Annotated in this window: 61 protein-coding genes (1 of these 61 running past the window's edge); 45 read left to right on the forward strand and 16 right to left on the reverse strand. The window is 35.7% G+C overall.

Annotated elements, in window-relative coordinates; genetic code table 11:
• The coding region (locus tag PHI38_RS00880; RefSeq protein ID WP_299851464.1) for a UDP binding domain-containing protein at positions 1–286 on the forward strand (286 nt) is incomplete at its 5' end.
• Between the two features lie 29 nt (positions 287–315).
• Positions 316–3,117, forward strand: a complete 2,802-nt coding sequence (locus PHI38_RS00885) for an SUV3 C-terminal domain-containing protein (RefSeq protein WP_299851466.1) — start codon at positions 316–318, stop codon at positions 3,115–3,117.
• 4 nt (positions 3,118–3,121) lie between these two features.
• On the opposite strand, the gene PHI38_RS00890 is transcribed toward PHI38_RS00885, so the two are convergent.
• Positions 3,122–3,604, reverse strand: coding sequence for a hypothetical protein (locus PHI38_RS00890; RefSeq protein WP_299851468.1), 483 nt, complete (start codon positions 3,602–3,604; stop codon positions 3,122–3,124).
• 115 nt (positions 3,605–3,719) lie between these two features.
• Between PHI38_RS00890 and PHI38_RS00895 the strand changes: the two genes are divergently transcribed.
• Positions 3,720–3,944, forward strand: a complete 225-nt coding sequence (locus PHI38_RS00895; protein WP_299851471.1) for a DUF2798 domain-containing protein — start codon at positions 3,720–3,722, stop codon at positions 3,942–3,944.
• 4 nt (positions 3,945–3,948) lie between these two features.
• On the opposite strand, the gene PHI38_RS00900 is transcribed toward PHI38_RS00895, so the two are convergent.
• A complete protein-coding gene (locus tag PHI38_RS00900) occupies positions 3,949–4,143 on the reverse strand; it encodes a YwbE family protein (protein ID WP_299851474.1) in 195 nt (64 codons plus the stop codon).
• A 64-nt stretch (positions 4,144–4,207) separates the two neighbouring features.
• Between PHI38_RS00900 and PHI38_RS00905 the strand changes: the two genes are divergently transcribed.
• From PHI38_RS00905 to PHI38_RS00915, 3 genes are read left to right on the forward strand one after another with little or no spacing between them, the layout of a single operon-like run.
• A complete protein-coding gene (locus PHI38_RS00905) occupies positions 4,208–4,930 on the forward strand; it encodes a penicillin-binding transpeptidase domain-containing protein (RefSeq protein ID WP_299851477.1) in 723 nt (240 codons plus the stop codon).
• A 41-nt stretch (positions 4,931–4,971) separates the two neighbouring features.
• Positions 4,972–5,868, forward strand: a complete 897-nt coding sequence (locus tag PHI38_RS00910) for a DMT family transporter (protein ID WP_299851479.1) — start codon at positions 4,972–4,974, stop codon at positions 5,866–5,868.
• A 56-nt stretch (positions 5,869–5,924) separates the two neighbouring features.
• Positions 5,925–6,332, forward strand: coding sequence for a DUF3465 domain-containing protein (locus PHI38_RS00915; RefSeq protein ID WP_299851482.1), 408 nt, complete (start codon positions 5,925–5,927; stop codon positions 6,330–6,332).
• 3 nt (positions 6,333–6,335) lie between these two features.
• On the opposite strand, the gene PHI38_RS00920 is transcribed toward PHI38_RS00915, so the two are convergent.
• Positions 6,336–7,133 (reverse strand): arylamine N-acetyltransferase, encoded by a 798-nt coding sequence (locus PHI38_RS00920; RefSeq protein ID WP_299851485.1) that lies wholly within the window; start codon positions 7,131–7,133, stop codon positions 6,336–6,338.
• A gap of 10 nt (positions 7,134–7,143) precedes the next feature.
• Positions 7,144–7,668 carry a hypothetical protein gene (locus PHI38_RS00925; RefSeq protein WP_299851488.1) on the reverse strand — a complete coding sequence of 175 codons (525 nt, stop codon included), beginning with the start codon at positions 7,666–7,668 and terminating at the stop codon, positions 7,144–7,146.
• Positions 7,669–7,810: 142 nt separating this feature from the next.
• Here PHI38_RS00925 and PHI38_RS00930 point away from each other — a divergent pair, with 142 nt between their 5' ends.
• The gene (locus tag PHI38_RS00930) at positions 7,811–9,073 is read left to right on the forward strand and encodes a serine hydroxymethyltransferase (RefSeq protein ID WP_299851491.1); all 1,263 of its coding nucleotides are present in this window, start codon (positions 7,811–7,813) and stop codon (positions 9,071–9,073) included.
• 11 nt (positions 9,074–9,084) lie between these two features.
• Complete coding sequence (locus PHI38_RS00935) at positions 9,085–9,933, forward strand: methylated-DNA--[protein]-cysteine S-methyltransferase (RefSeq protein WP_299851493.1); 849 nt, start codon at positions 9,085–9,087, stop codon at positions 9,931–9,933.
• Positions 9,934–9,970: 37 nt separating this feature from the next.
• Here PHI38_RS00935 and PHI38_RS00940 read toward each other — a convergent pair whose 3' ends face one another.
• Positions 9,971–10,699 carry an NAD(P)-dependent oxidoreductase gene (locus tag PHI38_RS00940; RefSeq protein ID WP_299851495.1) on the reverse strand — a complete coding sequence of 243 codons (729 nt, stop codon included), beginning with the start codon at positions 10,697–10,699 and terminating at the stop codon, positions 9,971–9,973.
• A gap of 74 nt (positions 10,700–10,773) precedes the next feature.
• On the opposite strand from PHI38_RS00940, the gene PHI38_RS00945 reads away from it, so the two are divergent.
• The 5 genes from PHI38_RS00945 (at position 10,774) to PHI38_RS00965 (ending at position 16,094) form a co-directional block, all read left to right on the forward strand.
• Positions 10,774–11,544 carry an ATP-binding protein gene (locus PHI38_RS00945; RefSeq protein ID WP_299851498.1) on the forward strand — a complete coding sequence of 257 codons (771 nt, stop codon included), beginning with the start codon at positions 10,774–10,776 and terminating at the stop codon, positions 11,542–11,544.
• 80 nt (positions 11,545–11,624) lie between these two features.
• Positions 11,625–12,860, forward strand: a complete 1,236-nt coding sequence (locus tag PHI38_RS00950) for a DEAD/DEAH box helicase (protein WP_299851501.1) — start codon at positions 11,625–11,627, stop codon at positions 12,858–12,860.
• A 71-nt stretch (positions 12,861–12,931) separates the two neighbouring features.
• On the forward strand, positions 12,932–14,080 hold the full coding sequence (locus PHI38_RS00955; protein WP_299851504.1) for a cation:proton antiporter: 1,149 nt from the start codon (positions 12,932–12,934) through the stop codon (positions 14,078–14,080).
• A 59-nt stretch (positions 14,081–14,139) separates the two neighbouring features.
• Entirely contained in the window at positions 14,140–15,894 is a 1,755-nt protein-coding gene (locus PHI38_RS00960) for a Na/Pi symporter (RefSeq protein WP_299851507.1), read from the forward strand.
• Positions 15,891–16,094, forward strand: a complete 204-nt coding sequence (locus tag PHI38_RS00965) for a hypothetical protein (RefSeq protein WP_299851510.1) — start codon at positions 15,891–15,893, stop codon at positions 16,092–16,094. The genes PHI38_RS00960 and PHI38_RS00965 overlap by 4 nt, the downstream gene beginning before the upstream one ends.
• 4 nt (positions 16,095–16,098) lie before the next feature.
• Here PHI38_RS00965 and PHI38_RS00970 read toward each other — a convergent pair whose 3' ends face one another.
• The 3 genes from PHI38_RS00970 to PHI38_RS00980 form a co-directional block, all read right to left on the reverse strand.
• Positions 16,099–18,678: an EAL domain-containing protein gene (locus PHI38_RS00970; RefSeq protein WP_299851513.1), complete on the reverse strand. Its 2,580-nt coding sequence runs from the start codon at positions 18,676–18,678 to the stop codon at positions 16,099–16,101.
• A gap of 79 nt (positions 18,679–18,757) precedes the next feature.
• Positions 18,758–19,537 carry a CheR family methyltransferase gene (locus PHI38_RS00975; RefSeq protein WP_299851516.1) on the reverse strand — a complete coding sequence of 260 codons (780 nt, stop codon included), beginning with the start codon at positions 19,535–19,537 and terminating at the stop codon, positions 18,758–18,760.
• The gene (locus tag PHI38_RS00980; protein WP_299851519.1) at positions 19,537–20,118 is read right to left on the reverse strand and encodes a chemotaxis protein CheB; all 582 of its coding nucleotides are present in this window, start codon (positions 20,116–20,118) and stop codon (positions 19,537–19,539) included. Before PHI38_RS00980 ends, PHI38_RS00975 begins: the two co-directional genes overlap by 1 nt.
• 136 nt (positions 20,119–20,254) lie before the next feature.
• Between PHI38_RS00980 and luxS the strand changes: the two genes are divergently transcribed.
• From luxS to PHI38_RS01000, 4 genes are read left to right on the forward strand one after another with little or no spacing between them, the layout of a single operon-like run.
• Entirely contained in the window at positions 20,255–20,758 is a 504-nt protein-coding gene (gene luxS, locus PHI38_RS00985; RefSeq protein ID WP_299851522.1) for an S-ribosylhomocysteine lyase, read from the forward strand.
• A 3-nt stretch (positions 20,759–20,761) separates the two neighbouring features.
• Entirely contained in the window at positions 20,762–21,064 is a 303-nt protein-coding gene (locus PHI38_RS00990; protein WP_299851525.1) for a hypothetical protein, read from the forward strand.
• A gap of 2 nt (positions 21,065–21,066) precedes the next feature.
• On the forward strand, positions 21,067–21,555 hold the full coding sequence (locus tag PHI38_RS00995; protein ID WP_299851528.1) for a hypothetical protein: 489 nt from the start codon (positions 21,067–21,069) through the stop codon (positions 21,553–21,555).
• A 1-nt stretch (position 21,556) separates the two neighbouring features.
• Positions 21,557–22,321 (forward strand): MnmC family methyltransferase, encoded by a 765-nt coding sequence (locus PHI38_RS01000; RefSeq protein ID WP_299851531.1) that lies wholly within the window; start codon positions 21,557–21,559, stop codon positions 22,319–22,321.
• Positions 22,322–22,323: 2 nt separating this feature from the next.
• Here PHI38_RS01000 and PHI38_RS01005 read toward each other — a convergent pair whose 3' ends face one another.
• The 4 genes from PHI38_RS01005 to PHI38_RS01020 all read right to left on the reverse strand — a co-directional run bounded on the left by PHI38_RS01005 (position 22,324) and on the right by PHI38_RS01020 (position 27,504).
• On the reverse strand, positions 22,324–24,282 hold the full coding sequence (locus tag PHI38_RS01005; RefSeq protein ID WP_299851534.1) for a methyl-accepting chemotaxis protein: 1,959 nt from the start codon (positions 24,280–24,282) through the stop codon (positions 22,324–22,326).
• Between the two features lie 140 nt (positions 24,283–24,422).
• Positions 24,423–26,198, reverse strand: coding sequence for a DNA helicase RecQ (gene recQ / locus PHI38_RS01010; RefSeq protein WP_299851537.1), 1,776 nt, complete (start codon positions 26,196–26,198; stop codon positions 24,423–24,425).
• Positions 26,195–26,809 carry a riboflavin synthase gene (ribE, locus tag PHI38_RS01015; protein WP_299851540.1) on the reverse strand — a complete coding sequence of 205 codons (615 nt, stop codon included), beginning with the start codon at positions 26,807–26,809 and terminating at the stop codon, positions 26,195–26,197. Before ribE ends, recQ begins: the two co-directional genes overlap by 4 nt.
• Before the next feature lie 8 nt (positions 26,810–26,817).
• On the reverse strand, positions 26,818–27,504 hold the full coding sequence (locus PHI38_RS01020; protein WP_299851542.1) for a tetratricopeptide repeat protein: 687 nt from the start codon (positions 27,502–27,504) through the stop codon (positions 26,818–26,820).
• Between the two features lie 81 nt (positions 27,505–27,585).
• On the opposite strand from PHI38_RS01020, the gene mnmG reads away from it, so the two are divergent.
• The 5 genes from mnmG to PHI38_RS01045 all read left to right on the forward strand — a co-directional run bounded on the left by mnmG (position 27,586) and on the right by PHI38_RS01045 (position 33,478).
• Positions 27,586–29,466: a tRNA uridine-5-carboxymethylaminomethyl(34) synthesis enzyme MnmG gene (gene mnmG, locus PHI38_RS01025; protein WP_299851545.1), complete on the forward strand. Its 1,881-nt coding sequence runs from the start codon at positions 27,586–27,588 to the stop codon at positions 29,464–29,466.
• Between the two features lie 374 nt (positions 29,467–29,840).
• Entirely contained in the window at positions 29,841–30,707 is an 867-nt protein-coding gene (locus PHI38_RS01030) for a hypothetical protein (protein ID WP_299851548.1), read from the forward strand.
• 59 nt (positions 30,708–30,766) lie between these two features.
• Complete coding sequence (gene petA / locus PHI38_RS01035; RefSeq protein ID WP_299851551.1) at positions 30,767–31,291, forward strand: ubiquinol-cytochrome c reductase iron-sulfur subunit; 525 nt, start codon at positions 30,767–30,769, stop codon at positions 31,289–31,291.
• Positions 31,292–31,305: 14 nt separating this feature from the next.
• Positions 31,306–32,520, forward strand: a complete 1,215-nt coding sequence (locus PHI38_RS01040) for a cytochrome bc complex cytochrome b subunit (protein ID WP_299851554.1) — start codon at positions 31,306–31,308, stop codon at positions 32,518–32,520.
• Positions 32,521–32,530: 10 nt separating this feature from the next.
• Complete coding sequence (locus PHI38_RS01045; RefSeq protein WP_299851557.1) at positions 32,531–33,478, forward strand: c-type cytochrome; 948 nt, start codon at positions 32,531–32,533, stop codon at positions 33,476–33,478.
• Positions 33,479–33,541: 63 nt separating this feature from the next.
• Here PHI38_RS01045 and PHI38_RS01050 read toward each other — a convergent pair whose 3' ends face one another.
• Positions 33,542–34,009: an RDD family protein gene (locus tag PHI38_RS01050; RefSeq protein WP_299851559.1), complete on the reverse strand. Its 468-nt coding sequence runs from the start codon at positions 34,007–34,009 to the stop codon at positions 33,542–33,544.
• Positions 34,010–34,232: 223 nt separating this feature from the next.
• Between PHI38_RS01050 and PHI38_RS01055 the strand changes: the two genes are divergently transcribed.
• The 4 genes from PHI38_RS01055 to PHI38_RS01070 all read left to right on the forward strand — a co-directional run bounded on the left by PHI38_RS01055 (position 34,233) and on the right by PHI38_RS01070 (position 37,944).
• Positions 34,233–35,516: an alginate export family protein gene (locus PHI38_RS01055; RefSeq protein ID WP_299851560.1), complete on the forward strand. Its 1,284-nt coding sequence runs from the start codon at positions 34,233–34,235 to the stop codon at positions 35,514–35,516.
• 123 nt (positions 35,517–35,639) lie between these two features.
• Positions 35,640–36,605 carry a GTP 3',8-cyclase MoaA gene (gene moaA / locus PHI38_RS01060; RefSeq protein WP_299851562.1) on the forward strand — a complete coding sequence of 322 codons (966 nt, stop codon included), beginning with the start codon at positions 35,640–35,642 and terminating at the stop codon, positions 36,603–36,605.
• A complete protein-coding gene (locus tag PHI38_RS01065; protein ID WP_299851565.1) occupies positions 36,605–37,363 on the forward strand; it encodes a 7-carboxy-7-deazaguanine synthase QueE in 759 nt (252 codons plus the stop codon). Before moaA ends, PHI38_RS01065 begins: the two co-directional genes overlap by 1 nt.
• The gene (locus PHI38_RS01070; RefSeq protein WP_299851568.1) at positions 37,363–37,944 is read left to right on the forward strand and encodes a 6-carboxytetrahydropterin synthase; all 582 of its coding nucleotides are present in this window, start codon (positions 37,363–37,365) and stop codon (positions 37,942–37,944) included. Before PHI38_RS01065 ends, PHI38_RS01070 begins: the two co-directional genes overlap by 1 nt.
• Here the strand turns inward: PHI38_RS01070 and glp are convergent.
• Positions 37,924–39,150: a gephyrin-like molybdotransferase Glp gene (glp, locus tag PHI38_RS01075; protein ID WP_299851571.1), complete on the reverse strand. Its 1,227-nt coding sequence runs from the start codon at positions 39,148–39,150 to the stop codon at positions 37,924–37,926. The two genes, PHI38_RS01070 and glp, sit on opposite strands and share 21 nt — an antisense overlap.
• Before the next feature lie 37 nt (positions 39,151–39,187).
• On the opposite strand from glp, the gene PHI38_RS01080 reads away from it, so the two are divergent.
• The 11 genes from PHI38_RS01080 to PHI38_RS01130 all read left to right on the forward strand — a co-directional run bounded on the left by PHI38_RS01080 (position 39,188) and on the right by PHI38_RS01130 (position 47,521).
• Complete coding sequence (locus tag PHI38_RS01080; protein WP_299851573.1) at positions 39,188–39,595, forward strand: hypothetical protein; 408 nt, start codon at positions 39,188–39,190, stop codon at positions 39,593–39,595.
• A complete protein-coding gene (locus PHI38_RS01085; protein WP_299851576.1) occupies positions 39,586–40,263 on the forward strand; it encodes a 16S rRNA (uracil(1498)-N(3))-methyltransferase in 678 nt (225 codons plus the stop codon). Before PHI38_RS01080 ends, PHI38_RS01085 begins: the two co-directional genes overlap by 10 nt.
• A 117-nt stretch (positions 40,264–40,380) precedes the next feature.
• Positions 40,381–40,581: a 50S ribosomal protein L31 gene (gene rpmE, locus PHI38_RS01090; RefSeq protein WP_299851580.1), complete on the forward strand. Its 201-nt coding sequence runs from the start codon at positions 40,381–40,383 to the stop codon at positions 40,579–40,581.
• A 12-nt stretch (positions 40,582–40,593) separates the two neighbouring features.
• Complete coding sequence (gene rsmI / locus PHI38_RS01095) at positions 40,594–41,409, forward strand: 16S rRNA (cytidine(1402)-2'-O)-methyltransferase (RefSeq protein ID WP_299851583.1); 816 nt, start codon at positions 40,594–40,596, stop codon at positions 41,407–41,409.
• Between the two features lie 38 nt (positions 41,410–41,447).
• Positions 41,448–42,128, forward strand: a complete 681-nt coding sequence (rlmB, locus tag PHI38_RS01100) for a 23S rRNA (guanosine(2251)-2'-O)-methyltransferase RlmB (protein ID WP_299851586.1) — start codon at positions 41,448–41,450, stop codon at positions 42,126–42,128.
• Positions 42,125–43,015: a hypothetical protein gene (locus tag PHI38_RS01105; protein ID WP_299851589.1), complete on the forward strand. Its 891-nt coding sequence runs from the start codon at positions 42,125–42,127 to the stop codon at positions 43,013–43,015. Before rlmB ends, PHI38_RS01105 begins: the two co-directional genes overlap by 4 nt.
• Positions 43,009–43,836 carry a hypothetical protein gene (locus PHI38_RS01110; protein WP_299851592.1) on the forward strand — a complete coding sequence of 276 codons (828 nt, stop codon included), beginning with the start codon at positions 43,009–43,011 and terminating at the stop codon, positions 43,834–43,836. Before PHI38_RS01105 ends, PHI38_RS01110 begins: the two co-directional genes overlap by 7 nt.
• Positions 43,837–43,904: 68 nt before the next feature.
• Positions 43,905–45,125, forward strand: coding sequence for an LL-diaminopimelate aminotransferase (locus PHI38_RS01115; RefSeq protein ID WP_299851595.1), 1,221 nt, complete (start codon positions 43,905–43,907; stop codon positions 45,123–45,125).
• A gap of 46 nt (positions 45,126–45,171) precedes the next feature.
• Positions 45,172–46,434, forward strand: a complete 1,263-nt coding sequence (locus PHI38_RS01120; protein ID WP_299851598.1) for a homoserine dehydrogenase — start codon at positions 45,172–45,174, stop codon at positions 46,432–46,434.
• A gap of 6 nt (positions 46,435–46,440) precedes the next feature.
• Positions 46,441–47,169 carry an SDR family oxidoreductase gene (locus tag PHI38_RS01125; protein ID WP_299851602.1) on the forward strand — a complete coding sequence of 243 codons (729 nt, stop codon included), beginning with the start codon at positions 46,441–46,443 and terminating at the stop codon, positions 47,167–47,169.
• A 22-nt stretch (positions 47,170–47,191) separates the two neighbouring features.
• The gene (locus tag PHI38_RS01130) at positions 47,192–47,521 is read left to right on the forward strand and encodes a YraN family protein (protein WP_299851605.1); all 330 of its coding nucleotides are present in this window, start codon (positions 47,192–47,194) and stop codon (positions 47,519–47,521) included.
• Here PHI38_RS01130 and PHI38_RS01135 read toward each other — a convergent pair.
• Both PHI38_RS01135 and PHI38_RS01140 read right to left on the reverse strand, forming a co-directional pair.
• Positions 47,518–47,907, reverse strand: a complete 390-nt coding sequence (locus tag PHI38_RS01135) for a thioredoxin family protein (RefSeq protein WP_299851608.1) — start codon at positions 47,905–47,907, stop codon at positions 47,518–47,520. The two genes, PHI38_RS01130 and PHI38_RS01135, sit on opposite strands and share 4 nt — an antisense overlap.
• Positions 47,904–48,107: a hypothetical protein gene (locus PHI38_RS01140; protein WP_299851611.1), complete on the reverse strand. Its 204-nt coding sequence runs from the start codon at positions 48,105–48,107 to the stop codon at positions 47,904–47,906. Before PHI38_RS01140 ends, PHI38_RS01135 begins: the two co-directional genes overlap by 4 nt.
• A gap of 62 nt (positions 48,108–48,169) precedes the next feature.
• Here PHI38_RS01140 and PHI38_RS01145 point away from each other — a divergent pair, with 62 nt between their 5' ends.
• From PHI38_RS01145 to PHI38_RS01180, 8 genes are all read left to right on the forward strand, one after another.
• Complete coding sequence (locus PHI38_RS01145) at positions 48,170–49,585, forward strand: aldehyde dehydrogenase family protein (RefSeq protein WP_299851614.1); 1,416 nt, start codon at positions 48,170–48,172, stop codon at positions 49,583–49,585.
• A gap of 71 nt (positions 49,586–49,656) precedes the next feature.
• The gene (gene alaS, locus PHI38_RS01150) at positions 49,657–52,206 is read left to right on the forward strand and encodes an alanine--tRNA ligase (protein WP_299851617.1); all 2,550 of its coding nucleotides are present in this window, start codon (positions 49,657–49,659) and stop codon (positions 52,204–52,206) included.
• On the forward strand, positions 52,206–52,688 hold the full coding sequence (locus tag PHI38_RS01155; RefSeq protein WP_299851620.1) for a hypothetical protein: 483 nt from the start codon (positions 52,206–52,208) through the stop codon (positions 52,686–52,688). The genes alaS and PHI38_RS01155 overlap by 1 nt, the downstream gene beginning before the upstream one ends.
• Positions 52,689–53,237: a septum formation inhibitor Maf gene (gene maf, locus PHI38_RS01160; protein ID WP_299851623.1), complete on the forward strand. Its 549-nt coding sequence runs from the start codon at positions 52,689–52,691 to the stop codon at positions 53,235–53,237.
• Positions 53,238–53,371: 134 nt separating this feature from the next.
• On the forward strand, positions 53,372–55,039 hold the full coding sequence (locus PHI38_RS01165) for a diguanylate cyclase (RefSeq protein WP_299851626.1): 1,668 nt from the start codon (positions 53,372–53,374) through the stop codon (positions 55,037–55,039).
• Positions 55,039–56,133, forward strand: a complete 1,095-nt coding sequence (locus PHI38_RS01170; protein ID WP_299851629.1) for an aminotransferase class I/II-fold pyridoxal phosphate-dependent enzyme — start codon at positions 55,039–55,041, stop codon at positions 56,131–56,133. The genes PHI38_RS01165 and PHI38_RS01170 overlap by 1 nt, the downstream gene beginning before the upstream one ends.
• Positions 56,130–56,819 carry an ATP-binding cassette domain-containing protein gene (locus PHI38_RS01175; protein WP_299851632.1) on the forward strand — a complete coding sequence of 230 codons (690 nt, stop codon included), beginning with the start codon at positions 56,130–56,132 and terminating at the stop codon, positions 56,817–56,819. Before PHI38_RS01170 ends, PHI38_RS01175 begins: the two co-directional genes overlap by 4 nt.
• Positions 56,816–57,671, forward strand: partial view of a penicillin-binding protein 1A gene (locus PHI38_RS01180; RefSeq protein WP_299851635.1) — the 5' portion only. Its footprint extends 1,112 nt past the window's final position; 856 of the gene's 1,968 nt are visible here — the first part of the coding sequence; the start codon lies at positions 56,816–56,818; the stop codon falls past the right edge of the window. Before PHI38_RS01175 ends, PHI38_RS01180 begins: the two co-directional genes overlap by 4 nt.

A 57,671-nucleotide genomic window follows, 5' to 3' on the forward strand; every position in this document is an offset into this window, starting at 1 on the left:
ACCAAAGATAGTTGGCGTATATAGACTTGTGATGAAGAGTGGGAGTGATAACTTTAGAAGCTCGGCTATTCAAGGAATTATGAAGCGTATAAAAGCAAAAGGTGTTGAGGTTGTTATATATGAGCCGGTACTTGAAGAGAGTGAATTTTTCAACTCAAGAGTTATAAAAGATTTGGATGAATTTAAAAAGATAAGTGATGTTGTTGTGGCAAACAGACTAAGTGATAACATCATGGATATAAAAGATAAAGTTTATACAAGAGATATTTTCAATAGTGACTCATAGCGATACTATCTTGATATGGAGCCGCTTTAATGGCAAAAAATAAGAAAAACTCTAAAGTAAACCAAAAAATCAAGAAGTATTTTGATGATGATCCTTTTGATGTAGGAGTTGCTAGAGTAAGTACTCAAACTCTAAGTGAGCTTTTTAACTATCTTGGAATCTACGATATAGAACAAAGCAAAGATATGCTCCTAAAGATGGCAAGAATGCTTTGGAGTGAAGCAGACAGTGGCATCAGAGTAGATATTTTTAGCTTTTTTGCACACAATGGTACAGTTTATAAAGCAACATCCAAGGTCGAACCGAGCTTAGAGAGAGATGATAAGATAGAGTCTCTTATATCACAGCTTCAAGTTACTTCAGAAGAGGCAAAAGCCCTGCATAACGCCTTTGGAGACGTTAGAAGTAAAAAGATAACTATAGAGAAGATGGAGTCAAAACTCTTACATATTCGCTTTAGTTTTAAAAAAGAGCGTCTGCAAAAGAGAGTAGATGGTATCTTTGATATAGATGACTCTATAGAGTTTAACGCCTCTTTAAAGTATGCAATTTATGGGCAACATTTTCATAAAATACTGACGCTAAATACAAAAACATTTGAGTATGAACATCTTAGAGATACTGATGAAGATAAGCTAAGTAAAGAGATAGAAAAAGCAAAAAATCTCTCCATAAAGAAGAAGCAACAAGAGATAGATACATTTATAAAAAATCTCAAAGATCCACATCCTCATCTAAGCCAAAAAGAGATTTTACATGCGCTAAGAGTAATGCCGCCAAAAACAAAACTCTCATACCCTATGCTAAAAGAAAATGTAATTCATAGTATTGTTAGTGGAGCTCTTGGAGAGGTTGAAATAGATATAAGCGATGAAGAGATGCTTATATCTATGCCTCAGAGTATAAAACTGCCATATTCAAAGATAGAACAACCATATACGCTTGAGATACATGTAGAGTTAAATTCACTCTTAGAAGATATTTGGAGAGGCGAAAATATAGACTTTAGCACTGTTGTCGAGGAGTTTAAAAAAGAGCATGAAGAGCATTTTTTAAATGATTTAAAGTCTTTAGTTGATGAGTGCAGATCTTATGCTGCGCTTTTACATCTTAGTGATGAGGTTCTTTATGACAAAGTTTATGAACCACTCTTAGAACTCCTAAACGCTTCACTAAATATATCGCCAAAAATAGCTCAAAAAAGTTTGAGAAGGTTTATCCACTCCATCTCAGAAGAGATAGCAAAAAAACAGAGATATGAACTTTTAGCACGAACTATACGAGACTTTAAAAATCTTTTCCCACTTGCTCGTGATATGAAAAGAAAGCTAATCCTTCATGTAGGGCCTACAAACAGCGGAAAAACTTATCAAGCTATGCAAAAACTAAAGAGTGCAGATACAGGCTACTACCTTGCTCCTCTTAGACTATTGGCGTTAGAGGGGTATGAAGATTTAAAAGAAGATGGAATTGACGCCTCTTTGATAACTGGTGAAGAGCAGATACTAGATGAAGATGCGACGCATATAAGCTCGACTATCGAGATGCTAAACTTTGATGTGGATGTGGATGTTTGTGTTATTGATGAAGTGCAGATGCTAGATGACCGTGACCGTGGCTGGGCATGGGCAAATGCTATTATCGGCGCACCTGCAAAAGAGATTATCATGACAGGATCAGCAAATGCAAAAGAGGCAGTTATAGCACTTGCAGAGTATCTTGGTGAAGAGCTTGAAATCATAGAGTTTACGAGAAAAAATCCGCTGATTTTACTAGATGCTCCAACACATGAAAAAGATGTGGAGCCAAATACTGCGATAATTGCTTTTAGTAGAAAAGATGTCTTAAAACTCAAACAGAATTTTTCAAAATACTTTAGCGTGAGCGTTGTTTATGGCAACCTCTCACCAGAGGTTAGACGTGAAGAAGCTAGAAGATTTCGCACAGGCGAGACTCAGATACTAGTTGCTACTGACGCTATTGCTATGGGTATGAATCTACCTATCAAAACCATACTCTTCTCAAAGGCGGAGAAGTTTGATGGCGTAAGTGATAGAAATCTTCTCCCTAGTGAAATACATCAAATCTCTGGCCGTGCTGGAAGATATGGGCTTTTTGAGAAGGGTTGTGTCGGGGCTTTGAGTGGTGATGTCTTAAATATTATAAAGAAAAACTTTTTTAAAGAGGCAAAGACTATAACGATACCTTTTAAAGTTATGGCAAATCTAGAGCATATAAAACTTGTTGGAAATATCTTAGAGGAGAAATCACTTTATGAGATTTTGAAGTTTTTTGTAAAAAATATGGAGTTTGATGGTCCGTTTTTAGCAACAAACTTAGAAGATATGATGGAACTCTCAATACTTATAGATAGTTATAATCTTGATTTAACTACAAAATACCATCTTGCGTGTGCTCCAATGACGCTTAAATCTCCATATATTATGAGTGCTTTTGAAAACTATTTGAGCACACTTGAAAAAAACATGCCAGTTATTTATGTCGTGCCACCTCTAAGTGGAACGCACGCGCAAACAACAGATGAACTGCTTCGAGCAGAAGATATGGTAAAAGAGATTTCACTCTATCTTTGGCTTAGTTATAGGTTTAAAGAGTATTTCATTGATGCAGATAGAGCAAGAGCTTCAAGAGGAGTACTAAATAGGTTTATAGAAAACTCACTTCAGCAGAGCCAACTTGCTACGAAGTGTAGAATGTGCAGCGCGCCACTCCCGCCAAACTCACCGTATGGTATTTGTCAGGCATGTTTTAAGAAAAACTATGCAGGGCAAGGTATAAAAAAAGGTGGAGGATATAGAAAGAGCAGATAAAGTTTTATAACTTTAGCAGCTCTTCTAGGGGTGTGGATTTCTTTTGTGAATTTAGATGAGACTCGACAAGAGTATTGCCACTAAGTTTGTTTTTGGTGTTTTTTATCTCATCTTCCATCTTATCTTTCATCTCTTCAATGAGCTTCGTTTTAAAATCTTCTACAAGCTTTGCAATCTCTTGTAGAGCTTCAGGAGAATCTCCCATGTTGTCTATGAGCTTTTGTTTATACTCCTCGACTAGTTTATCAATCTTCTCTTGATTTAGATCTGCTAAAAATTTTGCAGCACCTTTTTCACGAAGGTTTTTTAGGAAATCTGTAACAGCACTGTCCATCTGTGAGCTTCTAGTCTCTTTTTCCTCTTTTTTTTCTTCGGTATAAGGAATCTCAAATTTTTGTTCAGAATCAGTTTTAGAATCTCTATTTTCTTTCGTTTGAAAGTTCTGTGTCATATTCGCATAGCTTTGGTAAGTAGTTACGCCCTGCATAATAACTCCTTGATTTTTTATTATAAAAAACAAGCAAATATAGTTCCGATAAAAAATTGAGATTATAAATGATAAAATATCGCGATAATTTAGCCATTATTAAAAGGATAAAGAGATGATTTCTGTTAAATATCTTCATCAAGTTCAAGCGTTTTTGCTTTCAGGTTTTATGAGTTTTATCATGTCTGCAGCGATAACATTTATCAACTTAGGATTAGTAGAAAACTTTGTAGAGATATGGATTCATGCATGGATAATAGCCTACATGATAGCTTTTCCTACAATACTTCTAGTCTTTCCATTTGTACGCAAACTCGCCATGAAAATCGCATCCAAATAAAATTTTAGTTTATCTCTTTGACTCGTCCGACTTCACCGCTCATCAAACGAACTTTTATACCGTGATGGTGATTTGGTGATTTTGTCAAAATATCTCTAACTATTCCGTATGTTAAAACCCCGCTTCTCTGGTCTTGCTTTAAAACGATAGCTACACTTAAACCGCTTTTTATATCTTTTCTTTGAGTACCATCTGCCATATATAAGCTCCTTTTGATTAAGATTTGTATTATAGTTAAATTATCAATCAAGGGTTAAAAAGCAGTGCCAAAGCTACTCATTTTATCTATATTTATTTTATCATTGTTTGCAAAAGAGCCAGATTTTGGCAAATATGATGGCAGTGCGGTTGTGTTGGATTTGCAAAGTGCAGAGCGAACTATTTTTGGAAATAAAGCAGACGAGAGACTCTCTCCATGCTCTACATTTAAAATCCTAAACTCTATGATAGCTCTTGATAGCGGAGTTATAAAAGATGAAAATGAAACTCTGAAATGGGATGGCGTAAAGCGTGAATATGAGGTATGGAATCATGACCATTCTATGCGCTCTGCCATAACGGTATCTACTGTTTGGTTTTATCAAGAGATGGCGAGACGGATTGGCGAGGAGCAAATGAGCTTACATGTAAGAGAGGCAAATTATGGAAATATGGATATTTCTAGCTCACTTGAGGGCTTTTGGCTTGGTGGTGGGAGTTTGAAAATATCGCTAAATGAACAGATAGATTTTCTATCACGACTTGTTAAAAATGAGTTGCCATTTTCTCCTCGCGCTATGAATGTAACAAAAGAGATTATGACTCTAGAAGAGCATGAAGGCTACCTCCTTGCGGGAAAAACTGGAAGCTGTGGCGGAGTTGGCTGGTTTGTAGGATTTTTGAAACAAGACTCTAAAACAGAGGTGTTTGCTTTTAACATAAAAGGCGATGGAGCAAGTGGAGCAGAGGCAAAGAGGATAGCTTTGCAATATTTTAAAGATAAATAGAAATTAGCTTGTATAATTCGTTAAAAACACAAAGTTAGAAGATGAACAACACGAAAAACCAAACACGCTATTTTATACTTATGATAATTGCTATGCTTTTTTGGGGTACTTCTTGGACGGCTGGAAAAGTAGCAGCAGCACACTCTCACGCAGAAGTTGCTGCTTTTTGGCGCTATGCTATCTCATTTATAACTCTATTGCCTATTGTCTGGTACCTTAAGAGTCCTCTTAAATCAGATAGAGTGGGGTATATCTACATGCTAATTGCTGGGGTTTTGACTTCGCTTTTTAACTACCTCTTTTTTGCTGGGCTCTCACATGGTGCAGCTGGATATGGTGGAACTATGGTTACCTCTCTTGCACCTATCTTTACATATCTTATGTCGATTACTATCTTAGGTACAAAGGTTACAAATAGACAAGTTGCGGCACTCTCTATTGGGATTTTTGGAGCATTGATTTTACTTAGAGTACCATTTGAAGGGTTTGCATTTTTAAATATAGAGAGTTCGTATTTTCTAGGGTGCGCTCTTGTCTGGGCCTTGGTTACTATCTTCTCTCAAAAAGCCTCATCGCGAACAAACCCTATGTACTACTCGCTCATCGTTTTTGGTATAGCTGGCTTTACAAATATGATGTTTGCACTCCCATACCATCCGTTTGACTTTGGCGCATATGACGCTATTTTCTGGGCTAATATCATCTTTATAGGCGTAATCCCAGGAACTTTTGCTACCACTCTTTACTTCATCTCAGCCGCAAAGATAGGAGCGCATAGAACGGGTGTTTTTATGTTCATAGTTCCAATCGGCGCCATCGCGTCAAGCTGGGTAGTATATGGTGAAAACCTCGCACTCTCAACGCTTATAGGGTGTCTACTTGCCTTTGTAGCAGTTGTTCTTTTTAATATGAAGAGTGGTAAGAAGAAATTAACATAATTTTTTAATTAAATTATATTATAGTAATCGCTTTATAAATCGTTAGAAGGAAAAAAATGAAAAAAATCTTATTTATTTTAGTAGCCTTGAGTATTTTTTACCAACAAAATTTACCGCTTCACGCAATAGACGCAGATTCAATAATTTCTGATGCATTTAAAAGTCATAGAAGTAATTTGCAGGTATCTGGTGAAGGTATTGTTACTAAGCTCTTAGCAGACGATAATGACGGTAGTAGGCATCAAAGGTTTTTAATCAAACTCTCTATGGGGCATACATTGTTGATTGCTCACAATATCGATCTTGCTCCTAGAATCTCTTTTATTAGGCAAGGTGAGAGAGTTGAATTTTATGGAGAATACGAGTGGAACAAAAAAGGTGGGGTTATACATTGGACACATAAAGACCCTCGTGGCTCCCATACCGCAGGCTGGATAAAACATAATGGAAGAACATATCAGTAATCTTTACTCTTTAACAAACTTCTCAAACAAATATTTTATCTCCTCATCAGAGATGTTGTAGTTAAACTCATTTTTTAGAATGCTACTTAGCTCTTCTTGGGTTGTTATGGTTTTTTCCTCGTTACTATCTTTAGATATCTCATGATATGAGTTGTTTTTTAAAGAGCATATTTTCTCATCTGTTATCTTTGAGAGGACAAGGTTATTTACGAAGGTCGCATCTTTATGCTTTGAAGAGTAGAAGTTGCCCATCTCAAAGTCTCTCTCATTGTACTTTGCTAAGTCAAACGAGTAGAGAGCGTAGAGCCCATTTGGACGCACCATAGCTAACTCAAAGTTGTTAGCGTCTATCTTTTTTATAAGGTAGTCTCTATCAAAGATGGTCTTTGTTGGAATTCTAGAGAACTTTATGGCAGAGTTTGGAGACATAAAAGAAAAACCAGCATCTACGATGTATTTCTCGCCCTCAAATGTCAAAAGTGTAAAGCGGTGAGTCTTTGGTACATCTATGTTCTGGTTGTTTAAAACTCTACCAAAGAGAGCTTGCACCTCAAAACCAAAATAGTTTAAAGCTTCATATATAAGCTTGTTATGCTCAAAACAGTAGCCACCCCTTTTGTGCTCTACCATCTTGCTAACTATCTCACCCAGTTCAAGCGATATCTCTTGGCCAAGTAAAATAGGGATGTTACAAAAACTAAGTGCTTGAAGATGCTTTTTGATAAGAGTATTTACATCAGCAATATCTTTTAGAGTATCTTCAATACCTATACTTTTTAAATATCTCTCTATGGCTTGCATAAATCAATACCTATTTTTCTTCTAAAAGCTTTTGCTCTTTTTTATCTTTCTTTTTTAACATATGAATATAGACGATAAGGATAAAAAATAGAGCCGATGTTAAACCAAGAACAAATAAAAGTATAGTTTCAGATGGATCTGTCTCTAGTAAAATCATCTTTCTAACTAAAACAACAAAAGTGATCTCTAAAAATGTTATTGTATAGTCAAAATTGTCTTTAATAAAAAGCGTTTTTACGATAGCAAGTACAATCAGTGTAAAGAGGCCATCAGTTAAAATAACTTTTATAGAAGCAAAGTCTAAAACGCCTTGAATAAGGGTATAAGAGACAACTTTGTGAAATAGACTCATAAGACAAACGGCAAGGTATGCAATCATAATCATAATAAAAGCATAGCGTAGGATATTTATAAACTTTAGAAGTATAAGATCTAATTTTTGATCTAAAAACATATCAAAAGCTGATATCTTTGAGAAAAAAAACTCTATTATATCTATCTTTTTAGCCTTAGTACTTTTATTTTTTGCTGGCATAATCCTTACCTTATTTTTTAACGAAGTATATTCTAAACTATTTTATCTGTCAATAATAGATAAAAGATAGCAATTTTTGGATTGTTAAATAACTCTGCATCAGATACTATTTTAAAAATAAAATAATAGCGGAGGTACTAAAATGAGTTTTATATCTAATAAAAACTTAGAGCAAGCGGACAATGAGGTATTTTCTATCATAGAGGGTGAGTTAAAGAGACAGACTAACCACTTAGAGATGATTGCAAGTGAGAACTTTACAAGCCCAGCGGTTATGGAAGCTATGGGTTCAGTTTTTACAAATAAGTACGCTGAGGGTTATCCATATAAGAGATACTACGGTGGATGTGAATACGCTGATGCTGTTGAGCAGTTGGCGATTGATAGAGCTTGTGAGATATTTGGTTGTAAGTTTGCAAATGTTCAACCACACTCAGGAAGCCAAGCAAATGCAGCAGTTTATGCGGCACTTCTTAAAGCTGGAGATAAACTCTTAGGTATGGATTTGAGCCACGGTGGACACTTAACTCATGGTAGTAAACCGAGTTTTTCAGGTCAAAACTACTCAAGTTTTACTTATGGTGTTGAGGCTGATGGTAGAATGGATTATGACAAAATTATGGAAATCGCAAAAGCTGTTCAGCCAAAAATCATAGTTTGTGGCGCTAGTGCTTATGCAAGAGAGATAGACTTTAAAAGGTTCCGCGAGATTGCTGATGCTGTTGGAGCTATTATGTTTGCAGATATCGCTCATGTCGCTGGTCTTGTTGCAGCGAACGAGCACATGAGCCCTTTCCCTCACGCTCATGTAGTAACTACAACCACTCATAAGACTCTAAGAGGTCCAAGAGGCGGTATGATTATGACTAATGATGAAGATATCGCTAAGAAGATAAACTCTGCTATCTTCCCTGGTATCCAAGGTGGTCCGCTCGTTCATGTAATCGCTGCAAAAGCTGTTGCTTTTAAAGAGATTTTAGACCCATCATGGAGAGAGTATGCGAAACAAGTAAAGGCAAATGCAAAAGTGCTTGAAGTTGTTTTAACAAAAAGAGGTTATGATTTGGTCTCTGGTGGAACGGATAACCACTTAGTTTTAGTATCGTTTCTTGACAAAGATTTCTCAGGTAAAGATGCAGATGCAGCGCTTGAGAGAGCGGGAATCACGGTAAATAAAAACGGTGTTCCAAATGATACAAGAAGTCCTTTTGTAACAAGCGGTATCCGCATAGGAAGCCCAGCACTAACGGCTAGAGGTATGAAAGAAGCAGAGTTTGAACTAATCGCAAACAAAATCTGTGATGTTTTGGATAATATAAACGATACAGAGCTACATGTAAAGATAAACAAAGAGTTAGAAGAGTTAGCAAAAGGCTTTGTGATTTACAACAAATCAACTTTTTAAAAGAGTAAAAAATGGATGAAATTTCACTCCTACACGATAACTATAAACAGATTGAAAAAGCCATCAAATATATTGATGAAAATTTCAAAGAGCATCCGTCTATTGATGAGGTTGCTAAAAATATCGGTATGAGTAAATTTCATTTTATACGAGTTTTTAAAGAGTATGTCGGCGTTACCCCAAAACAGTTTCTGCACTCTGTAACTCTAAACTACGCAAAAGAGCATATAAAAGAGTCCAAATCTATCCTTGATAGTAGTCTAGATATAGGCTTATCGAGCAGTAGCAGACTTCATGAACTTTTTGTAAATCTTATCGGAGTAACTCCTAAAGAGTGGAGAGAAAAAGGAAAAGATGTCCTTATAACTTACGGTTATGGTGAGACTCCTTTTGGTGAAGCACTCATAGGTTTTACCGATAAAGGTGTCTGCTATCTGGGCTTTATTGATGAAAACAGAGAAGAGATTTTTCAAAGATTCAACGAACTTTGGGAAAATGCAAATCTATGTTTTGATGAAAAAGCGGCTCATGAGTACTTAAAAAATATCTTTATAAAAAACAAAAAATACTCCCTCTTTGTAAAGGGAACAAACCTTCAAGTAAATGTCTGGAAAGCCCTCTTAAACCTCCCAAACGGCGTAGTAGCAACCTACCAAGATATAGCAAACTACCTTGAGAAGCCAAAAGCCACAAGAGCAGTCGCCACCGCCATAGGTAAAAACCACATCGGTTATCTCATTCCCTGTCACAGAGTCATCGCAAAAAGCGGAGCGATGAGTGGCTATAGATGGGGGATTGAGAGAAAAAAGATACTTATCGCGTGTGAGTCAATCCATAACAACAAGATAAGCAATAAGTAAGTAAACATTCCCAAGCTGGAGCTTGAGGAACGAGGGGTTACATGCGGTAGTTAGGGCTCCAATTTAGAGCCAACTTAATTTTCTCAGATGATAACCTATCATCGTCATCTGCTACATTGTATATCTGAGTTGAGTTTTGATTTAGTGCTAAAGCGGCCGCATGTGCCGCTGCATCAACATGCACTGGTGGTACAAAATCTACTGGAGCATCAAACCCTGTGCCATCGCCATAAAGAAGCCCATTTCTAAGCACTATACCGATAAAAGGTGCAGAAGTTACTTGCTCTTCTAAGCTTGCGACTGCATGAGATGTTTCGCCGTAAACTGGGTCTTTAAAGTTAAGCAGTGGAGACTTTTCGGTATGTGGTAACTCTCCCGCCTCATAAACAAAGCCGATGCTTTGTGCAATCATCTTTTTTACGCCAGCTTTAGTTGCAGCATCAACGAGATTTTTTGTGCCTTCTATTCTTAGTTTTGCATTTCTCACTAGTGCCGCTTCCATTTTTTGTGGGTCTAATCCAGCTGGGAGGTCGGTTAGTTGATGAAAAACTACGCTCGCTTTACTAGTTACAAGAGCATCTTCTAACTTTTTTTTGTCATAAACATCAACTACAACTGGAGTTACACCGATATCTTCAAGCATTTTTGTTTTCTCACTTGAGCGAGTAGTTCCAAAAACACTCCAACCATCTTTAACTAATATCTTGCACAATCTTATCCCGATAACACCAGTAGCGCCAGCTACAAATACTATTTTTTGTTGCATAATCTAACCCTTTTTAAAATAAGCTTCATATATCTATTGTAGAATTGTAGCAAGTTAATTAGAGTGGGAAATGAATGCAAAAAAATATTGATTGGGATAAGACTTACGCTGCTATTTATAGGGCTAAAAAAGAGTATCTAAAGCCTGTTACAAAGATTGAAGATGTTGGTTTTGAAGACCTTATCGGGATTGAGGAGCAAAAAACGGCACTCATAAAAAATACAGAGCGATTTTTAGATAATCTCCCATCAAACAATGTCCTTCTTTGGGGTGCAAGAGGTACGGGCAAATCTTCGCTTATAAAAGCAGTTCTAAACACTTATGCAAAGAGAGGTTTGAGACTTATTGAGATAGATAGAGATGACCTTGATGATTTGATAGAGATATCTGATGTTATCCGCGATTTGCCTTACAAGTTCATCATCTTTTGTGATGATTTGTCGTTTGAAGAGGGCGAGAAGGGCTACAAAGGGTTAAAGAGAACCTTGGAAGGCTCGATAGAAGCTCCACCTGAAAATGTAAAAATATACGCAACCTCAAACAGAAGACATCTTATAACAGAATACCAAAGAGATAACGAGGGCACAAAAGTAGGAAACAATGGCGAGATTCACTATTCCGATAGCGTTGAAGAGAAGATTTCACTTAGCGATAGGTTTGGCTTATGGCTCTCTTTTTATCATGGCGACCAAGATGAATATCTAGCAGTTGTAGATAGCTACTTTAAAGATTACAAAGGTGATAGGAAACTCTTACATGTAGAGGCTCTACGCTTTGCACAAAGCAGAGCAAGCAAGAGTGCGAGGACTGCGAAACAGTTTTATAATAGCTACTTTAAAAGATGAAATCATTTGATTAATAAACCTAAAATATCCTCTAAAGGCAAAATCACCTAAAATACGCTCAAATAATAGAGGGGTGATAAATGCCGTTTTCAAAACTTGGACTTTCAGAGAAAATACTACAAGCAGTAGAAAAAAGCGGTTTTTCTAAACCTACACCTATTCAAGAAAAAGTTATTCCGCTTGTGCTAGAGCGTCATGATATTATGGCAAAGGCGCAGACTGGAAGCGGGAAGAGTGCTAGTTTTGTTCTGCCTATTTTAGAGCTTTTGTCTCGTGAAAGTTATGAGGGCAAAGCGAAGATAAAAGTGCTTGTTTTAACGCCTACAAGAGAGCTAACACAACAGATAGTTGAAGCTTTTAATACCTTTGGTGCACTTATGAGTAAGAAGCCAAAAGTTGTTGGTGTAATCGGTGGAGAGGGGATTGGCGATCAACTCTTTGAGATTCAAAAAGGGTGCGATGTTTTGGTGGCTACTTCTGGTAGATTTTTAGACATTTTGAGCAAAAAACAGATGAATCTCTCTCGTGTTGAATTTTTTGTTCTTGATGAAGCGGATAATATGCTTGACTTAGGCTTTGCTGAGGAACTTGAACTTATCCTTGAAGCACTTCCTCCAAAGCGTCAAAACCTGCTTTTCTCAGCTACTTATCCATCTAAAATGCTCGCCATTGCTTCAAAGATTACACAAAATCCTCTTGAGATTAGTATCGAAGAAGAAGAGCCGACAGTTGGAACTATAATTCAACGCGCTATTTCGGTAAGCCATGAAAACCGCGCTCCTCTTCTTAGACATCTGCTTCGTAGTGAAGGGCATGAACTTGTACTTGTGTTTATGTCAGGTAAAAGAGCAGCTGATAATATAGCTGAGAAGTTTAGAAAACATGGATTTGCTGCAGAGTCGTTTCATGGGGATTTGCACCAAGAAGATAGAAACTACACACTTGAAGAGTTTAGAGCGAAAAAACTCCAAGTGCTTTTTGCTACGGATTTAATCTCAAGAGGTTTGGACATCAACGATATTACATGTGTAATCAACTTTGATCTTCCTCGTTCTACTGATGACTATATCCACCGAATAGGACGAACTGCGAGAGCGGGTAAAAGTGGAATGGCTATCTCCTTTATAGACCATGAAGATGAGGCACATTTTCGTCTGATAGAAAAACGCTCAAACATAAAATTAGAGCGAGAGCAGATAGCGGGTTTTGAACTTTTTGGAGAAGCACCAAAAAAAGAGAAGGGCAAAGAGCCTCTTAAAGGTAAAGGTAAAAGTAAGAAGGATAAAGCAAGAGAAGCAGCGGCGGGATTACGTTAGATATATAACAACGTTTTTTTAAAATTAGTTTTAGTTTAATGAATTTGTAAAGAAAAAGTAAGAGGAGTTGCATGCAAAGTGTTGCATTCTTGTCGGGAATAGTTATTTTAATTTTAGTCGCTCCTATCTTTGCTAGAACACTCAAAGTGTCGGTTTCAGTAGTAGAGATAATCTTAGGTGCGTTGGTTGTTTGGGTAGGGTTTGTAGATGCAGGTAACGAAGTTTTAAAAGATATTGCAAAGATAGGTTTCTTTTATCTAATGTTTTTGGCTGGCGTAGAGGTAAACATTAGAAAGTTTATAAGCTTTAAAGATAAATATCTAAAAAATATTGCCATTTATTTTGGCTCTTTATATAGCATCTCCTTTTTACTATATTTTATTTTTGATCTAAACCCTGTTTATATAGTCGTTATCCCTATAGTCTCTTTAGGAATGATTATGGTGCTTATAAATGAGCATGGTAAAGAGCATAAATGGCTTGAACTCTCTTTGATAATAGGTGTAATTGGAGAGCTTATAAGTATCTCCGCACTTGTAATCTTTGATGCAATAGCAGTTCATGGTTTTGGTGAAGAGTTCTATAAAAACATCTCAATTCTTATCGTTGTTCTTTTTGTTACCGTGTATGCGTTTAAAGCGCTAGATATGCTTTTTTGGTGGTTTCCAATGCTTAGAAAAACCATTATGCCAGACAATGATAGTATGAGTCAGGATATTAGAGTATCAATGGCGCTCTTTTTTATTCTCATAGCAATTATGCAGTATCTTCATATAGATATGGTTTTAGGAGCTTTTATAGCAGGTGTTTTTATAGCAAACTTTTTTGATCATAAAGTCGAACTTCCCCATACGCTTCACCGCGTTGGATTTGGATTTTTGGTGCCTCTGTTTTTTATCTATGTAGGAACAACACTCGACATCAACGTCTTATTTACTATGGAGATACTCTACACAGCGAGCTTGATAGTTATCGCTATGGTTATAGCGAGGTTATTTAGCTCATTTGTGGCATATTATAAATATCTCGGAGCTAAAGGGACGGTGTTATTTAGCCTTGGAGACTCTATGCCTCTGACATTTTTGATAGCAATCGCCACAATAGCTATAAGTAACAATGCTATTAGTCTAAATGAGTACTACGCATTTGTTTTAGCTGCGATAATAGAGGCTATTGTTATCATGGTTATAATTAAAGTGATTTTGAAAAAAGTTAAGTAGATTTTTTATAGCATGATAAGTGTTATAATAAGCGCGAACAACACAAGTAAAGGCGAGAAGTGCTAAAGAAGTATTATTACTATTTTTTTCTAGTTTCATTAGTTCTTATTCTTGTTTATAGCCATGATTATAAGTTGATAATAGCGGGTATTGCCATATTTATAATAGGCATGTCTTTTATGGAAGATGGGTTTAGACTCTTTAGTGGAGGAGTTCTTGAGAAAATCTTGCATGTAAGCACAGATACGCTTTTAAAGGCAATGGGAACTGGTTTTATAGCAACTACACTGATGCAGAGTTCATCACTTGTATCTATCATTATCATCTCTTTTTTAAGTGCAGAGCTCATAACCCTAACTGGAGCTGTCGGAGTTATGCTTGGCTCAAACGTGGCCTCAACTACTACAGCGTGGATAGTAGCTACTCTTGGCGTAAAGATAGATATAGCTTCTTTTGCAATGCCTATGATAATTTTTGGAGTTGCTCTAAAATTTTCAGACTCAAAGAGTTATCAAGGTGTAGGCAAGGTACTACTAGGACTTGGATTTGTTTTTTTAGGAATTGGATACACTAAAGATGGTTTTGAACTCTTGCAAGAGACATTTGATATGTCAAAATTTGCAGTTGAGGGATACTTTGGCGCATTAATTTATATATTTATAGGTGTTGTAATTACGGCTATCTTACGCTCGAGTGGTGCAACTATGGCACTTATTATTACGGCTCTTGCAACAAATCAGATAGTTTATATAAATGCTCTTGAGCTAACCATTGGTGCAAATATAGGAACTACTGTAACAGCAATTCTAAGCGCGCTCTCTTCAAACTCAAATGGTAAGAGGTTAGCGGTTGCACACTTTATTTTCAACATCTCAGCAGCCTTTGTTGCTATCGTTTTTCTCTATCAGCTCAGTGATTTTACAACCTTTGTAGCCTCAAAAATAGGTATCGCAGATGATGATTATGCTATGAAATTGGCACTTTTTCATACTATTTTCAATGTTATAGGACTGCTTATAGTTACTCCTTTTACATCAGTTTTAGTTAAATATCTAAAAACACTTTTTATAGAGGCAAATATTTATGCACTAAAACCTCTTTACTTGGATGAGGTTGTTATAAATATTCCAGATGCTGCAATAGAGGCTACAAAAAAAGAGACTATTCGCCTGTATGAAAGTGCAACTGAGGCGATAGCTCACGCTATCTCCCTGCATAGACATGAGTTTTTAAAAAGTAAAGATATACCAAATGTTGTAAAAAACTCGCAAGTAAATATGAATACAGATGTAGATGAGTTTTATGCCAAGAAGATAAAATCTCTCTATGGTGATATAATTCACTATGCAACACTATCTCAAGAAAATATGTCTCAAGATGATCAAAACCATGTGTACGATTTAAAACTTGCTTCAAGGGAGATAGTTGAAGCCATAAAAAATATGCGTGATTTACAAAGAAATATCTACTACTATTCAAAATCAAAAAACAACTATATAAAAGATGAGTATAACAACATAAGAATCTATATCGCAAAGACTATTGATACGATAAACAGGGTTAAAGAGCACGAAGATGAGATGGACACGCTCTCTTCAATAGAGCTTTTAAAAGAGAGCGTAAAGTCTCTTGATAACATAAAAAACAGTCGTATAGATACACTAATACGAGAAAATAAGATAGACTCAAAGATGGCAACTTCGCTTATAAATGACAACTCTTTTGCTTATGAAGTAACGCAAAAGCTCTTACGAGCAGCTACAATATTGTGGATAAAAGATAAAGATTTAAGAACATTAGGAGCAGAGATATGAAAATAGATAAACTATTTAAAGGGATAGAAGAGCTATTCTTTAGTGCAAATGGTGAAAAAAAACGAGAAAGATTAAAAGAGAAGCTTCTAAAGAAGATAGCAAAAACAAAAAAAGAGTTAAAGCTTGCTCTTAAAAATGAGGAGAAAAAAAGCCTAAAAGATAAGCTCTACATCCTTAAAAAGTTACTTAAGAGGGTTTGAGGTTTTACAAACTCTCTTTTGGCTTTGAGAAGAAATATCCTTGTGAGGAGTCTACTCCTAACTCTTTAACTATTTTAAAAATCTCTTCGCTCTCAACAAACTCGGCAACAATCTTCATTCCTAGTTTATGCGAAAAATCAACGATAGTTGAGACTATAAGGCGAGCATTTCTATCTTTATCTATGTTTTTGATGAGTGAGCCATCTATCTTTAAGTACTCAGGTCTTAATTTTATAAGATATCCAAAGTTGCTATAACCAGTTCCAAAGTCATCAATTGCTATTTTACAGTTAAACCTCTTTACACTCTTTATAAACTTTAATACCCCTTCAAAGTTATTTATATACTCAGACTCGACAATCTCAAAAATCACTCTATTACCAATTTTATATTTATCAAGCATCATAAGGATGTAATTAGAGACTTCTTCATCTAACATATCATTGATTGATAAGTTTATAGAAACTTCTGTCTCTTTATCTTTAAACATCTCAAAAGCCTGCAGAACCACGGCTTTTGTAATGCCAAAATATTGCTTTGATTGCTTTGCAATATCTAAGAAAAACGCAGGAGGTAAAATCTCATCACCATCTCTCATCCTAACTAAACACTCATACTTTTCATATGCTAAGTCTGTGTTGTTGACTATAGGTTGATAGTAAGTGATGATGTTGTTGTTATTTAGTGCGTCTGCTATTTTTTTTGTAACTATCATGTTGTTTTTATACTGCTCATTTAGTGAGAGGGAGTCATTATAGACTAAAAGGTCGATGCCACTTTTCTTGGCAGTTTTTAGCGCCATATTTGCACCTAAAAGTATATGATCGTCATCTTCAAAAGAGATACCACAGCTACACGAGAGAAGAATCTCCTCATTTTGCATAGTAAATCTCTCTTTTACTAAAAGAAGAATCTCTTTTGTCTTTTTAATGAAGAGCTCTCTATCATACTGAATTCCAACTACCACAAACTCATCGCCTTGAAGCCTGAAGAACTTTAGTTTTTTATCTTTTGAGATGAAATTATAGATTTTATTTGCCATTTCGATGATGACTAGATTTCCAAACTCGTGTCCATAGAAGTCATTAAGCTGTCTAAAATCATCAAGGTTAAATACCGATAAAGAGATGTTTTTGAGTTCTTTTATATCGTTTGAGAGTTTGACTCGGTTATTGTAACCAGTCAGGGCATCGATAATAAGAGCATTTTTTATCTCTGTAATATCAGTGCGGATTGCAATGTACTCTACAACCTCTGAGTCTTTATCAAGAATAGGATTTATGATAGCTTTTATCCAATAAGATGAGCCATCTTTTTTAAGATTTAGTATTTCACCTTGCCACGGTTTTTTTAAATCTCTTAAAGTATGCCACATCTCTTTAAAAATCTTTTTTTGCATCTCAGGGTGTCTTAATATGTTGTGATACTTTCCAACTAGCTCATCTCTTGAAAAACCACTGATTTTACAAAACTCATCATTTACATAAGTGATAATTCCTTTTGCATCTGTTTTAGAGACTATAAAACTTCTATCAACTGTTGCTCTGTACTGCTCTAAAAGTGAGATTGAATCATCATAGTTTTTCTCTAAAGAGTCAGTTGAAGAGAGAATTTTTCTAACAATAAGTACGCTTATAAATACAAGGGTAATGATAGTAAAGAGTAAAAACAGCGAAACAAGAAGAATCTTATAAAAAATGAGATTCTTCTTGTTATCTATAAGGCTGAGTACACGCGCAAAAAGATCATGCTCTACAGCTCTTAATGCGTTTATGGATATTGTCGATTGTTCAAACCAATACGATGACTCTACTAAAGAGAGGTCTGTATTATGTCTATGCTCTAGTATCGAGTTTATAATACTCATAGTTTTCTCAACAGCTTCTCCCTTAAAGTGATTTTCATATATAGCAATCAAATCATCAGTAGCGATTGCTTTAAAATTTGCACACTCAAGATTGTAAATTTCTAAAAATTTTACTAACGACATTAAAGAGTTCTCAGATAATTTTTTATTTGAATAAACCTCCATCAAAGTTGCTCTTATTTGTCCTAGCGCTTCTTTTGCAGAAGAGAGGTAGCTTTGAGCTTGGAGATGGTTTCTGTTCTCTTTGTCATTCATCATAGAAGGAATTTTTTTAATAAAGAGCAAAAGTGATTCTGTTTTTTTCGTGTAGTACTGTTTTGCATCATGTATTAAAAGTGTAAGAAGCTTGGAGTTGTCTCTGTTTTTAATCTCTTGTAGAGTATTTAGTATCTCAGCGCTATCGCACAAGTCACACTTAGATAGGATATTGTATGCGTCTAAAACTGCTTTATCAGTAAATGTTTTTATATCTTGAAGATTTATGTCTCTCTCATCTGTTTTGTTATGTGCAATCATTCCTGCGGTAATACCGCGCTCTATTTGCATATAGTGAATCACTTTTGAAATTGCTTCAGCTTCAAGGATATATTGTTTTGTAAGATTTAAGTTTTGTCTATCTTTGATAATGTCTGAGAGAAGCATAAACGAGAGAATAGCTATAAAAAGAGTAGGAAGGATTGAAAGAAAAAGTAATTTAGACTTCAACTTTAACTTCATTTAAGTACCCTTTTTCTTTTTTGTGATTGTATCAAATTTTGACTTAGGACAAATTATAAAAAGTCATAATCAAGGTAAGTTAAAACAAATCTGCATGCCCAAAAAATATCTCTTGATTTTTGTTTTTTCTAAGGCTTTGTAAAATCTCTTTTGCCTTTAGTTTTGTCTCTTTATCAAAGTAAATAAGCATGTTTCTACAAAAGATATAATCAAAACTTCCGATGTTCTTAAATGAAGGCTCAAAAATATTTTGCACTCTAAATTCGACTCTCGACTTAACGCTATCATTTAGAATAAATAGAGCATTTTCCTCTTTAAAATATTTGCTAAGTTGCTCTTTTGAGAGATTTCTTACGTTTCTCTCTTTGTAAACTCCATCTTTTGCTCTGCTTATCGCATCTTGGTTTATATCAATGCCAAATATTTTAAAACTTTCAGCTCTCACGCCAGCTTCTAAAAGGGCTATAGCTATACTGTAAGGCTCCTCTCCAGTTGCAGATGGAGCGCACAAGATTTCTACTTTTTGGCCACCCTTTTTAACAATATCAACAAGCTGTGCTATCTGCTTGAACTCTCTATAAAAAAATGTCTCATTTGTTGTGAGAGCGTCGATTAATGCCTGCTTTAAGACGCTATCTTGCTTTAAAGATTTTAGTAGCTCGCCAAATGAGCAAATCTCTCTATGTTTGCAAAATGTTGTTACTTTGTTTTTTAAGATAGATGTCTGTTTGTCAAACGTAACGCCTGTTTCACCTTTAAAAAAATTGGCAATCTTTAAAACATCATCATAATTTTGAGTGAGTGGTTTTGTCTGTTCGACCTCGGTAGAAGAACTTTTTTTAAAAAAATTAAAAAACATTAGTTACAAAACTCCATAATTTTATTTTTTATACCATTAGTATCATAGACTTCAATTGACTCTATTAATGCTCTTGCTCGAAGCGGCATACCATCTACAATGGCGCTCTCTTGGCTTTGAGTAATGGCTCTTGCCCCCATCAAAGAGAGCTCTTTTCCTCCGCTAACTCCATCATCGCCGATTCCCGTTAGGATAACTACTAATGTTTTATAACTCTTTACAAAAGGTGCAAAAGAGCTAAAGAGTGTGTTTATATCAGGGTTATATTTATATCCATTTGAGCATGCAAGATGAAACTCTAAACCCATGTTTGTGGCGTGTATGGTAGAGAATCCTTGAGAAACATATATCTCACCTGCTTCTATTTTAAGAGACTCCTTTACTATTTGTATGGAGTTATTACTATGCTCATCTAGCCTTTTTGCAAAACTTACAACAAAATCAGGAGCCATGTGTTGAGCGATAATAATTGCTGTACGCTCAAGTTTTGGAAGTGCCTTTATAATGCTCTCTATCTGGCTTGGTCCTCCAGTGGAAGCGCCTATGAAGAGAACTTTATCAAGTTTGTAGCTATTTGGCACATAAATTCCTAAGAGATATATTTTACAAATCTTTATTTGGGCTATTTTATCATATGTAGTGTAGTAATTTAACCATTTTATGAGATATCGTTTTTATAAAAACGCTACAATAAGCCAAAAATACAAGGAGATTTATATGCCACTATTAGATAGTTTTAAAGTTGACCATACAATTATGCCAGCCCCAGCAGTTCGTCGTGCTAAAGGAATGAAGACACCAAGCGGTGATGATATTACAGTATTTGATTTGAGATTTGTTCAGCCAAACAAGGAAGTTTTATCTCAAGAAGGAATCCACACATTAGAGCACCTTTTTGCTGGTTTTATGAGAGACCATTTAAACTCTAAAGATGTTGAGATAATCGATATCTCACCTATGGGATGCCGTACAGGCTTTTATATGAGCCTCATTGGCACTCCAGATGAGAAGAGGGTTGCAGATGCATGGAGCGCTTCAATGAAGGATGTTTTGGGCGTAAAAGAGCAAAAAGATATTCCAGAGTTAAATATTTATCAGTGTGGAACTTATAAGATGCACTCACTAGAGGATGCAAAAGAGATAGCTTCAAAAGTACTAGAGAGACATATCGGTGTTATGGATAATGACGCGCTAACTCTTGATGAATCCATGATAGGGTAAAAAATGTATATTTTAATCCCGATGGATAGCGATGATATAGAAGAGTCCAAAATAGTTGCAATAAATGATGTTGTGGTGTGGACTCAACTCTTTGTAGAAGAGGGCAAAGTAAAAGAGGTTGCTCATAACGTTGATAAAGATAGCTTTCTTAATCTAAGTGAAGTTGCAGTTGTAAAAAATGATAACGAGTATGTTTGGCCATTTATGGAGCAAAATATGATGGTTTTAGTAGCACATACACAGCGTAGTGTTGATGATATAGTTGAAGCTTATCTCTTTAAAGAGCTAAATGAGTTAGCGTACTAAAAATGCTAGATTTAGAGCTCTTTAGAGATATTTTTAAACCTCTTCCAGGGAATCATTATCTTGAAGTTACAACAAAAACAGACGAGATAACTAAACTCTTTAGCGATATGATGCAAAGTGTTGGCGGAGAGTTTAACTTGGCTCTTTATGCAGAGAATGAGCAAAGCCTTGAGGGCATAACCGCAAAGGCGCAGTTTATAAATGACTTTAAAACTCCATTTAGAGCGCTTCCAAGAGACCACGATGCAGTACTACTAAAAGATATATTCCATCTTCATCAAAATAAAAATATGATTTTAAAATTATCATACCTCACCCTTGCAAACACCGCAAATATAATCATCATGGAAAAAAAAGGTATCTTGGATATAGATGAGGTCATGAAGCAACTAGAAGAGTTTGAGTTTAGAACACCAAACATGATAGAAGTAGTTGAAGGATACGACCTCTTTATAGCCAAAAAGATGCATATGTGGGGAAATGGATTATGAGATGCAAATGTTTAACGACGCTCTTCATTTGATGGTTCAAAGCTCTGATGGGAGTTATACTGCCTACTCTAAGGAGTATGAGGAGCATTATCACTCTACAAAAGATGGTGCGCTTTATGAATCTCTTATTAAGCACGTTATCCCAGCTTTTAAACTAAAAGAGGATTTAAAAGAGATAGTTATCTTGGATATCTGTTTTGGTTTAGGATTTAACACACTCGCCGCTATTTGGCATCATAGACAAAACAAATTAACTTCAAAACTACGTATATATTCACCTGAGCTTGATAGCTCTTTAGTTAAATCCCTTGTAAATTTTAGTTATCCTCAAGAGTTTGAGCCACTTCAAGGGATAATAAAAGAGCTATCACAAAATGGAATTTATGAGGATGAAACCCTATATATAGAGCTATTTTTAGGCGATGCGAGAGAATATATAAAAAAGTTTAATTTGCAAACATTTGATGTAGTTTTTCAAGATGCTTTCTCGCCAACAACAAATCCAATGTTATGGACAAAAGAGTACTTTATGGATATAAAAAATATCATAAAAGATGATGGTATCCTTAGTACATACTCAATAGCGCTGCCTATTAGAGTGGCTCTTTTTGAGAGTGGTTTTAAAGTTTTTTTAAATTCTGGAGAGGGCTTTAGAGATGCAACTGTAGCATCTCCATCGCACATAGATATTTTTGACGCAGTAGATGTAGAACATAAGATGAAGTGCAATCCGCAAGTGACTTCACTTAGGGATTGTGCTCTTTAGGCTTAAGTTCTAAAAGTCTCTAGTTTAGTATGGAGTTCATTAGTCATAGAGTTTAGATGCTCAGCTGCTGCTGCAATCTCTTCAACATTTCTTGCATTTCTTGCAGATATCTCATTTATCTGAGTAACTTGAGAGACGATATGCTCAACATTTTTACCAGTTGTCTCAAAGTCACCTACTGTTTTATCACTTGCTTTTACAGCATTTGCGACTATAGCAACACTGTCATTTATCTTATCCTCAACTGCAGAAGCACTCTGCGCTAGAGCTTGAACTTCTTCTGAGTTTGAGCTCATCTGCTCGCTTACATCAACAATTGACTGAACGATAACATTTATAGTTGCATTTATCTCAGTAAGACTTCTTTGCGTTCTTTCTGCTAGTTTACGTACTTCATCAGCAACAACTGCAAATCCACGTCCGTGCTCTCCTGCGCGGGCTGCTTCAATAGCTGCATTTAGAGCAAGCAGATTTGTCTGATCGGCAATATCTGAGATGATTTCAAGAACATTTTTAACTTCATTTGCTTCACTTGAGAGAGTTCGCATTCTGTTAGAGAGCTCTACTTCTAGCTCTGCACTATCTTGAACTTTTAGGCTAAGAGAAACAATCTCTTTCCTAGCCATATCAAGGTTTTCATTTGCCATTAGTATCTCTTTTTTACTCTCTTGTGCATCATTAATTGCTTGATTTATTTCATCTTGAATACTTTGTGCTTTTTTAGTTGCCTCATCTATGATGAATACAGATTTCTCAACACTCTCTCCAACGCCCATAGCTGTAGTTGAGAGCTCATGTGAGATAGAAGCATTTTCGCTTGCACTTTGTTTTGAAGTCTCTATTAACTCTTTTAGAGAATCCATTAAATCGTTAAAACCTCTTGCCATCTCTGCTAACTCTTTTGGAGCATTTTCATCTGCTTTTAGGGTTAGATTTTTAGTATTACTTATGTTTAAAAGTGTCTTTTCAAAGGTTTCTAAAGGGTTTGAAATAGTTGTTTTTGTGAGGTAGAGTATAAATGCAGTAAATACAATTATACCCACTACTACAAGGAGGATAATATTTATAATTGCAGAAGTTGCATCAGATAGCTTTTTATCAATAGAATCATGAGTTGTTCTATATAATTCAAGTTCAACATCTCTAAGTAGGTTAATTGAAGTAGTTACTGCACTAAACCAAACAGATGAGTCTACGCCAAAATTTCCACCCATACCTTTGACTTTTGCTATATCTATCATTGACATAGTTTTATCTACTACATCACCACTAAAAGTGGCTTTGTAAAATTTTTTTAGCTCAGATGATGTTAGAGTATTAAACTTATGAATATTTACAGCATAAGTATTAATACGACCCAAAAAGGCAAAATAATCTTTCTCTACAAAAAAATCTTTACTAAAAGCTATATTTAAATTAGCTCTTATCTGTCCTAGAGACTCTTTTGCTGAAGCCATATGTGTATATGCTTGGATGGTATTTCTAATCTCTTTATCTTCTATAAGTGATGGAGCATTTGTTGTCGCATCTATTAGGGCTGTGATTATAGATGTAAAATATGCTCCAACCTCAGGCGCACCTATACTTAAAGAGTCAATAGAGCCTCTTTGTTTAACTAATTCACTAAAAGAGTCTAAAGCAGAGCTATTACCTTTTGTTTTTGTATAAACAGTTTTAGCTTCAGAGATTGCACTATCTACATCTCCTCTGGCCTTAGAAATAGCACTAGCGTCGCTTTTATCTCTTGAGGCTGCAAAACCTACACTAAGGCCTCTTTCTATTTGCAAGTAGTGAACGGCCTTTGCTAAAGACTCAGTCTCTAATACACGACTCTTTGTTATCTCAAGAGTGCTCTCTTCATCAACTTTTTGCTCTATTATTACTATCGATAGTAACAAAATTGCTATGACTGGGAGCATTGTTAATAGCAACAATTTGGTTTTAATACTAGACTTTTTCATTAATTTACTCACTCCTGAATTTTTAATTTTTAATTCTATCTTATTTTTTTAAGAATTGTCTCTAAATAGTGAAAATAATGTCAGAAATTGCCACTATTTTTATAATATGAGGTAATTGAAGTATAAATTTTAGTTATTTGTCAGTTATTGAATAATTCTAAAAACTGCTCTCCAAAGAGTTGGAACTTCTTCTCGGCAACGCCGTTAACTCTTAGCATGCTCTCTTTATCATGTGGTTTTGCAACTGAGAGATTTTTAAGCACTTTATCTGAGAAAACTATATAGGCTGGAACTTTTAGTTCACTTGCTATTAGTGTTCGCTTTTCTTTTAGCTTCTCAAACAACTCTGCATCAAATTCTTCTTCATCTTCAAGCTTTATTTTCTTTGCTTTATCGCTTATATGCAGTCTTGAAGCCCTTATAAAGAGCTCTTTTTTGCCTCTTAATATATCTGCTGCTTCTTGAGTAAGTTTGAGAACACTAAACTCACCCAAATAGACTATCTTTAGCTCTAAAAGCCTCTCGAGTATAACAAACCAGACCTTTTTCTCTCTTCCCTCACCAATCCCATAAACAGAGAGCGTATCAGCACCATTTGCTAAGAGTTTTTGCTCTTTTGAACCTCTTAAAATATCGATGATATAGTTTTTCCCAAACTTCTGTTCTGTTTTGTAGATAGCACTTAGAAGCATTTGTGCCTCTTTTGTGATGTTTTCTCTTATCTCTTTAGAGTTTGCGCAGTTGTCGCATCTGCTCACACACTCATCTAAAGTGTTCTCAAAGTACTCTGCTATCTGCTTGTGAAAGCATATCTCACTCGTTGCGTATTTGTAGATAGTCTCTATCTTTTGGCTGAGATGCTCTTTGTACTCGCTGTTTTGAATATCATCCAAAAATCTCTTATGTTGCGCTAAATCTGCTGCATTAAAGAGCATCAGAACCTCGGCATCATCGCCATCTCTTCCAGCTCGTCCTATCTCTTGGTAGTAGTTCTCAAGCGATTTTGGAAGTGACATATGCGCTACAAAACGGATATCGCTCTTATCGATTCCCATTCCAAAAGCGATGGTAGCGACCATGATGTCTATCTTGTCATTTACAAAAATTTTGAAGTTTTGCTCTCTTACATGTTGAGGCAAACCTGCATGATACGGTAGAGATTTGTAGCCAGTTTTGTTAAGGAAAATACTTAACTCTTCGGCTTTTTTCCTTGAACTTACATAGATGATTCCGCTCTCACCTTTATGTCTTGTCAAAAAGATTTTAAGCTGTTCATGTCCATTTGCAACTCTACGCTCAAGCGAGATAAAGATGTTTTTGCGAAATATTTTTCCCTTTAGCACAAGCGGGTCATGAAGCCGCAACTCTCGCAGTATATCCTCAGTTACATGCTGGGTTGAAGTTGCAGTAAACGCGCAGATAGGAGTAGATGGAAAGTTAGCTCTTAAGTTTCCAAGCGCTCTATAATCATCTCTAAACTCATGTCCCCATTGAGAGATACAGTGCGCTTCATCGACTACAAAAAAATTTATATTTAAGCCTCTTAGCATCGCGGTTGTAGCTTGATTGTTTAGTCGCTCGGGAGATAGGTATAAAAACTTTAACTCGCCATTTTGTGCTTGCTGGATTATCTCATCCACTTCATCTCTGCTTTGCGCGGAGCTTATCATCTGTGCACTCATCCCTTGCGCTCTAAGTGAAGAGACCTGATCTTGCATAAGTGCGATAAGTGGAGAGATAACTATGCTTATGCCATCCATAAGAAGTGTAGGGAGCTGATAAACAAGTGATTTTCCACCACCAGTTGGCAAAATCATAAGCAAATCGCGACCACTTAAGACGGCATCAACTCCCTCTTCTTGAAGCTCTCTAAAACTGTTATGCCCAAAGTTGTCTTTGAGTACTTTGTATTTCAATGGTATATGGCTGATATGGCGTCAACTTCGCCCCATGAGAGAGAGTTTTGTTTGTGAGAGATGATGTGTGCAACATAACGAGCAAACATATCTGTCTCTATATTTACTTTTGAGCCCTTTTTGTAGTTTTTAAAAAGAGTCTCTTTCATTGTGTGTGGAATGATAGTAAGACGAAAACTATCATCAAAAACCTCATTTACAGTAAGACTTATGCCATCAACTGTAATTGAGCCTTTTGGGATTATAAATGCAATGAACTTTTTATCAATTTTTATAAAAACATCGTAAGAGTTACCGCTATTTTTTATCTCTTTTATCTCGCCAACTGCATCAACATGGCCTTGAACGATATGCCCCTCAAATCTATCACCCATCATCATGGCAGGTTCGATGTGAACTTCATCTTGGTAGTTTTCCATTGCCAAGACTCTCTGGCTCTCAGGTGAGAGTTCAACGCTAAAGCCATCATTTGAGAGTTCTATAACTGTTAAACAAGCACCGTTTACCGCGATAGAATCACCAATAGAAGCTTTATGTTTGGCTCTAATGCTCAGTTTAGAGCCACGCAAACTTTTAACATGTGCTATCTCTCTAATCAATCCTGTGAACAAGTGTTCTCCTAAAATACAATTTTACCCTCTTCTTGAAGGCCTCTTATAATCTCTTGAGCTTTAGCATGCCCTTTGTAAGCGGCTTTACGGCATAAGTCTAGTGCAAAATCGTGGTCTTGCGCACATCCAAAACCTTGATCATAAAGTAGCCCAAGATTATAAAGTCCTTCCGCAAGTCCGCCATCAGCAGCTCTTTTAAAACAGATAAAGCACTTTGCTTCATCTACAACAACACCATGCCCCTCTTTGTATAAAACACCAAGGTTATTAAAAGACTCTAAATGTCCTCTTTTTGCTCCCTCTTCATACCAAAAAGCAGCTTCTGAGTAATTTTGTAAACATCCAAGTCCACGCTCTAACATGAGTGCTGATTCATACATCGCTGGAACAACTTCTCTAGTTGCTGCTTCTACAAAGAGTTCATGAGCCTTAAATTGATCATGCACTACCCCGCCAAGACCATTCATATATAAAACTCCTAAATTATAAAGAGCATAAGGTTGTTTAAGCTCAGCTGCTCTTTCATAAAGTTCTAATGTTTTTGCTTCATCACTCTCACAACCTTGAGCATTTTGGTACATGTAACCAAGAGATGCCATAGCGTCCGCATTTCCGCTTTTTGCAAGCTCTGTATAGAGTTCAAATGCGCTCTTAAAATCTTTTTTATTGTATGCGTCGTGTGCTTTTTTTATCATTTGTTAAACCGTATTTAAAATATATTGTCCAAATAATACTCAAAAATGATAAAATTCGCTTTAAGATAGATGGAGTAGTGTATGAAATATGATGTAATTATTATCGGTGGTGGTCATGCAGGAGTTGAAGCAGCATTAGCATGTGCTAGAATGGGAGAGAAAACTCTCCTTATTTCTATGCTCGCAGAAAATGTTGGAGCAACAAGTTGTAATCCCGCAATTGGAGGTCTAGCAAAAGGACATTTAGTCCGTGAGATAGATGCTCTAGGCGGAGAGATGGCTTTAATAACCGATGAAGCAGGTATACAGTTTCGCATACTAAATCAGACAAAAGGTCCAGCAGTTCGTGGAAGTCGCGCGCAGATAGATATGGATAGATACCGAGTAATCGCTAGAAACAAGATTTTAAATACTCCAAATTTAGAGTTAGTTCAAGAGATGGCAGAATCGCTTATCATTGAAGATGATGAAGTCAAAGGCGTTAAAACAAATCTTTTAAACGAGTATAGTGCCAAGAGAGTGATAGTAACAAGTGGTACATTTTTACGAGGTCTTATACATGTTGGCGAGATAAAGCAAGTAGGCGGGCGTTTTGGTGAGCAAAGTAGCGAAAATTTAAGTGCTTCACTTAAAGCGTGCGGACTAGAGATGGGAAGATTAAAAACTGGAACATGCGCAAGAGTTGATGCCTCTACGATAGACTTTTCTGTGATGGAAGAGCAAGGCGGTGATGAACTTCCAAACCCATTTAGTTTTAGAACTAACCGTGAAGAGTTTAGAAGAGATAAAAAGCAGATTCCTTGCTACATCACTTATACAAACCAAAACACTCATGACATTATAGAGAGCAACTTCTACAGAGCACCAATGTTTACGGGTCAAATCGAGGGTCGTGGGCCACGTTACTGCCCAAGTATAGAGGATAAGATAAATCGTTTTAAAGATAAAGAGAGACATCACCTCTTTATAGAGCCTCAAACTTTTGAAAACACAGAGTGCTATATAAACGGTATGAGCACATCCCTTCCACCAGACGTTCAACAGCTGATGCTTAACTCTGTAAAAGGGCTAGAAAATGCAAAGATTGTTCGTTATGGATACGCTATAGAGTACGATTTTGTAGATCCAAGAGAGCTAAAACACTCACTTGAGACAAAAAAGATAAAAGGACTCTATCTAGCAGGACAGATTAATGGCACAACTGGCTATGAAGAGGCCGCTGCTCAAGGACTGATGGCTGGAATAAATGCTTCTCTTAGTCTCAAAGGTAAAGAACCTCTTGTGCTGCGAAGAGATGAGGCTTATATCGGCGTTTTGATTGATGATTTGGTTACAAAAGGGACAAAAGAGCCATATAGAATGTTTACCTCTCGCGCAGAGTATAGACTTCTTTTGCGCGAGGAATCAGCAGATACAAGACTTAGCCATTATGGCCATGAACTAGGTCTTATAAGCGATGAAGTTTATGAGAGAGTTAAAGCTAAAGAAGCACAGATTCAAGAGGGTGCTAAGGTTTTACGAGAGACTATGTTTACGCCAAACAAGGAGTTCATAGCATTTTTAGACTCTATCGGCGAAGAACCAGTAAGAGATACTATCTCTGCCGAGCAGATAGTGGCTAGAAAAAGTTTTGATGTGCCAAAGATGCTAAAACTTGTTCCAGAATTTGAAAAATATGAATCATATATACTAGATGAGATTTTAGTAGAGGGAAAATACGCTCGCTATGTTCAAAAGCAAAGTGAAGAGATACAAAAGATGAAAAAGTATCTAAAGATTGAGATTCCCCAAAATTTTGCATTTAACAAGATAAGCGGTTTAAGCAGAGAAATAGTAGAAAAACTAGAAACATTTAACCCGCCAACTCTTCAAGCAGCTTCACAAATCAGTGGAATAACCCCAGCTGCCATAGAGATTTTGCATATCTATATAAAAATAGATATTAAAAACAAAAAAGTTTGATAGCTAGATAATCTTAGGCATCTAAATTTTAAGATTTTATCAAATGCTTGTTCGTTAGAGTTGAATAATTTAGAAAATATATTAACCTTTTTAAATAATAACAATATTTTTTACAAGTGCATTTAGTAAAAACAATGCAGCAAAGCTCTTTTACAAAGCTTTTAACATAGTAACTCCAAAAAATTGGAGAGAAAATTATGAATTTGATATTCAATTAGAAGGTAGGCTTCTAAAGGGGATTGTTTTGTTATCGCCCTCTGGAAGTGATAATATAGGAATAGCCAACAACAAGGCTTACAAAAATAAACAAGTAAGTGCTTCAGAATGTGCGCCTTAAAAATATGCTAAAATGCCCGAAAAAATAGAGAAAACTTATGAAAATATACTACTACGTACACACAGGACACCGTATAGGGCTTGATAGATTTAGACGAGCTTGTACTATTATCAGAGCTTTGGGAGATGTTGATATTACGCTTCTTTGTTCTGACTTTAGGATTGCAAATGAAGCAAGACACTTTGGGGTGGATAAAGCCGTTGGTATCGATGTTGTAAGAAACATTCCACATATAGCAAATCATGGTGATAAACTAATCTTTGACTCAGCAGAAGCAAACCCTATTATGCTTGAAGATATGCGAAACTTTTTCTCTACCTTTATACGTATAAGTGATAACAAAGATGATGTAAAGATGGACAAAGAATTTCTGATTTCTCCATACTTGAGTGGTGATGGAATATGCAATGCAGTAGTCATTGATGAGAAATATTTTGAAAAAAAAGACAAAACAGTAGAGCTTAGTTACTTCTTTGGGGACGATGATTATGAGAAAGATTTAGAGAAAAATCTCTCATTTATAGAAGATTTAAACCCAGCTTTTCAACTTGGTTTTTACTACTTTTTAGATTATGAAGAGATGCTTAGAAAAAGGTTTAAAAGTTGTTATGAATTTGAAGAGTATGATGAGATGATTCAAAATTCAAAAATTCTTATCTCTTCATCTCCACAAGCCATCTTAGAGAGCCTAGCCTCAGGAGCAAAGCCTATATATGTCCAAAGAGAAGATTATACAAGAGATTTTTTAGACTTTTTTGAGAGCTTAAATATACCAGTTGTAAAAAATTATAAAAAAGAAGACCTTATTGAAATCATAAGCTCGATAAATAACATAAACTATTTCAAAACGCAACATACTACAGAGAAAATTGTACAATTTATAAAAGAAAGCTTAAATTTATAATTAATTAAAAGTATTTTAGTATATAATCGGCCTTTAATTTTACAAGAAAGAGAGCAAACATGCATAACAGTAGCCGTAGAGGGTTTATGGGTAAAGCATTTGGCGCCGTTGCAGGTGTGGGGGCAGTTGGTTCATTGATCGCAATGAAGAAAACTTGGGATCCGCTTCCAAGCGTAAAAGCCGCTGGTTTTACTACTTTGGATATGACAATATATCCAGAGGGGGAGTTAGTAACAGAAAAGTTGAGGGGTAAACCAATTTTCGTTTTGAAAAAAACAGCTGCGATGGTAGCAAAGCAGACAGAGAGCCAAAAAGCAAGAGACGTTGTTGTTGGTGATTCTCACTTTATGCTTGCTATTGGTTTATGTACGCATCTAGGCTGTATTCCAGCATATATCCCTGCGGAAGAAGGATTTCTTTGTGCATGTCATGGTGGTAAGTTTAACTGGGCTGGTGAAGTAACAAAAGTTCCACCACCACGCGCGTTTGATATTCCTCCATTTAAGATTGAGGGTACAACACTTGTTTTAGGTGAAGCTGGTCCAGAGTATAAAGCTATGAAAGATAGCGGCATAACGCTTTAAAGGGGGGATAAATTATGGCACATTTTACAAAAGCAACAAGTGTTAAAGATTGGTTAAACCAACGTTTAGCAATTGAAAAAGTTGAAAAAGTTATGGCATCTGAGTATTGGATTCCAAAAAACATTAACTTCTTGTGGGCGATGGGTATGGTTCTTGCAATCACATTCGCACTACTTTTAGTTTCAGGAATTTTCTTGTTGATGTATTATCAACCAGATGTTAAAGATGCATTTTATAGCGTAAACTATACGATTATGAGAGATGTTGATTTTGGTTGGTTATGGAGACATGTTCATGGAGTTGCTGCTTCAGTTGTTTTCTTAGTTATCTATATCCACATGTTCACAGGTATCTATTATGGCTCTTATAAAAAAGGGCGTGAGATGATCTGGATTTCTGGTATGCTCCTTTTTGTTACATTTTCTGCTGAAGCGTTTAGTGGTTATATGCTTCCATGGGGACAAATGAGCTACTGGGCAGGTATGGTTATTACAAATATCTTTAGTCTTGGTGGATTACATTTAGATGGTTTAGTTGAGTGGATTAGAGGGGATTACGTTCCTGCTCAAGCTTTCTTAGGCCGTTTCTTTATGCTTCACGTACTTCTTTTACCATTAGTTATTATAGGACTTATCGGGCTTCACTTTGCAGCTCTTAGAATTCCACACGTTAATAACCAAGATGGTGAAGAGATTGACTTTAATGCTGAAGCTAAAAAATATTTAGCTGGTGATAAAGCTGGTTCAAAAGTTATTCGTTTTGCAAATGACTTTATGGCTAAAGATTTGATGGTTGTTGGAGTTTACTTAATCTTCTTTTTCTATCTTGTATTTTTTCAGTATGGTTTCGCACTTGACGCTGTAAACTTTGACCCTGCTGATGGACTTAAAACTCCAGCACACATCTACCCTGAGTGGTATTTCTTATGGTCTTATGAGATTCTTCGTCCATTCTCTATTAACATAGGTCTAATAGCGTTTGGTTTTGCACAAGTTATTTTTGTACTTTTACCATGGTTAGATAGAAGTCCAAATGCTGTTCCTGCAAGTCGCCGTGGGCTATTTAGTGTTTGGTTCTGGTTATTACTTATCGATATGATAGTTCTAACAGCAATGGGTAAATTACCTCCAGAGGGTGCATTTAGTACTATCGGTTTAGTTGCGGCTGTTGCATTCATTGTTTTATGGATTGCACTACCATTTATAACTAAATATGAAAAAAAAGTATAAGGAGAATAGGATGAAAAATAAAGAACCTTTGATTCTGGTTATTGTTGTTGCTTTTACTCTCCTAACTTATTGGTTAGTTGAGCCATATGCACACTCTGTAATGCATAAGCATGTAGAGAGTGTTAATTTTACTTATCCAGACTTAATGCCAGTTTCAAAAACAGGTAATGTTGCAAATGGTAAAGAGTTAGTTACTGGCGCTGCTGCATGTACAGGCTGTCACTCTATTGAAAAAGAGGGTATGCCAGCTATGATGGATGCGGTATCTGCTGCTGCTAGTTATGGTGTAAATCCACCAGACTTAAGTGAAGCAGGCGCAATATATGATGCAAAATTTTTGGCTAACTTGGTAGTAAACCCTGCGCATGCTCTAAAAGTTGAGCATAAATTTGATGCGGCAAAGGGTGAAATGCACCCAATGACGGCATTCTATGGTGCTGGTGGAGATATAGATCAAGAGGTTGCTGATATAGTTTCATATTTACAATCAATTGCTCCAAAGCCAAGCGAAGTTACTCCAAAGATGGCGTACGAAAATGCTTGTGGTAGATGTCATGCAATGAAGTATGAAAATTGGACTCAAATCGGTGAAAAACCTGCATTTAAGTTTGAAAAAGACTCTTTAGCATTTGATATTCAAGTGTTAGAGTACCAAGAGCATTTAACAAAGTATATGGGTAAATTACCACCTGATTTAAGTATGTATATCCGTTCTCGTGGTGAGCATTTTATAAGCACATTTATAGAAAACCCACAAGCACACTTAGAAGGTACTGCAATGCCAAGAGTTGGTGTTACTGCAGATGCTGCTGAGAAAGTAATAGAGCACCTAGCAGATGCTGGTGATACAAAAAGACACGAAAGAGATTCAATTGGTAAAACAGTGATGATTTATTCTGTGATTTTTGCAATCTTTGCTCTTCTATGGAAAAAGCAAGTGTGGAAAGATCTACACTAAACGTTATTTTAGCTCTCTATATCTCTTCAGAGTTTTTCTGAAGAGACAAAACCTTCAATTCAATTAAATTTTCTTCTTTTGAACAACAATCGTTTTACAGATAATATCATGCAGAGCTTTTTTGTCTCTTCTATAAAAAGGTATAAAAAGTCCTAAAATAGTTGAAGCTGTTACTAAAAATAGAAAAAATCTCAAAATTGCTCTAAAAAATCCAATATTTTCACCACTTCTATCATCAAGAACTTTAATCTCATATGCTTTTTTTCCTGGTGTCTGGCCAAATTTACTCAAAAGCAGCGCATATATAAGGCCATAAAGTATAACTCCTGCAAATGGCGCTAATTGCGATGATTGAAACTCCTCTTTTCCATTCATAACAACATAAGTGATTATATAAAGTATAGGCGCGTAAATCATAAACATATCTGTTATAAAAGCTTTTACTCTACTACTATAAGTCGCATAGATATATCTTGGACGCTCTTTAATGTCTTCTTTTTTTTGTCTGTTTTTAATGTTTCTAAATCTCATATGGCAATTATAACAGATTCAAAAAGTATTTTATTTGTTTATAGTGTGTCAAAAAAGAACAGTTAGTAGAATAAATAACAAAAAGTTAACAAATCATCCAAAATGCATATAATTTAAACTTACTTTAAAATTTCTGGCTGTAGAATGTTCATTGTTCGAATAAATCGTATAACTTAGAGTGATATTTCACATAAAAGTTAGCAAAAAAAACTAGGAGAGTACAATGAGAAAAATGATAAAAATGTCTATGGCGGCAGTTATGATTATGGGTGTTGGTGCAGTTACTGCACAAGCAGAGGGAACAGATATCTTAACTAATATTAAAGCAAAAGGTGAAATCAGAGCTCGTTATGAGATGGTTGACCAAGACACTAAAAACAATGCAAACGCATTTACTAACCGTTTAAGTGTTGGAATCAGTGCTGATTTATTAGGAACTGACTGGTTAAGTGCGTACGCTGAGATGACTGATGTTCGTGCATTAAACGACAACTATAACAGTACTTCTAATGGAGAAACAACTCATGCTATTGTTGCTGATCCTAAGCAAACTCGTTTAACACAAGCATATCTTGATGTTAAATATGGCAAAACAAAATTCAGAGCTGGTCGTCAAATGATCAATCTTGATAATGAAAGATTTGTTGGTGCAGTTGGCTGGAGACAAATGCCACAAACATTTGATGCATACACGCTAACAGATAACTCAATTGAGAACTTAAATCTATTTGCATCTTATGTTAATCAAATAAATAGAGTATTTGATAATGATACTGGGCCATTTGCTAGAGATTGGGAGACAAGAACTCTACTTTTAAACGCTTCATATAAGGTTATGGATGAGTTAAAAGTAACTGTTTATGACTATATGATTGGTACAGGAACAGCTGGAGGAATGGGAAGTGATACTTACGGTATAGCATTAACAGGAGATATTAAAGCTGCTGATGGTGTTAAAGTAGGTTACCGTGCTGAGTATGCAAATCAAACAGATGCAACTATGGAAAATTCAGGATTTAGTAACTCAACTAGTGATGTTGATGCAGATTACATGAACTTCCAACTTAATGCTGATGTAAGTGGTTTCTTAGTTGGAGCTCAGTATGAAGTATTAAGTGGTTCAAATGGAACTGATGGAAAGACAGCATTTGCAACACCACTCGCTACACTACACGCTCATAACGGTTTCGCTGATATGTTCTTAGCTACTCCACAAGAGGGTTTAGAGGATTTAAGTATCTGTCTTGGATATAAATCAAAAGATTTCGGTATGCTAAGAGCAACATATCATGATTATACATCTGAAGTTGGAAGCACTGATTATGGTACTGAGCTTGACGTAACTTACTCAAGAGCTATTCCAGGTGTTAACAACCTAACTGGTCTTATAAAAGTTGCTGATTACAATGCAGATTCAGAAACTGCAACTTTAGGAACTGCTGGCGCTGCAAACTTAGACACTACAAAATTCTGGGCAATGTTAGATTATAAATTCGCTACAAAATAGTTAAAACTTTTTGCGCCTCTTTTATGGCGCAAAAGCCTCTTCATACAAAACCTCAAAACATTTAATTTACTTTTTACCTCCAAAAGATATAATACAAACATATAAAACAGTTTAGGAATTATTATGCTAATAGATAGCTATGAGCGTGTTGTTGACTATCTGCGCATCTCTGTAACAGAGCGCTGCAACTTTAGATGTCAATACTGTATGCCTGAAAAACCATTTTCATGGGTTCCAAAAGAGAACCTACTTACTTTTGAAGAACTTTTTTTATTTGTCAAAGTAGCGATTGATGAGGGTATAAAAAAGATACGTATTACAGGTGGAGAACCACTTCTACGAGAAGATTTAGATAAGTTTATAAAGATGATATACGATTATGCCCCGCATATAGATTTGGCGATGACTACAAATGCTTTTTTACTTAAATCTACTGCCCAAAAGCTCCGTGATGCAGGGCTTAAACGCTTAAACGTAAGTATAGATACACTAAAGCCAGAAGTAGCCCTTGCAATCGCTGGAAAAGATGTTTTAAAAAATGTTTTAGAAGGCGTAAATGAAGCACTCGCTGTTGGGTTAAAAGTAAAAGTAAACATGGTCCCTATGAAAAATATGAACGCTAATGAGATAGTGGATGTATTAGAGTACGCAAAAGAGCGTGGAATGACTATACGCTTTATAGAGTATATGGAAAATCAATATGCCTCAAAAGATATAAGCGGACTCAAATCAGATGAACTCCTATCTATGCTAAGAGAGCATTATGAGTTTGTTGATGAGGGTTATGATGGTGCTTCTCCATCGCGGTATTATAAAATGAGTGATGGATATAGATTTGGGATAATCGAGCCTTATGGAGATGATTTTTGTAAGCAATGTAATCGTATTCGCTTAACTGCTGAGGGAAATCTTATACCATGTTTGTATTTTGATGAGGCACTAAGTATCGCAAAATCAATCAAAGCTGGGGATATAGTTGCTGCTTCTGAGGTTTTAAGAGAAGTTGTCAAAAATAAACCTGAGAAAAACCGTTGGGGTGCAGATGATGGCGAAATCTCTAGCAGAGCGTTTTATGAAACGGGTGGGTGATGGTATATCTAGTAGAGCATTTCTATAGCATACAAGGTGAGGGGCGTTATGTTGGAACTCCTTCACTCTTCTTTCGCTTTGGCGGTTGCAATATGAGATGTGAAGGTTTTGGTTGCGAAGAGACTGCACCAAATGGAGAAAAAATCATAGGATGTGATACTATCTATGCGGTAAACAAAGAGCACTTTTTACAAAACTGGATTCCAATAACATCTGCAAATGAGCTTTTAAACATACTAAACTTATATGATTTGCCATTTGCTGTTGATGTTGTCTTTACTGGTGGAGAACCACTTATATATGCAAATGAGGCTCTTTTTGTAGAGTTTTTAGAGAAACTCGATGAGATGGGTCACAAAATAACTTTTGAGACAAATGGTACTTTGAGTGTTGATTTTGAGCGATATGAAGTTTACAAAAAGTGTATATTTGCACTCTCAGTAAAACTCTCAAACTCAAATGAAGCGTTTGCAAAAAGAGTAAAAGGTGAGGTTATCAGTACTATTGCACTAAATGCAAAAGAGGCTTTTTTTAAATTTTCAATTGATGCAGATTCAATTAATGCAGCATTAGAAGATGAAATCTTTGAGATAACTTCATATGCATCAAAGAGTAGTGTTTATTGTATGCCTCTTGGTGGCACAAAAGAGGAAGTAGAGGCAAATACAGAGCCTTTAGTAGAGTTTTGTAAAGCAAAAGGGTACAATTTTAGCGATAGGCTCCATATACGAATATGGGATCAAAATAGAGGTGTGTAGTGATAATAAGAAAACTTTTTAAATTTGAAAATGCGCATGTGGTTAGAGGGTGCTCCACGCTTAGATGCAGAAGTTCAATTCATGGACACTCATATAAAATAGAGCTTCTCTTTGAATCAAACTTCTTAGACAATGGACAGATGGTTTATGACTTTGGGCTTATGAAGCAAAATATGAAAGCAATCATTGATAGCTTTGATCACGCTATCACCATTTGGGATGAAGATGACAAAGAGTACATATCTTCAATGCAAAAACACTCAGCAAGATGGGTGCTTATACCTCTCTCACCATCAGCAGAACAGTTCTCAAGACTCTTTTTTGTGCTAATGGATAAGCTTTTATCACTTACAACTTCAGTAAATGGAGAAAAAGAGGTAAAGCTACACAGCGTGATAGTACATGAGACAGACACAGGCTATGCACAGGCATTTGAAGAGGACGCTTACTCAAAAAATATGGGTATTATAAACTTAGATGAGATTATATTTAGTGACGCTATAAAAGATGACTGGGTAGATAGTGACTTTTGGGATAAGATAAAAAGAGGTGAGAGGTTTTTAAACCCCACAACTGTTTAAAAGCTCTTTTTGCTCTTTTGAGTTAAAACTAAATCTTGTAGATATTATCTTAACACTGCTACCTTTTTTTAGCATCTCACACTTTTCATCAACAATGATAAACGCGTTTGATAGAGCTAATGGCATTATCATACCAGGTGAATAACTTGCATATAGTTTGAATGAAGAGCCATCAAAAAATCCAGGCATCACAGCTCTTTTGCCACTTTTTATAGCATAATCATCTGCTATCTTAGTCTCAATTGCACAGATATATTTTGCCTCATCCCCGCTAAGCGCTAAAATGATACTTTGCGCAAAGATTTCAAAGTTTAGTGCAGCTGCAAGTGGGTTTCCAGGAAGATTTAAAACAAGCGTATCTTTTATCCTACCAAATGTTGTAGGTTTCCCCGGTTTTATATCTATTTTATCAAAATAAATCTCATACCCAAAAGCGCCAAAAGCCTCTTTTGTAAAATCAGCTTCTCCTACGCTTACACCGCCTGAAGTGATTATAAGATCGCTATCAAGAGCACTTTTTATATGTTCATGTATGTCTTCAAGAGTGTCCACCGCTGTTCCTATAAAGTCAACATCGCATCCAAGCTCCTCAGCTCTTGCAAAAAATGTAGGGCTGTTTGTATTGTAGAGCTGATGTGCTTCAACACTCTCAAAGTGCATCTTTAGCTCATTTCCAGATGCAAAAATAGCCACTTTTGGCTTTTTATATACTTTTATATGGCTAATACCTTGAGATGCTAGAAGTGTTACATGGTGCGCAAATATCTTCTCCCCTTTGTGAAGTAGAGTAGAGCCACTTTTTATATCCTCAGCGCATAAGCGAATATTGCTCCCTTTTTTAACTTTATCCATCATAGTTATAGTGTTATCAAGACTCTGTACTCTCTCAAAAGCTACAACACTATCACTTCCTTTAGGGATTTTTGCACCAGTCATTATTTTGATGGCAAACCCGCTCTCTAACTCTTCAATCGAGTTATCACCTGCAAAAATTGTATGCTTTACTTTTAGGCTCATCTGCGCATCATCAGCTTTTATAGCATATCCATCCATAGCTGAATTATCATATGAAGGAAGATTGTGCAGAGCTATCACATCTTGTGCTAGAACATATCCAAGAGCATTCTCAATAGGTATGATTTTTAGTGATTTTGGTACAGTGTGTTTGTAGATAAGTTGTAGTGCTTCTTCTATTGAGGTAGCCATATTTCTTCTTTTTGCATTTTTATTGTAACATTTCGGCATGAATGAAATGTATGATATGAGTATTGTAACACATAACTGGGGTGTTATGGCGGTTTTGGCTGTGATTTTTATAAATATTTTAATGCTCTTTGGTATAAAAAGCAGCGCAAAATACACAAGAGCCAACTCCCTTTTTGCACCCATTGTTGGAACTGTAATTGGTATGGTAATCTTTACTGGCGTTATTATGATGGCTTCTAAACATTTAGATTTTACTATTGAGAACATTGCGATGATACTCTTTGCTACAATCTTTATATATCTTGAAGCAAAGCGCTCTAAAAGGCTAAAGAGAGTAAGTGTAAAAGATGAAAAGACGTTTTTAAAATATAGAGCGGAGGCGCTTAAAATCCTTCTTACAGAGATAGTAGTTGTGCTTAGCATCTCTCTTTGGATGTGGATTTGATATATATACTTGATGATGAAGCAGGTAAAGAAACACTTCACGTAAGGGCTGAGTTATATAAATATCTGATTAAAGTACGCCGTCATAAAGAGGGTGATATTTTACACTTCAGAGCTAGAGTTGATCTAAGACCCCTACATACTTACAAGCTAGAGAGCCTTGAGCCAAGAAGTGCCGAGCTTACTCTAATCTCTTCAGAGATAAAAGAGGTTAAAAGTTCAAAAAATCTTCATATAGGTTGGTGCACGATAGACTCAAATGCTATCGAAAAGGTTCTTCCTTCTCTTTGTGAGATAGGAGTACAGAGGATAACTTTTATCTCATGCGAGAGAAGCCAGAAAAATTTCAAACTAGATTTTAAAAGGTTTGAGCGACTGCTTGAAGCTTCAATGCAACAGAGTGGCAGAAGTAACTATATAGAGTTTGATACATGTAAAAGTGTAAAAGAGTTTATAGCAAAACACCCAGATACAAAAGTTTTTGATTTTTGTGATAACACCCTCGCAGATTATAGTGATATAAGTACAGTTCTTATTGGATGTGAGGGAGGGTTTTCGCCAAATGAGAGAGAGATTTTTAAATCTTTAGGGAGTTTTAGACTAGATACCCCTATGGTTTTACGCTCAGAGAGTGCGACTTTGGCAGTTGCAAGTAAAATTCTACTATAACACTTTATTTAAATTAAGATAAATCTAGTTATAATGCCACTCTTAAAAATCCGCCCCCATACGGATTTAAAAAATATATAGATATTCGCAAACTACCGAGTATCAAAAGGCAAAAAGATGAAAAAAGATATTCACCCAAAATTAGTAGCATGTACTGTTACATGTTCATGCGGAAACAGTTTTATAACTGAAGGTCAAAAAGATGAGATGAGAATTGACATCTGTAATGAGTGTCACCCGTTCTTTACAGGTTCTGAGAGAATGGTAGATACTGCTGGAAGAATTGACAAGTTCAAGAAGCGTTACGCTAACAACTAGTCAAGATTTTTCTTGCTCACATTAGTTCCAACCCCCATTGGAAATATAGGCGACATATCACTTAGAGCTATCGAAGCTCTAAGTAGCGCCGACACACTTCTTTGTGAAGATACAAGAGTCACAAAAAAACTTATCCAAATCCTCAAAGAGCGATACAACACCACTTTTAAAGACGAACAAAATTTCATTTCACTCCACTCCCACAATGAAAAAGAGTTTATAGAAAAGCTCGACATATCTTTTTTTGATCAAAATATTATCTACGCTAGTGATGCAGGGATGCCTGGAATAAGCGATCCTGGACAACTTCTTGTAAAGTATTGTCAAGAAAACAGTATAAAATACGATGTCCTCCCTGGTGCAAATGCTCTTCTTACGGCTTTTGTTGCGAGTGGATTTGTTGATACAAAAATGCTTTTTTGGGGATTTTTGCCTCATAAAGGTAAAGATAGAGAACTCTCACTCCAAGGTGCGCTAAATAGTGGGTTTACAACAATTCTTTATGAATCGCCACATAGACTAGATAAACTCTTAAGTGAGCTTTTAACAAAAGAGCCTTCGCGAAAAATATTTTTAGCAAAAGAGCTTACTAAAAAGTATCAAAAATATTATTTTGGAACAGCTGATGAGATTAAGAGTAAAGTTGATGAAAACTTAAGAGGCGAGTGGGTTGTAGTAATTGAGGCTTCTAAAGCTCATAATAGCTCAGCAATAAGTCAGAGTGATATTTTAGAGCTTGATTTACCAAAAAAAGTCCAAGCCAAACTAATCAGCAAAATAACTAATGAAAATACAAAAGCTTGTTACGAGAGATTGTTACATCTCTAAATGTACACTATTTTAATAATTTTGGATAAAATACCCACATGTTAATTTACGCAAAACAACCAATAAACTACATCATACAAAATCATCCCTCTAAGATAAAGACGCTTTATCTTGCAAAAGAGATGGATAAAAAAGAGTACTCACGCCTAATGAAAATAGGTTTTGAGATAAAAAGAATCCCCGCTGATGCAGCTGGAAAGATGTGTAAAAATGCTTCACATCAAGGTATATTAGCTGAAGTTGATGAGTATGTGCTTCATAACTATAAAGCATTTTTAAACTATGAGTTTGTACTTGTGCTCTCTGGACTTACTGACGTTGGTAACATAGGTGCAATTATTAGAACAGCGTATGCTCTTGGAGTTGATGGAGTAGTTGCTTGTGGAGTAAAATCGCTTCCACTTGAAGCTATTGTTCGAACAAGCACTGGTGCGCTCTTTGATATGCCTTTTGCGATAGAGCAAAATGTACATGATGTTTTAAATGATCTCAAAATGTCAGGATTTACTACTTATGGCGCAGATATGGGTGCACAAGATATCCGCGATGTTAAAATAAAGCAAAAGAGAGCACTCTTTTTAGGCGGTGAAGGAGAGGGTCTTACTCAAAGAGTAAGCTCAAAACTTGATGAGGTTGTTAGCATAAAAATGTCACATGAATTTGATTCTTTAAATGTAAGTGTTGCAGGAGCTATATTGATGGACAGGATGAGAAAATGAGTATTGGTATCGATAAGTTAAAGAAAATTGGTGTTCAAAAAATTCATGAGAATACTCATATTTCAAGAGCGCATATAGAGGCTATTTTTCAAGAAAATTTTGAAGACATGCATAACAAAGTCCAACTTAATGGGTTTTTATCAATACTTGAGAGAGAGTATGGAGTAGATTTGAGTGACTTGAAGTCAAAAGCAAATGAGCATTTTGAACATGTTGCAAAATATACGCAAATTCAAACCTCAACAACAAACCTATTTTTGGTAGACAATAAAAAGAAAAAAGCAACATTTTTCTATATAGCTCTTGGTATTGTTATTTTTATTCTCTTTGCATATTTGAATACAAATATTACAAAAGATGAGCCAGCTATAAGTGAAGAAAGTAGTAAAGTTGCGGTGGCTTTAGTTGAAGAAAATACCACAATTACAGATGAAAACAGCAGCTTGATAGAACACAACCAAACAAACATAGAAGAGATAGAAGAAGTTTTAATAAAAAATACACAAGAGACACAAGAAAAAGTTCAAGAAGTACCAAAAGAAGAAATTAAAGAAGTAATAAGAGAAGTGCCTCAAAAAAAAGCTTCTCTAGACTCAGAAGTTAAATCAACACTACTGAAAATTACTCCAAAAAGTAAAGTTTGGATAGGATATATTAATTTAAATACAGGCGAAAAATCACAGACGGTTTCTTCAGATAAGTTATCTTTAGACGCTAGCAAAGATTGGCTTTTGACATTTGGGCATGGTCATTTAGACATAGAAGTAAATGGTAAACTCCATCAGTATCAAACAGCAAAAAACTTAAGATTTATGTATAAAGATGGCGAGTTAAAAGAGCTAAGTTTTGATGAGTTCAAAGAGCTAAACAGCGGCAAATTATGGTAAAAATAATTGTTCTATTAGCGTTTTTATTATCCTCTTTAACTGCACAAGATCTTCTTATAAAAAAGATTCAAAATTTAGTGCATCCAAAAACATTTGCTAAAGATAGAGCTTTTATAGAGACTATATTCTCACCAAAGAGTGAGTTTTATAAATATAATGGAGAAGTCGATTCCATAAAGGTTATAAAAACGTTAAAAGACAATGGTATATTAAATCTATTTTTTAAAAAACCTCGTGATATAAATATAAGCTTTAAAACTACTGGTGATGACCTCTTTTTTATAAAAATCATGAGTGATGCTCTTCAAAACATAGGATATTATAAGTATATGACAAAGGAGTCTAGCTTTGATGGAGTAGAGTTTATGTGGAAAATAAATCTAACATCAGAATACGCAGCAGATCCGATAATCCTCTCTCAAGAACTCAAAAAAAATGGTTGCCAAATCATTGACGTTGTACGTGATAATGAGAGTGATTGGAGTTATGTGATAGATATGAAAGATGCAAGATTAAATGTGAGTGTACTAGAAGGTGGAGTTGAGTTTAGCCTAAAACGCTCGCTTTATGCTTATTGGCTTGATGTTTCAAAAATCCAGACACTAGATATTACTAGTTCACTAAGAAATGATTGGTACCCATATATTGCATTTTATGATAAGTCACTAAAGCTTCTTAGTGTAATAAAGCTTGATACTAAAAAAACAAATATAACTCTAGATATCAACAGCGACGTTTATTATATAAAAATATCAGATATTTACACTCTTAAAAATATTAAAGATGACTTGGTTTTATTGCCTCTGCAGAGAAAATATTAAGGATTTGATAAACGTAATTCTGAATTTTTTTCGATAGAATGTCGTTAATTATTTGAGTAGGAAAAATCATGTTTGATGAGATACAGTTTGATAGAATGAAACGATTACCAAAGTACGTTTTTGCTGAGGTAAATGAGTTAAAGATGGCTGAGAGAAGAGCTGGTGTTGATGTTATAGATTTTTCTATGGGAAATCCAGATGGCGATACTCCTGAGCATATTAGAGAGAAGCTAATAGAGTCTGCACAAAAGACGAGAACGCATGGATACTCTGTTTCAAAAGGTATCCCAAAACTTTTACTGGCAATTGCTGATTGGTACAAAAGAAGATATGACTGCGATTTAGATCCAGCAACTGAGTGCGTAGCAACTATGGGCTCAAAAGAGGGTTATGCACATCTAGCTTACGCTATTACTAATCCTGGCGATGTTGCAATCGTACCAGATCCTACATATCCGATACATGAGTACTCTTTTATTCTTGCTGGTGGAAATGTTGCAAAGTTTGGAATTGAGTTTGATGAAGATTATAAACTAAATGAAGATAAATTTTTTGAAGATTTAGATAGAGTTTTTAAAGAAACTTCTCCAAAACCAAAATTTGTTCTTGTAAACTTTCCACATAACCCAACTACAGCAACTGTAACACAAGATTTCTACGTTCGCCTTGTTGCTATGGCTAAAGAGAAAAGATTTTATGTTATTAGCGATATTGCTTATGGAGATATAACTTTTGATGGTTATGTAACTCCATCTATCATGAGTGTTGAAGGGGCAAAAGATGTTGCAGTTGAGAGTTTTACACTCTCTAAAAGCTACAATATGGCAGGTTGGCGTGTTGGTTTCTTTGTAGGAAACAAAAAACTAATCGGTGCACTTCAAAAGATAAAATCATGGTTAGATTATGGAATGTTTACGCCTATCCAAGTTGCGGCTACTATCGCGCTAAATGGAGATCAGCAGTGCGTAAAAGATATAACAGACAAGTACAACCACCGTCAAGAGGTTCTTCTTGATGCATTTGATAGAGCTGGTTGGCATATCAAAAAAAATCAAGCAAGTATGTTTGTTTGGGCTAAGATACCTGAATATTGTGTTCACTTAGGCTCACTAGAGTTCTCAAAAAGACTTCTAAAAGAGGCTGGCGTTGCAGTTGCTCCAGGGATTGGTTTTGGTGTTTATGGAGATGAGTATGTTCGTATTGCACTTATAGAAAATGATAACCGTATCCGCCAAGCAGCAAGAAATATAAAAGAGTTTTTAAAACAGTTTCAAGATAAAGCAGAGTAAAAGAGTACTAAAACAGAGTAGAAGATAATAGAGATGGAGAAGTAGCATGATAAAAGTTGGAATAATCGGTGTAGGCACTGTTGGAAGCAGTGTTGTAAATATACTCAGAGAAAACGCCGATGTTATCTCCGCTCGTGCTGGTGTTGATATAGTAGTGAAGAGTGGCGTAGTAAAAGATCTAAGTAAAGATAGAAGTCATTTGGGAATAAAACTTAGCGACAATGTTGATGATATTTTAGATGATAAAGAGATTGATGTTGTAGTTGAGCTTATGGGTGGAGTCGAAGAGGCTTTTGAGGTTGTAAAAAAGGCTCTAAGAAACTCAAAAGCAGTTGTAACGGCAAACAAAGCTCTTCTGGCTTATCATCGTTATGAGCTAGCAGATATTGCAAAAGATATAGCTTTTGAGTATGAGGCGAGTGTTGCTGGTGGTATCCCTATCATTAACGCACTACGTGATGGGCTCTCAGCTAATCATATAGAGTCAATCATGGGTATCATGAATGGTACATGTAACTACATGTTAACTAAGATGACAAATGATGGCGTTGCTTATGATGATATCTTAAAAGAAGCGCAAGAGTTAGGTTACGCAGAAGCTGATCCAACCTTTGATGTTGGTGGGTTTGATACAGCGCACAAGCTTCTTATATTAGCAAGTATCGCTTATGGTATAGATGCAAAGCCAGAAGATATATTAATCGAGGGGATAGAAAATATCTCTAGAGATGATATCGCTTTTGCTAAAGAGTTTGGATATGTTATCAAGCTTCTTGGAATCGCAAAAAAAGATAAAAATGAGGTTGAACTTAGAGTTCATGCCTCTTTAATAAAAAAAGATGCGATGATAGCAAAGATTGATGGTGTTATGAATGCAATTAGCGTGGTTGGAGACAAAGTTGGCGAGACTCTTTACTATGGAGCTGGAGCTGGTGGAGACGCAACTGCTAGCGCTGTTGTTGCCAACATCATAGATATAGCAAGAAGTGGAAAGAGCAAACCAATGTTAGGTTTTGATAGACCAATGGAGGGTAAACTCACTCTAAAGGCTGCTGGGGATATAGAGTCAAAATACTATCTACGTATAAATGTCTCAGATAAGATTGGTGTTTTGGCACGAATTACAAAAATATTTGAAGAGAATGCTATATCAATAGAAGCAGTTCTTCAAAGACAATCTTCTATAGAGAGCGCAAACCTTCTAATCTCTACTCATAAAGCATATGAACATGATATTCAAAACCTAATTTTATCTTTAGAAAAACTAGAGTTTGCAAACTCAAAACCTGTGATGATTAGAATAGTATAAAAAAAGTTGAAGATCCTAGTCACTGGAGCGAGTAGCGGAATAGGCGAGGCTTTGGCTAGGCTTTACGCTAAAGATGGACATGATTTAGTTCTTCTTGCTCGCAGAGAAGATAGACTAGAAATATTAAAATCAGAACTTATAGAGGCAAAAAGTGTTGAGTTAGTTGTAGTTGATGTTATCGACTTTGAGTTGCTTCAAAAGAAGATAAAACTTGTAAGTGATATCGACATGGTTATACTCAACGCTGGTGCATCTCTTGGACACTCTTTAGAAATTACTCCTTTTTGCGACTTTAAAAAACTCTACGATATAAATCTTCTCTCAAATCATGCTATTTTAGAAGTTCTTTTGCCACAATTTTGTGCTAAAAAAAGTGGAAAGATTGTCTTTATCTCATCTTTAGCTTCACTTATATTTATGCCAACCTCAGTTGCTTATAGCTCTTCAAAAAGAGCCTTAAATGCTTATGCAGAGGGTATGAGATATAAATATAAAAATGATGGAATCAAAGTTATAAATATTTTACCAGGATTTATAAAAAGTGAGATGACGGATAAAAACAGCTTTAAGATGCCGTTTTTTCTAAGTACCGAAAATGGGGCGAAGAGAATTTATGATGCAATTAAAAAAGAGAAGATTTTTTATCCATTTCCACTTAGATTTTATTTAATCATCTCTCTTTTTAAGCTGCTTCCGCAATTTTTAAGAGATAAGATTGTAAATTTGTTGCTTTAAAAGTAGGGATGGTAAATATTAGATGAGCAGAGCTAAAGGAAATGTGGCCGAAGATAAAGCTTCACTGTTTTTATTAGAAAATGGATATACGATACTTCAAAGAAACTTCTACTCACGTTTTGGAGAGATAGATATAATCGCGTATAAAGATGAAGTTTTGCATTTTGTAGAGGTTAAGAGTGCCCTTGATTATGAGCTTGCAGTTCAAAATATAACAAAGAGTAAACTCTCAAAACTAATAAGAACTGGCGATGTCTATCTTAAAAAAAATGCCCTAAACGTGGACTATATGTACGACGCAGTTATAGTTACGCCTGAGAATATTTGTCATTTACAAAACATCACTCTTTAGTTTTTAAGTTCAACCTCTTCAAGAAGAGCAAAAAAACCATCAGGTTCTCTACTACCTCTATCTTCATGAATTATCTCGCCCTTATTTGTCAAGAAGTAGTGTCTAGGTACTCCTTGAACTTCAAATTTTTTTGGGATATTGTGTCTATCTCTTGACATATAAAGAAGTATATATTCCTCTTCTAATCTTAAAATAACTTCGTCTTTTGAGAGTGTCATCTCTTTAAATCTATCACACCATCTGCACTCATCAGCCCCAATGAAGAGATAAACCTCTTTGTTCTGCTCTTTAGCTTGTTTAATTGCTTCATCGTAATCATGTAGCCACTTTAAATCAGCACTAAAAAGGCTGGAGAGTATTAAAAGAAGAGAAAATATGTGCTTCATGCATATATGTCTAAGAGTTTTTCTGGAGATTTTACCTTTTGGCTCTCTTGCACATTTTTTGATTCTAGTGAAGTGCTCTTTTCATCAGAACTACTCTTAGCATCTGACTCTTTAGCTTTTGAGTTTGTACTTGTCTCGGCTCTTCCAACTTGAACTTGACTTGAATAAGGTGACTGAAATAAATAGCGAGTTACTTCCATAACATCCTCCTTTTTCTTTTTATAATATAATAACATAAAATAAAAAAGAGTTGGAGATTTGTATGATAGCAAATGTATATTTTGGCTCATCTGAGCAGACAAAAGAGAATCTTGGCAATAGAATAAATCCCTATAATGGAGAGATTGCCTCACAGTATACAAAGTGTGATGCAAATGATGCACAAAAAGCTCTTGGTATTGCACTTCTTGCATCAAAAGAGGCTGCAAAAACAACCATTGCTCAAAGATGCTCTTGGCTTTTAGATGTTGCTATCAAACTAAGAGAGGCTAAAGAAGATATAGCAAAAACCATAACAGATGAGGTTGGAAAGCCTATAACTTACTCAAGGATAGAAGTTGAGCGCTGCATTGAGACTGTAAGACTAGCTGCTGAGACTATGCGAACTATGCATGGAGAGACTATAAACACAGACGCTTTTGCTTCTGGTAAAAAAACAATCTCCTATTTTTCGAGGGTTCCTTGTGGTGTTGTTGTGGCTATCACCCCTTTTAATTTTCCACTAAATCTTATAGCGCATAAACTAGCTCCAGCACTTGTTGCTGGAAATGCTGTTGTGCTCAAACCGACTCCAGAAGCTCCACTCACCGCTTATAAGTTTGTAAAGCTCTTTATTGAGAGTGAGTTTGCTATCAAAGATGCTCTTAGTGTTGTTTATGGAGACGCAGATGTTGGTAGCGCACTAGTCTCAAGCGAGATACCTAGAGTTATCAGCTTCACTGGCAGTGTAGGAGTTGGAGAGATTATAACAAAGAGCGCAGGGATAAAAAAAATCTCACTGGAGCTTGGAGGAAATGCGGCAACATTTATAGATAAGAGCGCTGATTTAGACCTTGCAGCTCAAAGATGTGCAATAGGTGCTTTTGTAAACTCAGGACAAGTTTGTATCTCACTTCAGCGTATATATGTTCACGAGGAAATTTATAGTGAATTTGCTTCAAAAATTGCTGAGGCAACTAAAAAGTTAGTTGTAGGTTCACCTTATAATGAAGATACTTTTATGGGTCCTCTTGTTAATGATGAAGCAGCACTTAGAGCCATGGAGTGGGTACAAAGTGCTATAAAAGAGGGTGCAACTCCAATGCTTCTTCCTCGCGTTGAGGGGAGAGTTTTTTATCCTTGTGTTATGGCTGATGTAAAAGAGGATATGGCGATAGTGTGTCAAGAGGTTTTTGCACCAATTGTTTCTTTGATAAAAGTAAAGAGTTTTGATGAAGCTCTGCCTTTGATGAATAATTCCCCTTATGGGCTACAGTTTTCAATCTTTACAAATGATTTGGCTCTTAGTAAAAGAGCGATAAATGAGCTTGATGCTGGAGGAATTGTAATCAACGACATGCCAACACTACGCTTTGATATTCAACCATACGGTGGAGTAAAATTAAGCGGCGTAGGTCGAGAAGGCCCAAGATTTGCGATAGAAGAGATGAGTGAAATAAAGAGTGTTATCATTTGTTAAACTCTTATTTTAAATACCTTCGTTGCAATTTTTGGATATAATCGCGTAACTTTACAATAAGAGATATTTTTATGGATATAAGAGAAGAGTTTTTAAGATTTTTCGAGTCAAAAAACCACGATAGAGTAGCGAGTGCTCCGCTTGTTCCAGATGATGCAACGCTACTTTTTAATAACGCAGGAATGGTTCCTTTTAAGTCTATTTTTACAGGTGAAGTGCCAGCTCCTGCTAATCCTCGCGCTGTTTCATGCCAGACATGTATAAGAGCTGGTGGAAAGCATAACGACCTTGAAAATGTAGGCTACACTGCAAGACACCACACTTTTTTTGAGATGCTTGGAAACTTTAGTTTTGGTAACTATTTTAAAGAAGATGCAATTGATTATGCTTGGGAATTTATAACTGGGGTTTTAAAATTTCCAAAAGAGAAGCTATGGGTTACTGTTCATGAGGGCGATGATGAGGCGGAGCTTCTTTGGCAGAAGCATGTAAGCCTTGATAGAATTATGCGTCTTGGAGATAAAGATAACTTCTGGCAGATGGGCGATACTGGACCTTGTGGGCCATGTAGTGAGATCTTTTTTGATCAAGGTGCCGAGGAGTTTAGCGGTCCTGAAGATTACATGGGTGGAGATGGCGATAGATTTTTAGAGATCTGGAACTTAGTTTTCATGCAGTATGAAAGAAGCAGTGACGGTACTCTTACACCTCTTCCAAAACCATCAATTGACACGGGTATGGGCTTAGAGCGTGTTGTGGCAATTAGCGAGGGAGTAAGTAGTAACTACTCATCATCACTATTTATGCCAATCATCAAAAAGGTTGAAACGCTTATTGGGCAAAAGTATGTTTACTCAACTGGAGCGTCATATAGAGTTATAGCTGATCACATTAGAACAGCTCTGTTTTTACTTGCTCAAGGTGTAAACTTCTCAAACGAGGGAAGAGGTTATGTTCTTCGCCGTATCCTTCGCCGCGCTGTAAGACATGGCTATCTTTTGGGCTTTAGTAAGCCTTTTATGTTTAAGCTTGTGGATAGTGTTGTTAAGATTATGGGTAGTGAGTATGACTATTTAGCACCAAAAGCAAATGCTATAAAAGAGCAGATAGAGCTTGAAGAGGCAAGATTTTTCAAAACTATCGCTTCAGGTATTGAGTTATTTAATGCTGAACTTGAGAACACTAAAGAGATATTTAGTGGAGAAGTGGCGTTTAAACTTTATGATACTTTTGGTTTTCCACTGGATTTGACAGAGGATATGTTAAGAGAGAAGAACTTAAAACTTGACTCTGATAAATTTGAAGAGTTGATGCAAGAACAACGTTCTCGTGCAAAAGCTGCTTGGAAAGGTAGCGGAGATGACGCTGTTCATGGAGACTTTAAAGAGATTTTAGAGAAGTTTGGTGAGAACAGCTTTGTTGGTTATGAGAGTACAAAACATAAAAGTAAAGTTTTAGCTCTTCTTGATGAGAACTATAAACACACTGATAAATTATCAGCTGGCTCTAATGGCTGGGTGTTTTTAAACTCAACACCATTTTATGCTCAAAGTGGTGGACAGTGCGGAGATAGCGGCTCTCTTGATGGTTTTGCAAAAGTCCTTGATACTAAAAAGTTTTTTGGTTTGAATCTATCTCAAATCACCGCAGATAAAGAGTTAAAAGTTGGAGATGAGGTTGAAGCAGTTGTTGATATCTCAAGAGGCGAGATAACAAAACATCACTCAGCAACTCACCTTTTACATGCAGTTTTATTTGATGTTTTAGGAGACCATATCTCTCAAGCGGGCTCACTTGTTGAAGCTTCAAGACTGAGATTTGACTTCTCTCATCCAAAAGCAATCTCTAGTGAAGAGTTAAGCGAGATTGAGCGCAGAGTAAATTATGAAATCATGCGTGGAATTAGTGCCAATACAGAAGTTATGAGTATAGAAGAAGCTAAAAAATCTGGTGCAAAAGCTCAGTTTGGCGAGAAGTACGGTGATGAGGTTAGAGTTGTAAGTTTTGGGGACGCAAGTATCGAATTTTGTGGTGGCGTGCATGTACAAAATAGTGCAAACATTGGCTCTTTTATCATCACAAAAGAGAGCGGTGTAAGTGCTGGTGTTAGACGTATAGAAGCTGTGTGTGGAAATGCGGCATATAACTACTTTGTGGAGCAAAGAGAGCTTGTAAGAGAAGTTGAGTCGGAAGTTAAAAACTTAGATATTTTAGCTGGTGTTGCGAGATTAAAAGCAAATGTAGTTGAACTAAAAAAAGAGCTTCATGATGCACAGAGTAGTATAAAAACAGATATAAAAGTTGAGTCTATTAACGGTGTTAGTGTCGTGGTTGATGAACTTACAAGTGGTGATATAAAAGAGAAGATAGATGAGCTTAAAAACCAACATGAGAAGCTTTGCGCAATTTTGTTTCAAGTAAAAGATGACAAAGTTATGATGGCGGCTGGTGTTAAAGACTCTAGTGCAAAAGCTGGAGATTGGATTAAACATATCGCTCCACTTTTAGGCGGTGGCGGTGGTGGAAGAGCAGACTTTGCTCAAGCTGGTGGAAAAGATATTTCAAAACTAAAAGAAGCAAAAACTGAGGCAATGAGATATATAAGAGAGGTACTTTCATAATGCAAGATATATTTTTAGAGTATAAAGTAGTTATAGTTTTTTTACATGTAATGAGTGCCGTTATATGGGTTGGTGGAATGATTGCTATGCGCTACGCGGCTCATCACTCATTTTTGGAGATAGAGTCACCTATGAAGCGCTTAGAACACGTTGCTCACGCACTTAAGAGACTCTTTATCATAGTTATTCCGTTTGTAATCATACTTCTTATAACAGCTATTTTTATGGTTAAGGGATATGGACTCTCACAAAGTGGGTTTTCTTCTATATCTTACTTAAAAGAGGCTATTTGGAGCATCATGTTTGTTAATCTTATAATTATGATTTTAAGAAGAAATAGAGGTGAGAGATTTTTAAATGAGGGTAATGTAGTAGGTGCCAAAGGGCAGATAGAACTTATTGGAAAAGTTATGGTTCCACTAAATATAGTGCTTGGAATATTGGCAATATTTTTAGGAACATATCTCTCAAGTAATCTTTAAATGATAAGACTTGCTTCATCATCACCCACTAGAGCAAAACTTCTGCAAAGCGCAGGGATAGAGTTTGTGCAAGAGTGTGTTGATTTTGATGAAGACAAGATTATCGCTACTTCTGCAAAAAACTTTGTTTATAAAGCAACTCTTGGAAAATTTGAAGCAAATCTAAAGGCATTTGGATACGAAGATTTTCCTCTTTTAGTTGCTGATACAGTTGTTACTTCTAGTGGTCAAATACTTAGAAAAGCAAGATGTGCTGATGAGGCACGAAATATCTTAATGACACAGAGCCAGAGTGTTACTAGCATCATTACATGTATGATTTTTCAGTCATGTGAGATGAACATTATTGATATATCTAAGACTGAGTATCTTTTTGATGCCTTTGATATGAATGATGTTGAGAGTTATCTCTCTAGCGGAGAGTGGCGCGGTAAAGCTGGGGCTTGTATGGTTGAGGGCTTTTGTAAAAAGTATATCAAAAGTACAAAAGGGTATGAGAGTACCGCCATGGGTTTAAATACAGATCTTCTAAGGAGATTCCTATTTTAAAACTTAACAAATTTTATTTTATTGAGACAATTGTCGCAGCTCTAATCATCTTAGTAGCACTCCTTTATGTCAGTTTTATCAGCAATGAACAAGATAAGATAAAAGAGCAGAGCTATCAAAAAGAGGCCTCTTTGATGAGAGAACAAGTAGAGAAGATGATTGTCTATAAACAAAAGGGCACACTTGCTATGGCTTTTGCAATAGCAAATGACAAATCTCTAGCGGATACAATTTTAAGTAATAATATGCAAAACGATTATTATGATGATATCATCTCAAAATTCAGTGCAAATGGCTTGTATAAGAGAAGTTGGATGCAGATTTTAGATAAAGATTTAAACCCTATTTATAGTAGTTTTAATAGACAAAATAGTGTAGAGTTAAACAGTGTAAGAGAAGATTTGATGGAATCATCTGCGCTTGAGAAACCTATAATGTCTATAAGTGTAGGAAATTATAATCTATGTATGCGCGCAATAACTCCAATAATAAAAAATCATAAATTTATCGGTTTGATAGAAGTCTCTTCAGGATTTGACTCAATCTCTTCGCAGATGAAAGATATAGGGATTGACTCTGTAGTAGTTTTAAGTAAAGAGTATAAAAACGCTCTTAAAATTCCTTTTACTAAGATGTTTATAGAAGATTATTATATAGCTAATATAGATGCGCCTATTACGCTTATGGGGTACTTAAGAAGAAATGGTGTTCATAACTATATACACACATCACAAAAGTTTGAAAACGGTTATATTATAAGCACTTTTCCTCTTAAAAATATTCAAAATAGGGTTATTGGACACTATATAATGTTTAAAAAACAAGAGGATGTTTTAAATATTAACCTAGATTTTTTTATGTATAAGTGGTTTAGTATTGCAATAGTCGCTTTTATGATAATGGCTAGTATCTTTGGAAACTTTGCATTTTATAGAAATAAAAGACAGAAGATGTACTATAAAAACATCATTGACTCATCTTCAAATATCGTGATGGTAGTTGATAAAGAGCGTATTATCGATGTGAATAAAACATTTTTTAAATATTTTAATGAGTTTGATACTCTAGAAGAGTTCAAAGCAGAGTATCAATCTATCTCTGATTTTTTTGCTCAAGAAGATGGATGTATAGATGAAGATATGGATGGTGTAAGCTGGCTTGAGTATCTAATGAAAAACCCAAGAAATAATCTTGTAAAAATTCTCTATAATGAAAAAGAGTACTACTTTACTGCTAGTATCTCGCTAATAGCAGAAGATAACGCTCATTACAGTGTGATTTTTACTGATGTAACAGAAGAGAAGATTTACCAAAAAGAGTTAGAACATACAAATATTACTGATCCTCTAACAAAGATTAGAAATCGCTACTACTATAATGAGCAGATAAAAAAAGAGAGTGCAAGCTCAAACAGATACTTCTATCCTCTCTCATTAGTTATCTTCGATATGGACCATTTTAAAAAGATTAATGATAACTATGGACATGACGTTGGTGATAAAGTTCTAATTGAGTACACAAAACTTATAACTACATACTTAAGAGATAGCGATATATTTTGCAGAATTGGAGGAGAAGAGTTTGCTCTTATCCTTCCACACGTAAACAAATCAGACGCCTATAAAATAGCTGATAAAATTAGAATGAAAGTACAAGAGTATAAAAAGATACTTCCTATTACTATGAGTTTTGGTGTAACAGAGTATGTAAAAGGTGAAGATTTAGAAGTCACTTTTAAGCGAGCAGATAAAGCTCTATATGAGGCAAAAAATGCTGGAAGAAACAAGGTTGTTGTTAGATAATGTACTACACAAATGAACTTGAAGCTCTAAAGAGAGCAAAAAGGTACAGAAGCAGAGAGATTGTAGATACATCAATTTTGGATTTTGCCTCAAATGATTATCTAGGACTCGCTCATAATAAAGAGTTACATGAAGCTACATGTAAAACACTTTCAAGCATGCCTCTTCACGCCTCAAAAGCCTCTCTTTTAGTAAATGGATATCATCAGATACATAAAGGTTTTGAAGATGCTCTTTGCGCTGCAAATGGTTTTGAAGATGGAGTTATTTTAGGTAGTGGTTTTAATGCAAATATTGCTCTTATTGAAGCGTTAGTTCGCCCTAAAGACGTGCTTTTTATGGATGAGCGCTATCACGCTTCGGGCATACTAGCAACAAACTTTAAAAAAATCAATGTAAAATTTTTTAAACACAATGATATGCAAGAACTCAAAGAACTTCTTGAATCAACTGAGGCGCAGAGAAAAATAGTTGCAGTTGAGGGAATCTACTCAATGGATGGCGATGTAGTTGATAGAGCTGTTTTTGAGCTTTGTAACGCACATGATGCTATCTTGATAGTTGACGAAGCTCATAGTAGCGGAGTTCTTGGAGAGCGTTTGATGGGTGTTTATGATCACTACAACATAAGCATAAAACCAAACCATATAAAGATGGGAACACTTGGTAAAGCTTATGGAAGTTTTGGTGCATTTATCTTAGCTTCCGAGCACATCATAGAATACCTTATAAACCGAGCAAAGCCTATCATCTATGCAACCTCACTCTCTTTGTATGATACTCTTTTGGCTCATAATGCTCTTAATTTTATGCTACAAAACACAGAGTATTTAAAGCAAGAGATTAAAAATAGACAAGAGATAGTTTATAACGAGCTAGGTATTAAGATGGATGGTTTAATATGCAGTGTTGTTATAAATGATAATGAAAGGGTTATAAAAATCCGCAATGAACTAAGAGAGCAAGGCTACGCAGTTGGCGGTATAAGACAGCCAACGGTTGAGCGCGCCATTATACGTCTTATTGCTAGAGTTGGCGAGAGCTGTGAAGATTTAAGAGCATTATGCAGAAGTTTGGATAAGATAAAAAGATGAAGATATCAAAACTACACATAACTATAGGTGATAAAACTTTAGTAGATATCAGCTTTAACATCAACTCATCTCTCGCTCTTGTTGGGCAAAGCGGAAGCGGGAAAAGCCTTACTATAAAAGCACTGCTCTCAATGTTGCCAAGTAGCATGAAGGTATCATTAGAGTATGAAAATAGTTTTGAACTCATTGCAGGTGAGAGTGTGGCCTTTGTCCCACAAAATCCTTTTACAGCGCTCTCTCCTCTAACAAAGATAAAAAAACAATTTTTTGTCCCAAAAGAGAGAGTTGAGAAGCTCTTTGCTCAAGTAGGTTTGGATATAGAACTCTTAGAGAGATTTGCTCCAGAGCTCTCAGGTGGGCAACTTCAAAGAGTAGTGATTGCTATGGCGCTGAGCCATGAGCCAAAACTAATGCTGCTTGATGAGCCTACAACAGCGCTTGATCCAAAAACTAGAGTTATGATTTTAGAACTCTTAAAAGAGCTCCAAAAGGAGTTTGGCTTTAAGATGCTCTTTGTTACACATGATATGAATTCTGCTAAGATGATTTGTGAAGATATCTGTGTGCTAAAAGATGGTGAAGTAGTAGAGAGTGGAGAGATGTCACATGTAGTTCAAAATCCTACACAAGAGTATACAAAAATATTAATAGACGCAAATTTTGCAAATAGGAATTTTAGAATATGAGAATCATTAGAAATATCTTTTTTACCCTATTGTTGGTTGGGATTTTAACGCCTTTTATTATTGTAGGGTATTTTTTAAAGGAGTATAGCTATGACATCTCTTCGGTCATTGATTATCATCCACCACTTACTACAAGAATATATGACAGAAATGGCGAAAAAATAGCAAACCTTTTTGAAGATGAGCATAGATACTATGCAAGATTTGATGAGATACCTCCAAGGGCTATCGAAGCACTTTTAGCAATCGAAGATACCACTTTTTTTGAGCACTCTGGAATAAACTTTGATGCTATTTTTAGAGCAATCATAAAAGATATTCAAGCAGGTAAATTGGTTGAGGGTGCTAGTACTATCACTCAACAGTTAGTTAAAAATAGACTTCTCACACGAGAGAAAAAAATTTCAAGAAAAATAAAAGAGCTTATATTTGCATTTAAAGTTGAGTTGTCTCTTAGTAAAGAAGAGATTCTTGAGAGATATTTAAATGAGATATATTTTGGGCATGGTTACTATGGTATAAAAACAGCGGCTGATGGATATTTTCATAAAAAATTAAATGAGCTTACACTAAAAGAGACAGCACTTCTTGTTGGCCTTGCTAAAGCGCCAAGTACTTACGCACCAACAAAAAACTATGATATATCAATGGGTAGAGCAAATCGTGTTGTATCAAGAATGTATGCGCTTGGATGGGTAGATGATGAAACATATAATAACTCTTTACTCGAAAAGCCTGTAGTTTTTGATGACACGCTAACTCAAAACAGCGCACCATTTGTTGTAGATGAAGTGCAAAGAAGAGTTGCTGAAATCGGTATAGCTGATTTTAAAACTGGTGGGTATGAGGTAT

Source organism: Sulfurimonas sp. (genome assembly GCF_028694895.1).
Taxonomy (GTDB): domain Bacteria; phylum Campylobacterota; class Campylobacteria; order Campylobacterales; family Sulfurimonadaceae; genus Sulfurimonas.

Coding starts and splice junctions, on each gene's coding strand:
- PHI38_RS00955 (WP_299851504.1), top strand. CDS start 12,932: ATGCAAAGTGTTGCATTCTTGTCGGGAATAGTTATTTTAATTTTAGTC.
- PHI38_RS00990 (WP_299851525.1), top strand. CDS start 20,762: ATGTATATTTTAATCCCGATGGATAGCGATGATATAGAAGAGTCCAAA.
- glp (WP_299851571.1), bottom strand. CDS start 39,150: ATGGCTACCTCAATAGAAGAAGCACTACAACTTATCTACAAACACACT.
- PHI38_RS01130 (WP_299851605.1), top strand. CDS start 47,192: ATGAGCAGAGCTAAAGGAAATGTGGCCGAAGATAAAGCTTCACTGTTT.
- PHI38_RS01040 (WP_299851554.1), top strand. CDS start 31,306: ATGGCACATTTTACAAAAGCAACAAGTGTTAAAGATTGGTTAAACCAA.
- PHI38_RS00935 (WP_299851493.1), top strand. CDS start 9,085: ATGGATGAAATTTCACTCCTACACGATAACTATAAACAGATTGAAAAA.
- PHI38_RS00950 (WP_299851501.1), top strand. CDS start 11,625: ATGCCGTTTTCAAAACTTGGACTTTCAGAGAAAATACTACAAGCAGTA.
- PHI38_RS01145 (WP_299851614.1), top strand. CDS start 48,170: ATGATAGCAAATGTATATTTTGGCTCATCTGAGCAGACAAAAGAGAAT.
- rlmB (WP_299851586.1), top strand. CDS start 41,448: ATGTTAATTTACGCAAAACAACCAATAAACTACATCATACAAAATCAT.
- PHI38_RS00900 (WP_299851474.1), bottom strand. CDS start 4,143: ATGGCAGATGGTACTCAAAGAAAAGATATAAAAAGCGGTTTAAGTGTA.
- mnmG (WP_299851545.1), top strand. CDS start 27,586: ATGAAATATGATGTAATTATTATCGGTGGTGGTCATGCAGGAGTTGAA.
- PHI38_RS01000 (WP_299851531.1), top strand. CDS start 21,557: ATGCAAATGTTTAACGACGCTCTTCATTTGATGGTTCAAAGCTCTGAT.
- rpmE (WP_299851580.1), top strand. CDS start 40,381: ATGAAAAAAGATATTCACCCAAAATTAGTAGCATGTACTGTTACATGT.
- PHI38_RS01115 (WP_299851595.1), top strand. CDS start 43,905: ATGTTTGATGAGATACAGTTTGATAGAATGAAACGATTACCAAAGTAC.
- PHI38_RS00920 (WP_299851485.1), bottom strand. CDS start 7,133: ATGCAAGCCATAGAGAGATATTTAAAAAGTATAGGTATTGAAGATACT.
- PHI38_RS01105 (WP_299851589.1), top strand. CDS start 42,125: ATGAGTATTGGTATCGATAAGTTAAAGAAAATTGGTGTTCAAAAAATT.
- PHI38_RS01030 (WP_299851548.1), top strand. CDS start 29,841: ATGAAAATATACTACTACGTACACACAGGACACCGTATAGGGCTTGAT.
- PHI38_RS01005 (WP_299851534.1), bottom strand. CDS start 24,282: ATGAAAAAGTCTAGTATTAAAACCAAATTGTTGCTATTAACAATGCTC.
- PHI38_RS00995 (WP_299851528.1), top strand. CDS start 21,067: ATGCTAGATTTAGAGCTCTTTAGAGATATTTTTAAACCTCTTCCAGGG.
- PHI38_RS00945 (WP_299851498.1), top strand. CDS start 10,774: ATGCAAAAAAATATTGATTGGGATAAGACTTACGCTGCTATTTATAGG.
- PHI38_RS01050 (WP_299851559.1), bottom strand. CDS start 34,009: ATGAGATTTAGAAACATTAAAAACAGACAAAAAAAAGAAGACATTAAA.
- PHI38_RS00890 (WP_299851468.1), bottom strand. CDS start 3,604: ATGCAGGGCGTAACTACTTACCAAAGCTATGCGAATATGACACAGAAC.
- PHI38_RS01045 (WP_299851557.1), top strand. CDS start 32,531: ATGAAAAATAAAGAACCTTTGATTCTGGTTATTGTTGTTGCTTTTACT.
- PHI38_RS00965 (WP_299851510.1), top strand. CDS start 15,891: ATGAAAATAGATAAACTATTTAAAGGGATAGAAGAGCTATTCTTTAGT.
- PHI38_RS01055 (WP_299851560.1), top strand. CDS start 34,233: ATGAGAAAAATGATAAAAATGTCTATGGCGGCAGTTATGATTATGGGT.
- PHI38_RS01155 (WP_299851620.1), top strand. CDS start 52,206: ATGCAAGATATATTTTTAGAGTATAAAGTAGTTATAGTTTTTTTACAT.
- PHI38_RS01135 (WP_299851608.1), bottom strand. CDS start 47,907: ATGAAGCACATATTTTCTCTTCTTTTAATACTCTCCAGCCTTTTTAGT.
- PHI38_RS01065 (WP_299851565.1), top strand. CDS start 36,605: ATGGTATATCTAGTAGAGCATTTCTATAGCATACAAGGTGAGGGGCGT.
- moaA (WP_299851562.1), top strand. CDS start 35,640: ATGCTAATAGATAGCTATGAGCGTGTTGTTGACTATCTGCGCATCTCT.
- PHI38_RS00975 (WP_299851516.1), bottom strand. CDS start 19,537: ATGTTTTTTAATTTTTTTAAAAAAAGTTCTTCTACCGAGGTCGAACAG.
- PHI38_RS00925 (WP_299851488.1), bottom strand. CDS start 7,668: ATGCCAGCAAAAAATAAAAGTACTAAGGCTAAAAAGATAGATATAATA.
- PHI38_RS01170 (WP_299851629.1), top strand. CDS start 55,039: ATGTACTACACAAATGAACTTGAAGCTCTAAAGAGAGCAAAAAGGTAC.
- maf (WP_299851623.1), top strand. CDS start 52,689: ATGATAAGACTTGCTTCATCATCACCCACTAGAGCAAAACTTCTGCAA.
- PHI38_RS01120 (WP_299851598.1), top strand. CDS start 45,172: ATGATAAAAGTTGGAATAATCGGTGTAGGCACTGTTGGAAGCAGTGTT.
- PHI38_RS00970 (WP_299851513.1), bottom strand. CDS start 18,678: ATGAAGTTAAAGTTGAAGTCTAAATTACTTTTTCTTTCAATCCTTCCT.
- petA (WP_299851551.1), top strand. CDS start 30,767: ATGCATAACAGTAGCCGTAGAGGGTTTATGGGTAAAGCATTTGGCGCC.
- PHI38_RS00915 (WP_299851482.1), top strand. CDS start 5,925: ATGAAAAAAATCTTATTTATTTTAGTAGCCTTGAGTATTTTTTACCAA.
- PHI38_RS00895 (WP_299851471.1), top strand. CDS start 3,720: ATGATTTCTGTTAAATATCTTCATCAAGTTCAAGCGTTTTTGCTTTCA.
- PHI38_RS01165 (WP_299851626.1), top strand. CDS start 53,372: ATGAGAGAACAAGTAGAGAAGATGATTGTCTATAAACAAAAGGGCACA.
- PHI38_RS01110 (WP_299851592.1), top strand. CDS start 43,009: ATGGTAAAAATAATTGTTCTATTAGCGTTTTTATTATCCTCTTTAACT.
- PHI38_RS00910 (WP_299851479.1), top strand. CDS start 4,972: ATGAACAACACGAAAAACCAAACACGCTATTTTATACTTATGATAATT.
- PHI38_RS00930 (WP_299851491.1), top strand. CDS start 7,811: ATGAGTTTTATATCTAATAAAAACTTAGAGCAAGCGGACAATGAGGTA.
- alaS (WP_299851617.1), top strand. CDS start 49,657: ATGGATATAAGAGAAGAGTTTTTAAGATTTTTCGAGTCAAAAAACCAC.
- PHI38_RS01080 (WP_299851573.1), top strand. CDS start 39,188: ATGAATGAAATGTATGATATGAGTATTGTAACACATAACTGGGGTGTT.
- PHI38_RS01175 (WP_299851632.1), top strand. CDS start 56,130: ATGAAGATATCAAAACTACACATAACTATAGGTGATAAAACTTTAGTA.
- luxS (WP_299851522.1), top strand. CDS start 20,255: ATGCCACTATTAGATAGTTTTAAAGTTGACCATACAATTATGCCAGCC.
- PHI38_RS01020 (WP_299851542.1), bottom strand. CDS start 27,504: ATGATAAAAAAAGCACACGACGCATACAATAAAAAAGATTTTAAGAGC.
- PHI38_RS00940 (WP_299851495.1), bottom strand. CDS start 10,699: ATGCAACAAAAAATAGTATTTGTAGCTGGCGCTACTGGTGTTATCGGG.
- PHI38_RS01140 (WP_299851611.1), bottom strand. CDS start 48,107: ATGGAAGTAACTCGCTATTTATTTCAGTCACCTTATTCAAGTCAAGTT.
- PHI38_RS00885 (WP_299851466.1), top strand. CDS start 316: ATGGCAAAAAATAAGAAAAACTCTAAAGTAAACCAAAAAATCAAGAAG.